The 55,448-nt window shown below is 40.2% G+C and carries 66 protein-coding genes (1 of these 66 running past the window's edge); 25 read left to right on the top strand and 41 right to left on the bottom strand.

Annotated elements, in window-relative coordinates:
* Positions 1-176: 176 nt before the first annotated feature.
* Positions 177-1,043, bottom strand: coding sequence for a nucleotidyltransferase-like protein (locus UN64_RS16200; protein ID WP_077364680.1), 867 nt, complete (start codon positions 1,041-1,043; stop codon positions 177-179).
* 119 nt (positions 1,044-1,162) lie between these two features.
* Between UN64_RS16200 and UN64_RS16205 the strand changes: the two genes are divergently transcribed.
* Positions 1,163-1,528, top strand: a complete 366-nt coding sequence (locus UN64_RS16205) for a YgzB family protein (RefSeq protein ID WP_077364682.1) — start codon at positions 1,163-1,165, stop codon at positions 1,526-1,528.
* A gap of 36 nt (positions 1,529-1,564) precedes the next feature.
* Here UN64_RS16205 and perR read toward each other — a convergent pair whose 3' ends face one another.
* From perR to UN64_RS16225, 4 genes are all read right to left on the bottom strand, one after another.
* Positions 1,565-1,996, bottom strand: a complete 432-nt coding sequence (gene perR / locus UN64_RS16210; protein WP_077364684.1) for a peroxide-responsive transcriptional repressor PerR — start codon at positions 1,994-1,996, stop codon at positions 1,565-1,567.
* Positions 1,997-2,110: 114 nt separating this feature from the next.
* Positions 2,111-2,653, bottom strand: coding sequence for a cob(I)yrinic acid a,c-diamide adenosyltransferase (locus UN64_RS16215; RefSeq protein WP_077364686.1), 543 nt, complete (start codon positions 2,651-2,653; stop codon positions 2,111-2,113).
* 1 nt (position 2,654) lies between these two features.
* The gene (locus tag UN64_RS16220) at positions 2,655-3,605 is read right to left on the bottom strand and encodes a D-2-hydroxyacid dehydrogenase (RefSeq protein ID WP_077364688.1); all 951 of its coding nucleotides are present in this window, start codon (positions 3,603-3,605) and stop codon (positions 2,655-2,657) included.
* A gap of 87 nt (positions 3,606-3,692) precedes the next feature.
* Positions 3,693-4,802 (bottom strand): aminopeptidase, encoded by a 1,110-nt coding sequence (locus UN64_RS16225; protein WP_077364690.1) that lies wholly within the window; start codon positions 4,800-4,802, stop codon positions 3,693-3,695.
* A 145-nt stretch (positions 4,803-4,947) separates the two neighbouring features.
* Between UN64_RS16225 and UN64_RS16230 the strand changes: the two genes are divergently transcribed.
* Positions 4,948-5,127 carry an H-type small acid-soluble spore protein gene (locus UN64_RS16230; protein ID WP_066286244.1) on the top strand — a complete coding sequence of 60 codons (180 nt, stop codon included), beginning with the start codon at positions 4,948-4,950 and terminating at the stop codon, positions 5,125-5,127.
* Between the two features lie 29 nt (positions 5,128-5,156).
* Here the strand turns inward: UN64_RS16230 and bcp are convergent, their stop codons facing one another.
* The 3 genes from bcp to UN64_RS16245 form a co-directional block, all read right to left on the bottom strand.
* A complete protein-coding gene (gene bcp / locus UN64_RS16235; protein ID WP_077364692.1) occupies positions 5,157-5,627 on the bottom strand; it encodes a thioredoxin-dependent thiol peroxidase in 471 nt (156 codons plus the stop codon).
* Between the two features lie 66 nt (positions 5,628-5,693).
* A complete protein-coding gene (locus UN64_RS16240; RefSeq protein WP_077364694.1) occupies positions 5,694-6,110 on the bottom strand; it encodes a potassium channel family protein in 417 nt (138 codons plus the stop codon).
* A gap of 314 nt (positions 6,111-6,424) precedes the next feature.
* Complete coding sequence (locus tag UN64_RS16245; protein ID WP_077365177.1) at positions 6,425-6,967, bottom strand: NADPH-dependent FMN reductase; 543 nt, start codon at positions 6,965-6,967, stop codon at positions 6,425-6,427.
* A 238-nt stretch (positions 6,968-7,205) separates the two neighbouring features.
* On the opposite strand from UN64_RS16245, the gene UN64_RS16250 reads away from it, so the two are divergent.
* The 3 genes from UN64_RS16250 to UN64_RS16260 are packed head-to-tail and all read left to right on the top strand — an operon-like array spanning position 7,206 to position 10,105.
* Positions 7,206-8,252, top strand: coding sequence for an ArsR/SmtB family transcription factor (locus UN64_RS16250; RefSeq protein ID WP_171978948.1), 1,047 nt, complete (start codon positions 7,206-7,208; stop codon positions 8,250-8,252).
* 16 nt (positions 8,253-8,268) lie between these two features.
* Positions 8,269-9,195, top strand: a complete 927-nt coding sequence (locus tag UN64_RS16255) for an ABC transporter permease subunit (RefSeq protein ID WP_077364698.1) — start codon at positions 8,269-8,271, stop codon at positions 9,193-9,195.
* Positions 9,185-10,105, top strand: coding sequence for an ABC transporter permease (locus UN64_RS16260; protein ID WP_077364700.1), 921 nt, complete (start codon positions 9,185-9,187; stop codon positions 10,103-10,105). Before UN64_RS16255 ends, UN64_RS16260 begins: the two co-directional genes overlap by 11 nt.
* A gap of 39 nt (positions 10,106-10,144) precedes the next feature.
* Here UN64_RS16260 and UN64_RS16265 read toward each other — a convergent pair whose 3' ends face one another.
* Genes UN64_RS16265 through UN64_RS16275 form a run of 3 tightly spaced genes read right to left on the bottom strand, consistent with a single transcriptional unit; the run spans position 10,145 to position 12,737 of the window.
* Positions 10,145-10,930, bottom strand: coding sequence for an ABC transporter permease (locus tag UN64_RS16265; RefSeq protein WP_077364702.1), 786 nt, complete (start codon positions 10,928-10,930; stop codon positions 10,145-10,147).
* Positions 10,931-10,936: 6 nt separating this feature from the next.
* Positions 10,937-11,728 (bottom strand): ABC transporter permease, encoded by a 792-nt coding sequence (locus UN64_RS16270; RefSeq protein ID WP_077364704.1) that lies wholly within the window; start codon positions 11,726-11,728, stop codon positions 10,937-10,939.
* Positions 11,721-12,737, bottom strand: a complete 1,017-nt coding sequence (locus UN64_RS16275) for an ABC transporter ATP-binding protein (protein ID WP_077364706.1) — start codon at positions 12,735-12,737, stop codon at positions 11,721-11,723. Before UN64_RS16275 ends, UN64_RS16270 begins: the two co-directional genes overlap by 8 nt.
* A gap of 277 nt (positions 12,738-13,014) precedes the next feature.
* Between UN64_RS16275 and UN64_RS16280 the strand changes: the two genes are divergently transcribed.
* From UN64_RS16280 to UN64_RS16290, 4 genes are all read left to right on the top strand, one after another.
* Complete coding sequence (locus UN64_RS16280; RefSeq protein WP_077364708.1) at positions 13,015-14,301, top strand: glutamate-1-semialdehyde 2,1-aminomutase; 1,287 nt, start codon at positions 13,015-13,017, stop codon at positions 14,299-14,301.
* 211 nt (positions 14,302-14,512) lie between these two features.
* Positions 14,513-15,583: an FUSC family protein gene (locus UN64_RS16285; RefSeq protein ID WP_077365180.1), complete on the top strand. Its 1,071-nt coding sequence runs from the start codon at positions 14,513-14,515 to the stop codon at positions 15,581-15,583.
* A 29-nt stretch (positions 15,584-15,612) separates the two neighbouring features.
* On the top strand, positions 15,613-15,750 hold the full coding sequence (locus UN64_RS20985; protein ID WP_171978949.1) for a hypothetical protein: 138 nt from the start codon (positions 15,613-15,615) through the stop codon (positions 15,748-15,750).
* A 207-nt stretch (positions 15,751-15,957) separates the two neighbouring features.
* Positions 15,958-16,851 (top strand): nuclease-related domain-containing protein, encoded by an 894-nt coding sequence (locus tag UN64_RS16290; protein WP_245802072.1) that lies wholly within the window; start codon positions 15,958-15,960, stop codon positions 16,849-16,851.
* A gap of 44 nt (positions 16,852-16,895) precedes the next feature.
* On the opposite strand, the gene UN64_RS16295 is transcribed toward UN64_RS16290, so the two are convergent.
* The 8 genes from UN64_RS16295 to UN64_RS16330 all read right to left on the bottom strand — a co-directional run bounded on the left by UN64_RS16295 (position 16,896) and on the right by UN64_RS16330 (position 25,988).
* Positions 16,896-17,810, bottom strand: coding sequence for an ABC transporter permease (locus UN64_RS16295; RefSeq protein WP_077364712.1), 915 nt, complete (start codon positions 17,808-17,810; stop codon positions 16,896-16,898).
* 13 nt (positions 17,811-17,823) lie between these two features.
* Entirely contained in the window at positions 17,824-18,828 is a 1,005-nt protein-coding gene (locus tag UN64_RS16300) for an ABC transporter permease (RefSeq protein ID WP_077364714.1), read from the bottom strand.
* A gap of 101 nt (positions 18,829-18,929) precedes the next feature.
* Positions 18,930-20,531: an ABC transporter substrate-binding protein gene (locus UN64_RS16305; RefSeq protein WP_077364716.1), complete on the bottom strand. Its 1,602-nt coding sequence runs from the start codon at positions 20,529-20,531 to the stop codon at positions 18,930-18,932.
* A 59-nt stretch (positions 20,532-20,590) separates the two neighbouring features.
* Positions 20,591-21,565, bottom strand: coding sequence for an ABC transporter ATP-binding protein (locus tag UN64_RS16310; protein ID WP_077364718.1), 975 nt, complete (start codon positions 21,563-21,565; stop codon positions 20,591-20,593).
* The gene (locus tag UN64_RS16315; RefSeq protein ID WP_077364720.1) at positions 21,540-22,547 is read right to left on the bottom strand and encodes an ABC transporter ATP-binding protein; all 1,008 of its coding nucleotides are present in this window, start codon (positions 22,545-22,547) and stop codon (positions 21,540-21,542) included. The genes UN64_RS16310 and UN64_RS16315 overlap by 26 nt, the downstream gene beginning before the upstream one ends.
* A gap of 213 nt (positions 22,548-22,760) precedes the next feature.
* A complete protein-coding gene (locus UN64_RS16320) occupies positions 22,761-24,503 on the bottom strand; it encodes an ABC transporter ATP-binding protein (protein ID WP_077364722.1) in 1,743 nt (580 codons plus the stop codon).
* Between the two features lie 108 nt (positions 24,504-24,611).
* Positions 24,612-25,139, bottom strand: a complete 528-nt coding sequence (gene ntdP / locus UN64_RS16325) for a nucleoside tri-diphosphate phosphatase (protein WP_077364724.1) — start codon at positions 25,137-25,139, stop codon at positions 24,612-24,614.
* Positions 25,140-25,799: 660 nt separating this feature from the next.
* Positions 25,800-25,988, bottom strand: a complete 189-nt coding sequence (locus UN64_RS16330; protein ID WP_066286207.1) for a gamma-type small acid-soluble spore protein — start codon at positions 25,986-25,988, stop codon at positions 25,800-25,802.
* Positions 25,989-26,130: 142 nt separating this feature from the next.
* On the opposite strand from UN64_RS16330, the gene UN64_RS16335 reads away from it, so the two are divergent.
* Positions 26,131-26,355, top strand: coding sequence for a hypothetical protein (locus UN64_RS16335; protein WP_066286205.1), 225 nt, complete (start codon positions 26,131-26,133; stop codon positions 26,353-26,355).
* A 261-nt stretch (positions 26,356-26,616) separates the two neighbouring features.
* Here UN64_RS16335 and UN64_RS16340 read toward each other — a convergent pair whose 3' ends face one another.
* The 3 genes from UN64_RS16340 to UN64_RS16350 are packed head-to-tail and all read right to left on the bottom strand — an operon-like array spanning position 26,617 to position 28,800.
* A complete protein-coding gene (locus UN64_RS16340; RefSeq protein WP_077364726.1) occupies positions 26,617-27,372 on the bottom strand; it encodes an SDR family NAD(P)-dependent oxidoreductase in 756 nt (251 codons plus the stop codon).
* Positions 27,369-28,484 (bottom strand): A/G-specific adenine glycosylase, encoded by a 1,116-nt coding sequence (gene mutY / locus UN64_RS16345; RefSeq protein WP_245802062.1) that lies wholly within the window; start codon positions 28,482-28,484, stop codon positions 27,369-27,371. The genes UN64_RS16340 and mutY overlap by 4 nt, the downstream gene beginning before the upstream one ends.
* 1 nt (position 28,485) lies before the next feature.
* Positions 28,486-28,800, bottom strand: a complete 315-nt coding sequence (locus UN64_RS16350; protein ID WP_077364730.1) for a hypothetical protein — start codon at positions 28,798-28,800, stop codon at positions 28,486-28,488.
* Between the two features lie 38 nt (positions 28,801-28,838).
* Here UN64_RS16350 and UN64_RS16355 point away from each other — a divergent pair, with 38 nt between their 5' ends.
* Entirely contained in the window at positions 28,839-29,840 is a 1,002-nt protein-coding gene (locus tag UN64_RS16355) for a metal-dependent hydrolase (RefSeq protein WP_077364732.1), read from the top strand.
* Positions 29,841-29,854: 14 nt separating this feature from the next.
* Here the strand turns inward: UN64_RS16355 and UN64_RS16360 are convergent, their stop codons facing one another.
* On the bottom strand, positions 29,855-30,121 hold the full coding sequence (locus UN64_RS16360) for a YfhJ family protein (protein ID WP_077364734.1): 267 nt from the start codon (positions 30,119-30,121) through the stop codon (positions 29,855-29,857).
* A gap of 101 nt (positions 30,122-30,222) precedes the next feature.
* On the opposite strand from UN64_RS16360, the gene sspK reads away from it, so the two are divergent.
* Both sspK and UN64_RS16370 read left to right on the top strand, forming a co-directional pair.
* On the top strand, positions 30,223-30,378 hold the full coding sequence (gene sspK / locus UN64_RS16365; protein WP_066286185.1) for a small, acid-soluble spore protein K: 156 nt from the start codon (positions 30,223-30,225) through the stop codon (positions 30,376-30,378).
* 39 nt (positions 30,379-30,417) lie between these two features.
* Positions 30,418-30,585 (top strand): YpzG family protein, encoded by a 168-nt coding sequence (locus UN64_RS16370; protein ID WP_077364736.1) that lies wholly within the window; start codon positions 30,418-30,420, stop codon positions 30,583-30,585.
* 231 nt (positions 30,586-30,816) lie between these two features.
* On the opposite strand, the gene UN64_RS16375 is transcribed toward UN64_RS16370, so the two are convergent.
* Entirely contained in the window at positions 30,817-31,122 is a 306-nt protein-coding gene (locus UN64_RS16375) for a YfhH family protein (RefSeq protein WP_077364738.1), read from the bottom strand.
* A 61-nt stretch (positions 31,123-31,183) separates the two neighbouring features.
* On the opposite strand from UN64_RS16375, the gene UN64_RS16380 reads away from it, so the two are divergent.
* On the top strand, positions 31,184-31,864 hold the full coding sequence (locus tag UN64_RS16380; RefSeq protein WP_306460386.1) for an SDR family NAD(P)-dependent oxidoreductase: 681 nt from the start codon (positions 31,184-31,186) through the stop codon (positions 31,862-31,864).
* Here UN64_RS16380 and recX read toward each other — a convergent pair.
* Positions 31,851-32,666, bottom strand: coding sequence for a recombination regulator RecX (gene recX, locus UN64_RS16385; protein WP_077364743.1), 816 nt, complete (start codon positions 32,664-32,666; stop codon positions 31,851-31,853). The two genes, UN64_RS16380 and recX, sit on opposite strands and share 14 nt — an antisense overlap.
* Positions 32,667-32,806: 140 nt before the next feature.
* Here recX and UN64_RS16390 point away from each other — a divergent pair, with 140 nt between their 5' ends.
* The 5 genes from UN64_RS16390 (at position 32,807) to UN64_RS16405 (ending at position 36,386) form a co-directional block, all read left to right on the top strand.
* Positions 32,807-33,712: a TIGR01777 family oxidoreductase gene (locus UN64_RS16390; protein ID WP_077364745.1), complete on the top strand. Its 906-nt coding sequence runs from the start codon at positions 32,807-32,809 to the stop codon at positions 33,710-33,712.
* Between the two features lie 30 nt (positions 33,713-33,742).
* Entirely contained in the window at positions 33,743-34,873 is a 1,131-nt protein-coding gene (locus UN64_RS16395) for an amidohydrolase (RefSeq protein ID WP_077364747.1), read from the top strand.
* 251 nt (positions 34,874-35,124) lie between these two features.
* Positions 35,125-35,685: a GNAT family N-acetyltransferase gene (locus UN64_RS16400; protein ID WP_077364749.1), complete on the top strand. Its 561-nt coding sequence runs from the start codon at positions 35,125-35,127 to the stop codon at positions 35,683-35,685.
* 279 nt (positions 35,686-35,964) lie between these two features.
* Positions 35,965-36,102 carry a hypothetical protein gene (locus UN64_RS20990; RefSeq protein ID WP_156774208.1) on the top strand — a complete coding sequence of 46 codons (138 nt, stop codon included), beginning with the start codon at positions 35,965-35,967 and terminating at the stop codon, positions 36,100-36,102.
* A gap of 119 nt (positions 36,103-36,221) precedes the next feature.
* On the top strand, positions 36,222-36,386 hold the full coding sequence (locus UN64_RS16405; RefSeq protein ID WP_077364751.1) for a YfhD family protein: 165 nt from the start codon (positions 36,222-36,224) through the stop codon (positions 36,384-36,386).
* Between the two features lie 231 nt (positions 36,387-36,617).
* Here the strand turns inward: UN64_RS16405 and UN64_RS16410 are convergent, their stop codons facing one another.
* The 5 genes from UN64_RS16410 to UN64_RS16430 form a co-directional block, all read right to left on the bottom strand.
* Entirely contained in the window at positions 36,618-37,181 is a 564-nt protein-coding gene (locus UN64_RS16410) for a sugar O-acetyltransferase (RefSeq protein WP_077364753.1), read from the bottom strand.
* Between the two features lie 27 nt (positions 37,182-37,208).
* Entirely contained in the window at positions 37,209-38,597 is a 1,389-nt protein-coding gene (gene rlmD / locus UN64_RS16415; protein WP_077364755.1) for a 23S rRNA (uracil(1939)-C(5))-methyltransferase RlmD, read from the bottom strand.
* Between the two features lie 810 nt (positions 38,598-39,407).
* Complete coding sequence (gene pdaA / locus UN64_RS16420) at positions 39,408-40,220, bottom strand: delta-lactam-biosynthetic de-N-acetylase (protein ID WP_077364757.1); 813 nt, start codon at positions 40,218-40,220, stop codon at positions 39,408-39,410.
* Between the two features lie 321 nt (positions 40,221-40,541).
* The gene (locus tag UN64_RS16425; protein ID WP_077364759.1) at positions 40,542-42,089 is read right to left on the bottom strand and encodes a fumarate hydratase; all 1,548 of its coding nucleotides are present in this window, start codon (positions 42,087-42,089) and stop codon (positions 40,542-40,544) included.
* Between the two features lie 106 nt (positions 42,090-42,195).
* Positions 42,196-42,387 carry an SE1561 family protein gene (locus UN64_RS16430; protein ID WP_066286158.1) on the bottom strand — a complete coding sequence of 64 codons (192 nt, stop codon included), beginning with the start codon at positions 42,385-42,387 and terminating at the stop codon, positions 42,196-42,198.
* 156 nt (positions 42,388-42,543) lie between these two features.
* Between UN64_RS16430 and yfkAB the strand changes: the two genes are divergently transcribed.
* Positions 42,544-43,662, top strand: a complete 1,119-nt coding sequence (yfkAB, locus tag UN64_RS16435; protein WP_077364761.1) for a radical SAM/CxCxxxxC motif protein YfkAB — start codon at positions 42,544-42,546, stop codon at positions 43,660-43,662.
* A gap of 102 nt (positions 43,663-43,764) precedes the next feature.
* Entirely contained in the window at positions 43,765-44,082 is a 318-nt protein-coding gene (locus tag UN64_RS16440; protein WP_077364763.1) for a winged helix-turn-helix transcriptional regulator, read from the top strand.
* 44 nt (positions 44,083-44,126) lie between these two features.
* Here UN64_RS16440 and UN64_RS16445 read toward each other — a convergent pair whose 3' ends face one another.
* Together UN64_RS16445 and UN64_RS16450 are read right to left on the bottom strand one after the other, a co-directional pair.
* Positions 44,127-44,969: a YfkD famly protein gene (locus UN64_RS16445; protein WP_077364766.1), complete on the bottom strand. Its 843-nt coding sequence runs from the start codon at positions 44,967-44,969 to the stop codon at positions 44,127-44,129.
* A 126-nt stretch (positions 44,970-45,095) separates the two neighbouring features.
* Positions 45,096-45,479: an OsmC family protein gene (locus UN64_RS16450; RefSeq protein ID WP_077364768.1), complete on the bottom strand. Its 384-nt coding sequence runs from the start codon at positions 45,477-45,479 to the stop codon at positions 45,096-45,098.
* Positions 45,480-45,566: 87 nt separating this feature from the next.
* Here UN64_RS16450 and UN64_RS16455 point away from each other — a divergent pair, with 87 nt between their 5' ends.
* Both UN64_RS16455 and UN64_RS16460 read left to right on the top strand, forming a co-directional pair.
* On the top strand, positions 45,567-46,748 hold the full coding sequence (locus tag UN64_RS16455; protein ID WP_245802063.1) for an MFS transporter: 1,182 nt from the start codon (positions 45,567-45,569) through the stop codon (positions 46,746-46,748).
* A 126-nt stretch (positions 46,749-46,874) separates the two neighbouring features.
* On the top strand, positions 46,875-47,324 hold the full coding sequence (locus UN64_RS16460) for a TlpA disulfide reductase family protein (protein ID WP_077365183.1): 450 nt from the start codon (positions 46,875-46,877) through the stop codon (positions 47,322-47,324).
* 22 nt (positions 47,325-47,346) lie between these two features.
* Here UN64_RS16460 and UN64_RS16465 read toward each other — a convergent pair whose 3' ends face one another.
* From UN64_RS16465 to UN64_RS16475, 3 genes are all read right to left on the bottom strand, one after another.
* On the bottom strand, positions 47,347-47,811 hold the full coding sequence (locus UN64_RS16465) for a VanZ family protein (protein ID WP_077364772.1): 465 nt from the start codon (positions 47,809-47,811) through the stop codon (positions 47,347-47,349).
* A 274-nt stretch (positions 47,812-48,085) separates the two neighbouring features.
* The gene (locus tag UN64_RS16470; RefSeq protein ID WP_077364775.1) at positions 48,086-48,682 is read right to left on the bottom strand and encodes a DedA family protein; all 597 of its coding nucleotides are present in this window, start codon (positions 48,680-48,682) and stop codon (positions 48,086-48,088) included.
* Positions 48,683-48,953: 271 nt separating this feature from the next.
* Positions 48,954-49,826, bottom strand: coding sequence for a YihY/virulence factor BrkB family protein (locus UN64_RS16475; RefSeq protein ID WP_077364777.1), 873 nt, complete (start codon positions 49,824-49,826; stop codon positions 48,954-48,956).
* Positions 49,827-49,984: 158 nt separating this feature from the next.
* On the opposite strand from UN64_RS16475, the gene UN64_RS16480 reads away from it, so the two are divergent.
* Both UN64_RS16480 and UN64_RS16485 read left to right on the top strand, forming a co-directional pair.
* Positions 49,985-50,239, top strand: coding sequence for a GlsB/YeaQ/YmgE family stress response membrane protein (locus UN64_RS16480; RefSeq protein ID WP_066286139.1), 255 nt, complete (start codon positions 49,985-49,987; stop codon positions 50,237-50,239).
* Between the two features lie 156 nt (positions 50,240-50,395).
* A complete protein-coding gene (locus UN64_RS16485) occupies positions 50,396-50,575 on the top strand; it encodes a small acid-soluble spore protein H (protein ID WP_077364779.1) in 180 nt (59 codons plus the stop codon).
* Positions 50,576-50,853: 278 nt separating this feature from the next.
* Here the strand turns inward: UN64_RS16485 and UN64_RS16490 are convergent, their stop codons facing one another.
* The 6 genes from UN64_RS16490 to UN64_RS16515 all read right to left on the bottom strand — a co-directional run.
* Complete coding sequence (locus tag UN64_RS16490) at positions 50,854-51,279, bottom strand: GNAT family N-acetyltransferase (protein WP_077364781.1); 426 nt, start codon at positions 51,277-51,279, stop codon at positions 50,854-50,856.
* Positions 51,280-51,294: 15 nt separating this feature from the next.
* Positions 51,295-51,765 (bottom strand): low molecular weight protein-tyrosine-phosphatase, encoded by a 471-nt coding sequence (locus UN64_RS16495; protein ID WP_077364783.1) that lies wholly within the window; start codon positions 51,763-51,765, stop codon positions 51,295-51,297.
* A gap of 118 nt (positions 51,766-51,883) precedes the next feature.
* Positions 51,884-52,591 (bottom strand): ABC transporter ATP-binding protein, encoded by a 708-nt coding sequence (locus tag UN64_RS16500; protein ID WP_077364785.1) that lies wholly within the window; start codon positions 52,589-52,591, stop codon positions 51,884-51,886.
* Positions 52,592-52,602: 11 nt separating this feature from the next.
* The gene (locus tag UN64_RS16505) at positions 52,603-53,379 is read right to left on the bottom strand and encodes an ABC transporter ATP-binding protein (RefSeq protein ID WP_077364787.1); all 777 of its coding nucleotides are present in this window, start codon (positions 53,377-53,379) and stop codon (positions 52,603-52,605) included.
* Between the two features lie 15 nt (positions 53,380-53,394).
* Entirely contained in the window at positions 53,395-54,684 is a 1,290-nt protein-coding gene (locus tag UN64_RS16510) for a branched-chain amino acid ABC transporter permease (RefSeq protein WP_077364789.1), read from the bottom strand.
* 10 nt (positions 54,685-54,694) lie between these two features.
* Positions 54,695-55,448, bottom strand: the 3' portion of a protein-coding gene (locus tag UN64_RS16515) for a branched-chain amino acid ABC transporter permease (RefSeq protein WP_077364791.1). 233 nt of this gene lie beyond the right edge of the window; 754 of the gene's 987 nt are visible here — the last part of the coding sequence; its start codon lies beyond the right edge, outside the window; its stop codon occupies positions 54,695-54,697.

Here is a 55,448-nt window from a genome sequence, read left to right on the forward strand (position 1 = left end):
GTTTAAAGCTTGTCGCTCGTTTTGGCGACTTTATTAGGATAACATCTCAAAAATAAGATGTCAACCTGTTTTTTTATCGTGTTTCCCGACTGCAACATTGTTTCCGTGTGTCGCAGCGACAAGAAATAATATAGCACGATACTCATAAACAGGTCAACACCTTTTTGTAAAAAAGTTTATTCTTTTATTGCGTAATAACGGTGATATAGGTTTTTGCTTTTCGTTTCCCGTTTAACCGTCTTGATATATCCCTTATCTTTTAGGTGTGTAAGAAGCATTGGAAGGTCGATAGCATAATCCTGTACTTCACTATGCTCCATTAACTCATGGTAAGCCCATTCGTCTTTTTGTTTAAAAACATTTAGTAAATGATTAGCTCCTAGTTTTGTTTTAGAAGAAAGTGAAAACTCTGAAGCAAGCAGGAGAAGTTCGATTCTTTTATCAATCGATTCCTCACCTGTTACAAGCTCTTCATAAAGCTTGAATATCTCAGGCTGGATCATCTTCACTTGGTTCCAAACAGTTACCTCCGGATAATAACCATGCTCAATAACAGACAGACGTGCTAAATGATGAAGAGCATGCATGATGTTATTAAAAGCATCAAGATATTGTCCAGAGTGGAATAATTCCTTCCCATCATTGTATCGTCTTAAAAGTTTAGCGAACTCGAGTCCAATCTTATGTGTCCGCTCCTCTGCCGGAAATTCATGAAGCCTGTCCCTTAGCCTCGTTATGTATTCGTTTCGATTAAAAAGGACTTTTCCGTTCATTACCCAGTCAACCGCTCTTTTATTAGTACCAAGCATGAGCCATGAATTCAATAGCTCTTCTGTTACAACATGCAAGGCTGCTGAACCAGATTGGAACTCGTAATGTTTAATCATCCACGGCTGATCAGATTCTTTTACTATAATAAGAAGAATACTGTCAAAGTGGTCAGTACCTGGGCTAAATGCTTTTGTCTTTTCAACATCCAAAACACCTAACGTGTTTTCGTTGCTGGCTCTTTCCTGATAAAGGGGGCGTAAAATATCGTCCATTAAAGGTCATCTCCCATTTTAACAAAATCCTGTGTGTTATCTTCAACATCAAATAAAGAAATCCTTTTTCTTTTCTTCAGAGTTCATATGTTATACTAATGAACGTAGGAGGGACAGGTATGATAAAGTATACGAGCAAAATTAATAAAATACGTACGTTTGCCTTAAGCCTCGTGTTTATAGGTATTATCATCATGTATGCAGGCCTGTTTTTCAAGACAAGTTTTGTCGTTATGTCTATTTTTATGGTTATTGGGTTTATTGCAACAATCGCTAGTGCTGGTGTTTACTTTTGGATAGGAATGATCTCTACTCAGGCAGTACAAGTTGTCTGTCCGAATTGTGGAAAAGTCACAAAAGTCCTCGGCCGTGTTGATGCATGTATGTCCTGTAATCAGCCGCTTACGATGGATAAAGGTCTTGAAGGCAAAGATTTTGATGAGAAGTATAATTCTAAACGCCAAATGCGTAAAGAAAATAGATAAAGCTGACATTCCGTTAAGGAAGTCAGCTTTTTTCATTTAATGTTTTCTTTTGCAATCCGGGCAGACGCCGTAGATTTCCATCCGGTGCCGGCCTACTTCAAAGCCTGTTACCGACTCAGCAAGACTCTCTACTTCATCTAAGCCTGGATAATGAAAATCTACAATTTTTCCGCAAGAATCACAGATGATATGGTAGTGGTCCGTTGTCACACAATCAAACCGGCTGGATGAATCTCCATAAGTCAGTTCTTTTACTAGACCCGCTTCTTTAAATACACGGAGATTGTTATAGACGGTAGCGACACTCATATTTGGAAACTTCCCTTCCAGCGCCTTGTAGATCTCATCAGCAGTTGGATGGGACATCGATTGGATAAGATGCTCTAAGATAGCATGACGCTGCGGTGTAATACGTACACCTGCCTCTTTTAAATTGTCGATTGCAGCATTGATCTTTGCACTAGACATCCGTCATGCACCCCATTTCTTTAAGAATTATTACTTTATAATCGTTATAATTAGTCTACTGCTTAACCACAGGTTTTGTCAATTGAAGTATACGTAACACTCGCTTTTTTAGGTTTAATCTTCGTGAAGCACAGGTTCGTTTACCTTCATTTGTTCATTTACATATCTTGCAGCAACGAACAAAAAGTCTGAAAGCCGGTTTAGATAAGATAGTACGAGTGGGTTTACAGCTTCCACTCCTACGGCCAGCCGCTCAGCACGTCTTGCAATCGTTCTGGCTGTATGCAGAGCACTTGCAGAAGGAGACCCGCCTGGCAGTATAAACTGCTTCAATGGTTTTAGCCCTTCCTGCCAACTATCGATTGTTTCCTCAAGAAAACGAATGTCGTCTTCTTTCAGCTTCCATGATACTTCTTTGCCTGAAGGTGTCGCTAGCTCGGCACCAACATGAAAAAGAACCGTTTGAACTTTTTGCATGATGATTGCAGCTTGCTTTGCCCAATCTTCATCAGGTAATTGACTTATGCCTAGACCGATCATACTGTTTGCTTCATCACATGTTCCATATGCTTCTACCCTGATGTCATTTTTAGATACTCTTTCGCCAAAGATTAAAGATGTTGTTCCTTTATCCCCAGTTTTTGTGTATATCTTCATATTAATACCCCCGATCATATGGAATGATATTGATCATTTCAGAAAGCTTATTGTTTCGATAAAGTTTAAGATTATCACTAAAAATCTCAATGGCTCTTTCCTGATATTGAGGAGAAATACCAGAGAGATGCGGTGTTACGGTCACGTTGTCCATATCCCATAGCGGATTTTCTTCAGGAAGCGGTTCCTTTTCAAAAACATCCAGAACGGCATGATGAATTTTCTTGTCTCGGAGAGCTTCAATTAAATCACTTTCAGCAACTGTCGTGCCGCGGCCAATGTTTATGAATACAGCAGATGTTTTCATCCGGGCAAAAGCCTCAGCCCCAATAAATCCTTTTGTTAAAGGTGTTGAAGGAAGAACATTCACAATAAAATCACTTTCTTCATACAGCTTGTTTATTTCTTCTTGATTAACGATTGCATCAAAGTTATGCACGGATCCGCCGCTTCTGTTATAACCAATTGTCTTCATATGGAAAGCCTTCGCCAGCCTTGCCACTTCTGATCCGATTGCTCCCGTTCCTAATATTCCGATTGTTTGTCCTGAGATTTCAGTCATAGGCACTTTCCGGTCCCACTTATGCTGTTTTTGATTTCCCATTAATTCTTTTACTTTTCTCGACACTTGCAGCATCATCGAAATTGTATATTCTGCCATCGGGATCTTATGTATGCCTCTGGCGTTTGTAATGAGGATATCCTTTTCTTGAAGCGCTTTAAAAGGCATCTTATCCAGTCCTGCAGAGATAACCATAATCCATTTTAACGATTTTGCCTTAGCAACTAATTCGTCTGATAGATCTTCACCATAAGAAATAAGAACCTCTGCTTGATCCAGATCCGCTTCAGCTTCTTTCATCTTGTTGTGAAAACGAAACTCCTCATCTGGAAATCGGTCTTTAAGTTCCTCCTTAATTTCATCTCTTAATCGTCCGCTTGAAAGTATCATAAAAAAACACCTTCTTTTTTTATTAGTTATGAATTAGAAAAAGCGGGACAGTGCATCCCGCGATTTATGTTCATTTTTTCAACCCGATTATTTAAGGTTTTCTGGATTCAGCCCTTGTAATTCAGGCAGAACGAATAATCCGTCTTTACGGATTAAAACATCATCGAAGTAGATTTCTCCTCCGCCATACTCGGGACGCTGAATGAGAACCATATCCCAGTGGATGCCTGATTCGTTTCCATTAAAAGCGTCTTGATAAGCTCTTCCTGGTGTAAAGTGAATGCTGCCGCCGATCTTTTCGTCGAATAAGATGTCACCCATTGGATGCTGGATCAATGGATTTACTCCGATTGCAAATTCCCCAACATACCGTGCGCCTTCGTCTGTATCAAAGATTTCGTTCAATTTCTCAGTATTGTCTGAAGTAGCTTCAACAATTTTTCCGTCTTTAAACGTTAAACTTACATTATTAAATGTTGTTCCATGATAAGGACAAGGCGTGTTATACGTAATTTTACCGTTCACGCTGTCTTTAACTGGCGCTGTAAACACCTCTCCATCAGGAATATTGTTTTCACCTGCACACATAACAGCAGGAATTCCTTTAATAGAGAATGATAAATCTGTCCCCGGGCCAGTGATGCGTACTTTATCGGTACGTTCCATCAATGCATGAAGGGGCTTTTGCGCTTCTGCCATCGCTTTATAGTCGACGTTGCAAACATCAAGCACGAAATCAGTAAATTTCTCCAGGCTCATTTTCGCCATTTGAGCCAGACCTGTTGTTGGATAGTTCAGCAACACCCACTGACGATCGTTGATGATCAAGTTTTGAACCGGCTTATTCAACTCGGCTTTCATTTGGAAAATATCACTTGGAATTTCAGCAAATTCTGAATCATTGTTTTTACATTGAATCGAGATATAGGCATCTACGTCTTCCATTCTTGCAAGATCCCACTTCACTTGTGGTTCAGTATGTTCCTTAGAAGAACCAGTCAATAAAACACGGGAAATCTCTTCGTCCACAAGCTGTACGTACGGATAAGCGCCCATGTTATACGTTTCCTTAACAAGCTCCTTAACAAGCGGCTTTCCTGCAATAAAAGAAGTAATTAGTACTTTTTGACCTTTTTCAAGTTTAAGTGAGTGCGTTAACAATGTTTTTGCTAACGTTGTTAAACGTTCATCTCTCATTATGTAGACCCCCATATATTTATCTGTTATAAAATTCACACAATTATATTTTATCATGGGGAAGCTATCCTGCCTATTTTTTATAAATTGAAAGCATAGTATTACTCGCACCGCTGCATAATAAATGTCGTGGAGGTGATTAAAGATGAACGTATCACGTGCTCAGCAAATCATTGAATCTGAAAAAGAGATCGAAGTTTTACATAACGGGACTCCAGTCTGGCTTCAGTCTGTTGACGAGAACAATCAAACTGCAAGAGCTTACACAAGAGAACAGCCGGATAACGAGATGAACATCCCCGTAAATGAATTGCAGGAAAGTTAAAAAAGCCCCGAATTTTCAGGGCTTTTTTCTTATGATAAATTTTCTTTTATAAATTCTAGCGCATCTCGTACGTGATCCTTCACTTTAACTTTCCGATATTCCTTTTGAATGATCCCCTCTTTATCAATAATAAAAGTTGATCTTTCAATCCCCATGTATTCTTTTCCAAAGTTCTTCTTCAGCTTCCAGACATCATATAACTCTGCAGCCTTATGATCCTCATCTGCAACCAGCAAAAATGGCAGACCGTGCTTCTCGATGAATTTATCGTGACGTGCGAGAGGATCTGGACTGACTCCAATAATAACAGTATTCTGTTCCTCGAAATCACCATGCATATCTCTAAAGTCACAAGCCTGTGTAGTACAGCCTGGTGTCATGTCTTTCGGATAGAAATATAAAACCACATTCTTACCCTTAAAATCAGAAAGCTGAACTTCATCCCCATTGCTTGCAGGCAATTTAAAATCAGGTGCTTTTGTTCCTGTTTCTGCAGTCATTGATTAAGCCTCCTTAAAATAAATCTTACTATAGTAAGGGTAGCCTAAACGCCGCTTCTTCAACAACTATTTTGCTGTTCGATTATGGTGGATAACAGATGAGAGAACAAATGCGATCGGCAGCAAATAGCCGATCAATGCCTGAAGTGCTGCGATCCATCTTCCTGCACCTACCGGAACAATATCCCCGTACCCAACTGAAAGAATCGTAGTACTGCTGAAATAAATGCAGGCTTCAATAAAATAGAAGAAGTCGCTTTGTTCCAGCTCCAGTTTTATTACTGGATAACCCATTATAGACAATAATGCGTATATCATACCGAAACCCGAAATAATCGTTCCATACACAATGAATAAAACCAGCAGATGACTGGCTGGCATAAGATGCTCTTTTATACCAGGATGTTTAAACAGCATCCAAATACTGCGCATAATGATCGCAGCACTGGCTATTAATAAAATGACTAATACGCCATGTCCCATTCTTTCCACCTCAATTTATCTTATGAGAATTTTAATGTGAATAGGACAGCCTTTATATAGATCTAGAGAAAAAAGACAGCTCGCATTTTTGCAAGCTGTCTTTTTCATTTGGCTCTCTTGGTAATCTTTGTTGCTATTGGGATACGTTGATTTCCACTCCAGGTGGCTCGCTTTCCGCGGGGCGGGCGGTGAGCCTCCCTATCGCTTCGCGCTGGCGGGGTCTCACCTGTCCCGCTGATCCCGCAGGAGTCTCGCACCTTCCGCTCCAATCAACTATTCAAAGAAGTATATAAAATAACTTCCGATAACAATCTTTATGCTTTATTCGCAGAGACAAGCTCTGTTAATTCCTTCAGCTGAGTTGCCAATTCACGCACACGCGTCTGTGCCAGCTCATCAACTAATACGTTTCCTTCGTCGAAGTTAACTGGATCAGCTACATATTGATCTGGAATAACTAAGCTGTAGATCCCACGCAATACGGTACGAAGGTTTGCCAGCGCATTAATTCCGCCTTTTCCGCCACCAGCTGCAACTGCTATTGCTGAAGGTTTATTTTTAAAATACTTACCGCCTAAGAAGTCTAGTGCATTTTTTAAAGCCCCGCTCATACCGCTGTGGTACTCAGGACTTGTTACGAAGAATCCATCGGCTTCCTCAGCATATTCCGCAAGTTTTTTTACTGTTTCATTTTCAGCAGACGCTGCGTCACCCTTAAACAATGGAAGCTGGTCAATTCCCACATCGAAATATAATACTTCAACGTTCAACTTTCTCAGCTCTTCAGCTGCATATTGAGCAATACCCCGCGTTCTGGACTCTGCTTTTGGACTCCCTGCTATAACCATGATTTTCATATATTTATCCCCCATTTCTGCGATGTTCAAAAGTTGTACCTTCATATATTACTAGACTTTTATCTCCTTTGATAAGAGAAACAAATTCAAAAGTATAAAATCACGACTTTAGTCAGATTTTTTTAAAAATAATGATTGACATTCCTGATAACGAGTTGTAAATTATTTGTAATTTTGGAATTCATAAAAACTAATTAGATATATACCTAATCAAATGAAACCGGAGAGGAAGTTAGAAATGATGCACGTATCTGTTGATTTTTCACCTTTTAACGAAATGATGATCAGTCTTCACGTTATTCAAAACCCATCACACCATCCTTACAGAAAAGCTTGGGCAGAAAGAGCAGTAAACAAAATCCCTCAAGATCTCGCGCTGCTTATAAAGGAATGGGGCCCGCATTTTTATGACTGGATGTATTTTGTAAACATCCGAAACGAATTTCAATTCAACGAGGAAACAGTAGAAGAAGGAATTGAAAAGTTAGCAAGAGTTCCCGACTTAACTTTTGCTTATCTATTGCTTGGAGAGAGATATGGAACAGATAGCTTGCTGAAGTGGAAGAACAATCCGGCAACTGTCCCCCTCCACTCTATTGAAAAAGATATTCTACTAAGAACAGCCAGCTGGAAAAGCAGGTTTTGTGATTTCTTCTATGATTTCAACCGTCATCTGTTTGCCGAGGAGCTCTTCCGGATAACGCCTTGGATTGCAAGGGCATCTGACAATTTTAAGAAAGAACTCATGTCCTCAAAGATAGAAACATTAAACAGCATTCATCCCGATGTAACGGTTACGTCCGAAAATATAAAGATAAAAAAGAATGATGTGTACACCTTTTCCTTTGAAGAGTTTCCTAGACTCGTCATCCAGCCGTCTACTTACGCAACACCTCACGTAATGCTTTGCTGCAACGAAGACCGGGTTGCAATTGCTCTTCATGTGGCGGTTCCTGATTCAGAAAAAGACCAGGAGCCTCCTGAGGATTTAATCTCACTGTTAAAAGCACTCAGTGAACCAACACGTTTGAAGATCTTGCAAGATCTTCTTCATCACCCATACAGCACGAAACAGCTTGCATACAAATTCGGACTAACCGAAGCAACTGTATCAAGTCATTTAAAACTATTACTCTCTTGCGGCTTAGCGGAAACTCAAAGAAAAGGATATTACGTATTTTATACCGGAAAGCGTGACCGCTTGGAATCTTTAAGAACAGAAGTTACACAGTTCATGCAGCAGCCAGTCCTAGATGAGTATATCTTCATGCCTGATTTAACTTAAAAAGGAGAGCCCTCACATGAGAAAAGTAATTTTAAATCTTCAACAATTATTTTTACTATGCTCTAGCATTATCCTTATTGCTGCTGTTCCATCCTTTCTCGCTGGTGATGATGGTATTGAATTCAGTCTTTTAAGATACGGGGAGTCAGTAGCAGGGACACTTAAAAATCTCTTAAACCCAGACTCTCTTACACTATATATCCATTCTCAAAACATGATCTTAGAGCCTATGCCCGTGAACCTTTCCTACGAATTCGTTAATGAGATCTATGAGATCCCTTTGTTTCCTGAGGTTTGGGATATTGTGATTTACACTTTATTCTTGCTGCTTATTAGCTTTGCAGCTGTGATCATACTTGCAGTTATGCTGGGCTGGTGTGCTGAACTTCTTCCTCCTTCATATAAGAGAGCAGCATTACGTATTAGCGAGTTTCTTGAAGCATTACCTGATTTATTTTTTGTATTTTGTATTCAGCTTGCTGTTGTATGGATCTATAAAAAGACGGGTTTTCTCGCAGCAAATCCTTTTACATCAAGCAGAGAACCCTCCATTTTGCTGCCCGTTATAACATTGAGCATTGTACCGGCTATTTATTTATTCCGGCTTCAACTTGTCTTATCCCAGACAGAAATAGAAAAAGACTACATTACCTTTGCACGTTCAAAAGGACTTTCAAATTCACATATCGTCTTTCATCACCTTATAAAGAATACAATTTCCGAACTGTCTATACATCTTCCGTTTATCATGCTCCTGCTTTTTAGTCAGATGATCATCCTGGAATATCTCTTTAATTTGAATGGGATTATACAAATTTTGCTTAGTGAACAGCCAGCTGCAACGAGGGCTGTGCTGCTGATGCTTATCGCATTTCCACTGTTTGCAGCGGTAAAAGGGATAAAATTGTTTATTAAGAAAGAGAGGATTTCAAATGCTGCATAAGTTAAACGCTTTTTATTCAGGAACAATTTTGCTGGCGATCATTCTATTATTAAGTATAACGGTACCCCTTTTTATGACCGAACCTTCTGTCCAGCAATTCAAGTATAATTTCGATCAAAAGTCATTGAAAATCCCGCCGTTCAGTCCATCTGAAGAGCATTGGTTCGGTACCGACAGAAATGGCAAAGATTTATTTTATGTAATCGTGGATGGGGCAAAATATACGATCTTTTTCGCTTTTGTTATTACACTTGCAAGAATGCTGCTTTCATTTATAGGAGGACTTGTTTTTAAACGTTTGTTTAAAAAAAGCTGGGTGAGCGGCTTACTGCAGGGCTTTCAATTCGTACCTCAATCACTAATTGTATTGTTTGTTTTATCTCCGCTCCTTTTTTATGAGCTTAGAACTCAATCTGTTTTCAGTTATACAGAAACGTTGCTCATTCAGTTGTTTGTTCTTGTTGCAGTTGGGATTTTTCCATTAGGAAAAATAATTGCAGAAACAGCTGACTCACTATCTCAAAATGAATATGTGACTTGCGCAAAACACATGGGAGCTTCCCCATTGCAAATTACGGCACGTCATATTCTTCCGCATTTATGGCCACGTCTATTTGTTCTTGCAGGCAGGCAATTCTCACAAGTGCTAACTTTAATGCTTCACTTAGCTATCTATCATCTATTTATAGGAGGGGTTAAGATCACTTCTGGTCAGGTGCATGACCAGTTTAATAACTTTGCGACTGTTTCGAACGAATGGACAGGGCTGATCAGCATGTATCACCGGGAATTAATGCTTGAGCCTTTTGTTGTCATGATTCCGGTAGCTGCGTATACCGTTTTGATTTTGTGTGTGAACGTTATGACGAAAAGTCTTGAGAAAAGCTTTGATAAACGGACTCTTTATTAAACAAAAACCGCTCTCCTTTTTTCGGGAGAACGGTTTTCTTTAGTTTCCTGCACCGCGGTATTTTGTAACACCAACATTCCACAAAGTTACGGCGATCATAAAGAATACGAGTCCGACAACTGGTGTTAAGAAGGCATACGTATACCACTCTTTTCTTTCTAAAAAGTAAGAGGCAGGATATACCCCAACAAACGCAAAAGGCAGAATCCACGTCAGCACGTATTTAATGATTTTATTATAAATATCAACCGGATATCGTCCATAGTTGCCGATGTTATACATCATTGGCATGATATCTGTACGCGAATCGGACCAAAATCCGATCGTCGCAAGGCTGATAAAGATACCTGCATATACCAGTGCTCCCCCTATGACAAGAAGCAGGAAGATGAACGGATCATACCAGCTGATCTCAAGACCCAGCTTGCCACCTGCATAAAACATAACGATCAATCCTGTCACTGCACCGAATAATGATTCAAGTTCCATCCGCTCCAGTACGATCTGAAACAGACTGTGAACAGGTCTCGTCAGAATACGGTCCATCTCTCCTTTTACAATATAACGGTCTGTAAAATCCCATATATTAAAGAAGGAAGAAAAAATCGCAAACGGCACAAGGAAGAATCCATAGATAAAGATCATCTCATCCTTGCTCCACCCTGCTAGCAGTGTCGTATGTCCGAAGACAACAAGGATAAACACGAGGTTAACCGCCTGAAAAAGAAAATCAGAAAAAATCTCTACGACCATATCTGCTCGATAAGTTAGCCTAGTTTTTAAATATTGTCCTGCATATTGAAAAAAGATCGATAAATATTCCATCCGCTTCTATCCCCCTTGAACCACAAGCTGGCGCTTTGCTAAAATCCAGAGCACATACACAGGAATAATTAATATAGCTGACCATACCGCCTGATTGATTAAAGCTTCAAATACTTGAGAGCCTTTAAACCCTTCAGTAAAAATCATGCTCGGAATGTAACTGATCCCTTGAAACGGAAGATAGCTCATAATATTCTGCGCCCACATCGGATAAAAACTAAGCGGCAGGATCAGCCCTGAGAAAAGATCGATCACAACACGCTTTGCTCGAATCAGTCCGTCGTTATTAAATAAGAAGAACGTTGCAATGCCGGCAAGCAGATTGATTTGTGTGTTAATAATGAAGCTGAATCCGATCGATATAAAGAAGTAAATCCAAGTCCCAGCGTTCGCTGACAGCTCAACTGGGAAAACGAGTGCCACGATAACCATGCCTGGAACCGAAAAGAACAGTAATCTGAAGATCCCTTCCCCTAGTCCCTGCATCATCTTCATATTTAAATAAGGATAGGGACGAACCATCTCAATCGCTACTTTCCCTTCTTTAATTTCCATCGCAATCTCACGGTCGATGTTATTAAAATAAAAGGCTCTAGCCATCCAAGCTACTGCAATATAAGTGGTCATCTGTGTGATCGACAGACCCTGAATGTTTTCTTTCCCGCCATAAATCGCGCTCCACAAAAAGTAATAAGCACCGATGTTGATGCTGTAGATTAAAATTCCGCTGTAATAGTTTGTTCGATAAGCCAGCATCATTAAAAAGCGGATGCGGATCATTTCTATATACTTACCCATGGCGAACAGCACCTTCTACATAGATGTTACGGATGATTTCTTCAGTCGAGATCTCAAGGATCTTTAAATCTGCAATCTTTTTTACAGCCGTAACCTTCCCGATAACTCCTGATATTACCGTTTCATCACTATCGACAGAAGCGATCCAGATAAGGTCGCTTTCCCCTTGTTCCCAAACCACGAGGTGATCTTTTGTTAAGTTCTGCAATTCTTCCAAGGTTGCCTTTTCACTAAACTGGAACTGAATCTGTTTTCCTTCTGCCCAGTTTTCACGAAGTTCTTTTAAGGGACCATCATAAATGATCTTTCCTTCATCGAGCATAACTACCCGCTCACAAAGAGCTTCGATATCTGAGAGGTCATGTGTCGTTAAAAGAATCGTCGTTCCATACTTTTCGTTGATTCGCTTTAAGAACTCACGAATCTTTAGTTTTACAAGTACATCGAGACCGATTGTCGGCTCATCTAAAAACAGCAGCGGCGGATTGTGAATAAGAGCTGCTGCCAATTCACAGCGCATTCTTTGTCCGAGTGACAGCTTTCGAACTGGCTTATCAAGAAGCGGTCCGATATCGAGCGTTTCGATCACATCTTTCATATGCTCTTCATATTGCTGATCAGGCACATTGTAGATTTTCTTTAACAGCCTGAACGATTCCTGAACCGCGATATCCCACCAAAGCTGTGAACGCTGGCCGAATACAACCCCAATTGTCTTAACGAATTTCTCCCGCTCTTTATGCGGATTCATGCCATTTACAACAATCTTACCGTCAGTCGGTGTTAAGATGCCTGTAAGCATTTTTATTGAAGTAGACTTACCTGCTCCGTTTTCACCAATATATCCGACCATCTCTCCTCTTTTAATAGAAAAAGAAATATCATCAACTGCTGTTTTTATCGTGTAGTTTCGTGTAAAAAGATCACGAAACGCCCCCTTCAAACCTTGCCGGCTCGAATAGGACTTAAACTCTTTCTTCAAATTCTGAACATCTATAATATTCTCCATATAATGAAGCCTCCAAAATAAATAAAACTTGATGATAAGCCTTAATAAAAGATAAAAAGAATGAATAAATGATAAACAATGCCCATAATTTTGCAAAGCAAAATTTAGAATTTCCTTTAGAGAAATTCACACTAGGATAGTTTATCCTATCCTTCTTCTAAAACTCAAATAGTTGAGAACGTACGGTACAGTTTTCCAGTCCTGTCTCCACAAGCTTTTCATGCTACAATACTAGTTGTACTCAAGGTTTATTAGTCTATTAGGAGGAATTATAGATATGAATCACTCTCGATCTGAAGCTCTTTATGATGAAGCTCTCTTACATATTGTCGGCGGTGTAAACAGCCCTTCTCGTTCATTTAAAGCAGTTGGAGGCGGTGCGCCGGTTTTCATGGAACGCGCTGAAGGTGCTTATTTTTGGGATGAGGACGGCAATCGCTACATCGATTACTTAGCTGCTTATGGACCTATTATTACTGGACATGCTCACCCGCATATAACAAAAGCTATCGTTAAGGCTGCTGAAAACGGCGTTCTTTATGGGACACCTACTGCACTTGAAGTTAAATTTGCAAAAATGCTGAAAGAAGCCATGCCAGCAATGGACAAAGTCCGCTTTGTAAACTCTGGAACTGAAGCTGTTATGACGACGATCCGTGTTGCCCGTGCTTATACCGGCCGCGATAAGATCATTAAATTCGCAGGCTGCTACCACGGTCATTCAGATTTAGTCCTTGTTGCTGCCGGCTCTGGTCCGTCCACACTTGGTACCCCAGATTCTGCAGGTGTTCCGAAAAGTATCGCAAAAGAAGTGATCACGGTTCCATTTAACGATGTTGATGCTTACCGTGCTGCCATGGACAAATGGGGCGACCAGATTGCGGCTGTCCTTGTAGAACCAATCGTTGGGAATTTCGGAATCGTTGAGCCGAAAGAAGGATTTTTACAAGCTGTTAATGACATTACTCACGAGCATGGCGCTCTCGTAATTTACGATGAAGTTATAACTGCCTTCCGTTTTATGTATGGAGGTGCTCAGGATTTACTTGGAGTTAAACCAGACATGACAGCACTCGGTAAAATTATCGGCGGCGGACTTCCAATCGGTGCATACGGCGGCAAAAAAGAGATCATGGAAAAAGTAGCACCGCTCGGACCTGCGTATCAAGCAGGAACGATGGCTGGAAATCCTGCTTCCATTTCAGCAGGAATTGCCTGCTTGGAAGTACTGCAGCAAGAAGGTGTATATGAGGAGATGGATCGTTTAGGTGCAATTCTTGAAAAAGGATTGATGGAACAAGCTGCGAAACATAGCGTTTCCGTAAGCATCAACCGCTTGAAAGGTGCATTAACTCTTTATTTTACAGATGAAAAAATCGTTAATTATGAGCAAGCTGAAGCAACAGATGGAGAAATATTCGGAAGATATTTTAAACAGATGCTTAACGAAGGCGTCAACCTTGCTCCTTCCAAGTATGAAGCGATGTTCTTAACGACTGCTCATACGGAAGATGACGTTATCGCAACGATTGAAGCAGCTGGAAAAGCATTCAGCAGACTTTAATAATTTTAGTAGTATGAAGAATCCGTCTCAGCACGGATTCTTTTTTTGTTTTAGGGGAAAACAAGTAATAAATACCGGCACCTTTTCATACGGTATGTAAGTCTGTAATTTTCACAATTTGTTAACACACTCTGACTTGATTAAACTCAAAAAACAGTTTATAGTGTTTGAGATTATTAACATTTTTTATGAGAAAGGAATTATCGTAGTTATGAAATTAGGAGCCCGAATGATTAAAACGGGTTTAGCCATATCGTTATCGATCTACCTGGCGATGATGTTTCAACTGGATCAGCCGGTTTATGCGGCTATCGCTGCAACATTCGCGATTCAGCCATCCATCTACAGGTCGTATCAAACCATTTTGGAGCAGATTCAAGGGAATCTTGTAGGTGCAATCTTTGCTATTATTTTTGTTGTTTTGCTAGGTAATAACCCGTTTGTAATTGGATTTGTCGTTGTACTCGTTATCGCAGCCAACTTAAAGATGAAAATTGAAAAAACAATACCGTTATCAATTGTTACGGTAATTGTGATCATGGAGAGCCACACAGAGAACTTTATTGGTTTTGCTGTGGACCGGTTTTTGCTTATTATGCTGGGTGTCCTATCCGCATTCTTAGTAAACCTGGTATTCATGCCTCCTAAATACGAAACAAAGTTGTATTATAAGATCTCAGGTCATACCGATGAAATTATTAAGTGGATTCGTATGGTTACAAGACACGCATCAGAACATAATGCGATTAAGGAAGATTTGACTCATCTAAAAGAAAACCGCTATAAGATGGATCAATACTATTTATTATATAAAGAAGAACGAACTTATTTCAGGACGAACAAATATTCAAAAACACGGAAGCTTGTACTTTACAGGCAGATGATCCAGACGACCAACAAAGCTCTGGAGCTGCTGAAGAGCCTGCACCGGCATGAGAACGAATTATATAACATGCCTGAACCGCTTCAAGAACTGATTCAGCTGAAGCTCGATGGATTAACGAACTTCCACGAACAGATGCTGCTTAAATACACAGATAAAATCAGAGCACAGCATACACTCGACATGGACGACGAAATCAGCAAGAAGGCTCTTATGAAATGCATCATGAGCTATTACAAAAGTCCTGATAACGAAGAGTGGATTGAGCTATTCCCTGTATTCGCGCTGATCATCGATTACAGTGACCAGCTCGAACATCTGAACACATTGGTAGAAAGCTTTAAAAACTACCACCAGGACGACAGCGAAGTTCAATTAGATCAGCGGTTTGAGGACTAGATGAAGATGTAAGGAGACCAGCCCTTTTTGTGGGGGCTGGTTTTTTTGTTGGCGGATTGCGTAGGCTGACAGTTGGCGGACTCTTGCCATCTGGTAGGCTGAAATATCAATATATTACTACTTTAGGTGAAATTATTGATTACTTTGGTGAAATTATCGTCCTTTAAGGTGAAATTATGGGCACTTTCTTTCAAATTATCTAGATTTATCGCTTATTATGATGATTTTACCTTTTGCACTTAAATCAAGCTTAACGGCAGAATAAAGAAAGATTTTATAAAGGAGGTATTTTTATTAAAAACGAGAGAAAAACACCGATTTTTATTACCAAATTATCAAAATTAATCAGGCGCATTCCACAATCTCATCATAGGCTGTATGAACTTCAAGAAAAATTAAGAAATCATACATCTGGCTATAAAGGCGAACAATCTTTAGACTATTTTTATCGTTATTTACCGAGTGATGTCCATTTACTGCACGGAATTCGCATCCTGCACGATGGCTATTATTTTCAAATGGATACCATATTCATTACTTCTAGTTTCCTTACTATAGTTGAGGTGAAAAATTTAACTGGCTCACTATTTTTTGATAACCGCTTCTCCCAACTCATACGAACTTATGACGACAAAAGAGATTCCTTTTCTAATCCAATCGAACAGGTTAACCGTCAAAAGTATCATCTTTCCAAGATTCTCGAACAAAATAAAATCCCTTCAGTTCCTATAGAAACACTGGTGGTCATCACTCATCCATCCGCAATCATTGATGCCTCTCCCACTTATAAGGAAGCGTCGGAAATAGTAATTAAAAGTTCAAGTCTGCCACATAAATTTGAAAGTCTTACCTCAAAATATCCCACTCCTATTCTTACACAAAAGCAGATAAAGAAATTAATAAAATACCTTTCTAAAACAAGCTCTTTATACAATCCAGATGTTTGTGAACTATTTCAAATAAATAAAGATGATCTTATCAGAGGTGTACTTTGTCAAAGTTGTACTCCGTCTCTTATGCACTATAATCGGGGTTCTTGGTATTGTTCTATATGTCATTCTTCATCGAAAACTGCACATATTGAAGCATTAGAGGATTATGCGTGTTTAATTTCTATCAACATTACAACAAAGGAGTGCAGAGACTATTTAAAACTATCTTCTAACAAACAGGCGTATCAAATCTTGTGTTCTCTGAATCTGCCCTATACCGGCAACAGAAAATCCCGCCATTACCACCTAGCTCCTCTCCTAGAAAAAGAGCATTAAAAAAGGAGCTTGGCAGATGCCAAGCCTCCTCATTCCATACTTTTTTAGCTCTTCATCCTCGGATCGAGTGCATCACGCAGTCCGTCACCCATCAAGTTGAACCCTAATACTGTCAGCATGATTGCCAGACCTGGGAACAATACAGTCCATGGTGCCTGGATGATGAAGTCTTTCGAATCAGCAAGCATTTTCCCCCACTCTGGAGTCGGTGGCTGCGCACCCATCCCCAAGAACCCAAGAGCTGCTGCTTCAATAATAGCAGTTGCGATAGCCAGTGTTCCTTGAACGATGATCGGAGCTAAGCTGTTTGGCAAGATGTGATGAACCAGAATCCTGAAATCACTCATACCGATTGCCCGTGCTGCTGTGATATATTCTTCTTCTTTTACACTAAGCACCCTTGAACGCAATAAACGACCGAAAGTTGGAACGTTGATGATCGCAATCGCGATCAACGCGTTCTTTAAAGATGGTCCTAGTACAGATACTACAGCGATCGCAAGCAAGATACTCGGGAACGCAAGCAAGATATCGAAAATGCGCGAGATGATGCCATCCACCCATCTTCCGTAATAACCTGCTACGATACCGAGCAATGAACCTACGATTACAGAGCCTGCTACTGAGAAGAAGCCTACCCATAAAGAAATACGGGCTCCATGTATGACACGGCTTAAAATATCACGCCCAAATTCGTCTGTACCAAACCAGTGTTCAGCTGATGGCGCGATGTGTTTGTCTGACAGATTAACATCTCTATAGTTATATGGAGCTAATAAATCTGCAAAAATCGCAATCAAAATAAAAAACGATACGATTGATAGACCAACAAGAGCGATTTTATTCTTTTTAAAACTTCTCCAAGCATCTTTCCAAGGAGAAATAGCTTTGTCTTCAACTGGTGCAGGCGTATGTTGCGGTACTACTGGAGGCGTTGATCTGGCTAGTTGTTCTGACATGCTTTCATTCCTCCTACTTAAATTTAATTCTCGGATCGATCGCTGCATACAGCAGATCTACGAGTAAATTAATGAGTACAAATATTGTAGCGACAACAAGGATACCTGACTGGATAACAGGATAATCACGGAACGAAATCGCATCATAGATATATGTTCCAATTCCAGGCCATCCAAAGATTGTTTCAGTTAAAATCGCGCCGCCTAATAAAAGGCCCGTCTGCAAACCGATAACTGTAACTACAGGAATCATTGCATTTTTTAAGGAATGTTTGTATACAACCCAAAACATTTTCATCCCTTTTGCACGAGCAGTACGGATGTAGTCAGAACGCATTACTTCAAGCATGCTTGAACGAGTCATTCTTGCAATAATGGCCATTGGTATAGTTGCTAGTGCAACACCCGGCAAGATCAGGTGGCGGATAACTTCTACAAACTGATCCATTTTGCCTTGAAGCAGTGTATCAATTAAATATAAGTGCGTTATCGGGTCAACCGGGACTCGAATGTTATCTCGTCCGGTTGTAGGCAACCAATCCAACTGTATAGAGAACACATATTGTTCCATCAAACCAAGCCAGAAAATAGGCATGGATACCCCGACCAAAGCGAGTATCATTGCAGAATAATCAAACCAGGAGTTTTGGAACCAGGCTGAGATGATACCCGCATTTACACCAACTACGATTGAAATAATCATTGCCACAAGTGCCAATTCCATCGTTGCTGCTAAATAAGGCCAGATTTCTTCAGAGATTGGGACATTGGTTTTTAAAGAAACACCTAAATCTCCTGCGAAAAGACCTTTTATATATGCAAAAAATTGTGTGTACCATGGCTGATCTAAACCAAGTCGTTTTGTTAATGCTTCAATAGCATCTTGTGTCGCCTGTTGCCCTAATATTAGCTGTGCAGGATTCCCCGGTATAGCACGAATCATCATAAATACGATAAAGGTCATCCCTAACAGAACCGGGACTAGAGTTGCTAACCGTCTGATTGTATAGGCAAACATATGGTCACCTCTTTCTGGAAAGATTACAAGTTAAGTAGTTTTTCAGGTTTCAGTGCAAAAAAAGGGGGAGCAGGATATAAGTCCATACTCCCCGCCATACCTTATTCGAAAGATGTTTCCGCAAAAGATTGAGATCCTGTAGGATGCGGAACAAATCCTTTAATTTTGCTAGCTCCAGCTAACTGAGGCTTAGAGTGAACAAGCGGTACCCATGGAGCATCTTCATGAATGATTTCTTGTGCTTTCTTGTAAAGGTCAGCACGAGCATCTTCATCAGGGTTGGATTGCGCTTCTAGCAATAGCTTATGAACTTCATCGTTTTTGTAACGAGAATAGTTGTTAGAACCAATGTTGTCTTTATCAAGCAATGTGTAAAGGAAGTTATCAGCATCTCCATTATCACCAGTCCAGCCTAGCATGAACACTGGCGCTTCACCATTACGTGTCTTTTCAAGGTACGTACCCCACTCAAACGTTACAATGTTAGCTTCGATGCCAACTTTTGCAAGGTTTGCTTGGATTGCTTCCGCTACTTTTTGTCCGTTTGGCATATATGGACGTGCTACAGGCATTGCCCATAGATCCATTTTGAATCCATCAGGAAGACCAGCTGCAGCTAAAAGTTCTTTAGCTTTTGCTTCGTCATAAGCACGGTCTTGGACGCTGTCATTATAGCCATTGATTGAAGGAGGCATTGGGTTTTTAGCCGGCTCTGCAGTTCCTTCAAAGAAGTTATCAATGATCGCTTGCTTGTCGATCAAGTGGCTGATTGCCTGACGTACTTCTTTCTTGTCAAATGGAGCTTTTTCAACGTTAAATCCTAGGTACCCAACGTTCATAGAAGGACGCTCAAACAATTGCAGTTTGCCATTATCAGAAACACTCTTCATATCAGATGGGTTTAGACCATCCATTAGATCGATCTCGCCTTTTGTTAATGCGTTTAAACGAGATGAGTTATCTTTGATTACTTTAAATGTAACACCATCAAGCTTCGGAAGATCTTTTACCCAATAGTCAGCATTCTTTTCAAGAACGATTGTGTCATTCGGCTTCCAGCTCTTGAATTTGAAAGGACCTGTTCCTACTGGCTCTTTGCTTAGCTTATCGCCATCTAATGACTTAGGGCTTGCAATCGCAAACGGGCTCATAGCAACGTTCTTTAAGAACGGAGCTTGAGGACGCTTAAGCTTGAATACAACCTTGTTATCGCCATCAGCTTTAACGCTTTCGATTACGTGGCCTTCGTCTCCTTCAAATCCGCCAAACATAGATTTGTAGTAGTAGAATTTCTCTTCGTCTTTACTCTTTGCCCAGCGCTCGAAGTTTTTAACAACTGCGTCAGCATTGAATTTCTCTCCATCATGGAACTTAACGCCTTCTTCAAGTGTGAATGTGTACGTTAAGCCATCTTCTGAGATATCCCACTTTTTAGCAAGTCCAGCAACGATATCTGTGTTATCTTTGCCGTAGTTTACTAGCGGCTCATAGATTTGTTCTGTAACGATGAAAGATTCACCGTCTGTTACAACAGCTGGATCAAGTGCAACGGAGTCCCCGCCGCGGCCATAAATCATAACATTATTCGGATCGACTTTTTCGTCGTCTCCACCGTTGCTGCTGTCATTGCCTGATGAACATCCTGCCAAAGCAAGCGATAAAGCAAGCATTAAAGCAAATAAAGTTAATAGACTTTTCTTCATCTTCTTTCCCCCAGTTCTCATTTTAATAGTGCCTTTGTGTATATGTACGCGCTTACCGTTTATTCGTATAAATGGCAGGCAGCGTAGTGGCCTTCAGCAACTTCTTTTAAAACAGGTTTTACTGATGCACAATGTTCCATCGCTGCAGGGCATCTCGTATGAAACGGACAGCCGGCTGGCGGATTGGATGGACTCGGTACATCTCCTTGGAGAATGACGCGGTCCTTTTGATGTTCAACATCTGGAATCGGAACGGCAGATAATAGTGCCTGAGTGTATGGATGTTTCGGGTTGTCGTATAGTTTTTCACTATCGGCAAGCTCCACGATATGGCCCAGATACATTACTCCAACTCTGTCACTGATATGGCGTACTACTCCCAGATCATGTGCGATGAACAAGTAGGTTAAATCGAATTCTTTCTGCAGATCCTGCATCAGGTTCAGCACCTGCGACTGAATGGAAACATCCAATGCAGATACAGGCTCGTCCGCTATGATCAGCTTCGGATTTACGGCAAGAGCTCTTGCAATCCCTATCCGCTGGCGCTGTCCTCCTGAAAATTGGTGAGGATAACGTTTTGCATGCCAGCTTGAGAGCCCTACAACTTCAAGTAATTCTTTCACTCTTCTTTTTCGTTCGGCTTTATCTTTCATACCATGTACGATCAGAGGTTCTTCTAAAATCTTTTCAACCGTATGACGCGGATTGAGTGAAGCAAAAGGATCCTGAAAAACCATCTGCATTTCGCGGCGTTTCTTTCTCATCGCGTTTGTTGAAAGTTTAGTAATATCTTCGCCTTCGAAGTAAATTTTTCCTTCAGTAGGTTCTAAAAGCCGTAAGAGCATTCGTCCTGTTGTGGACTTGCCGCATCCGCTCTCCCCTACGAGTCCAAGCGTTTCTCCTTTTTTAATAAAAAAGGAAATACCATCTACAGCCTTTACTTCGCCGACTTGTTTGCCAAGCACTCCGCCTTTAATAGGAAAATGCATTTTAAGATTTTCTACTTTAACCAATGGCTGTGTCTGACTCATGCAGGTTCACTCCCTTCTCATCATAAAGCCAGCATCTCACTTGATGGCTGTCTTCTTGAGTTTTAAGATAAGGAGTTTCAGATATGCATCTTGTTCCCGCATGTTCGCAGCGCGGTGCAAATGAGCAGCCTGACTTTATGGAACCAGGCTTTGGAACATTCCCAGGGATGGAATAAAGCCTTCCAACCTTCTCCCTCATATCTGGTACTGATTTAATCAGTCCAACTGTATATGGATGTTGCGGGTTTTGAAAGATGGTCTTCACATCGCCCTCTTCAACTACTTTTCCAGCGTACATAACAACTACACGTTCACACATTTCAGCAACAACACCAAGATCATGAGTTATCATCATAATGGCTGTATCAGTTTCCTTGTTTAACCGCTTCATTAAATCTAGAATTTGGGCTTGAATCGTTACATCAAGAGCAGTTGTAGGCTCGTCCGCGATTAGAAGCTTCGGGTCACAGATCATGGCCATCGCGATCATAACGCGCTGACGCATACCTCCCGATAACTGATGCGGATACTCTTTTACAAGCTCTTCAGCTCTTGCCAATCCAACCAGCTTAAGCATTTCAATTGCTTTGCCCATTGCTTCTTTTTTTGACCATTTCCTATGTATGCGCAGTGATTCAATAAGCTGGTCACCGATTGTGATAACCGGATTCAAGCTTGTCATCGGCTCCTGAAAAATCATTCCGATCTCATTGCCTCTAATTTGCCGCATCCTTTTTTCTGGTGCAGAAGCAAGATTTTCACCTTTAAAGAGAATTTCCCCTTCGATCTTCCCAGGCGGGGTAGGTACTAAGCCCATAACAGATAGTGATGTTACGCTTTTACCGCATCCGGACTCACCAACTATCCCTAATACTTCGCCGGAATTGATGTGAAAATCGACACCGTCAACAGCTGGAATTGCACCATCCTCTGTCAGGAAAGAAGTTTTCAGATTCTTAACTTCTAAAACAGGATTCCCCATGAGATCTCACTCCTTTCTCTAAGCTGTCAAATTTCCTAGAATATTACTTCTCTGTTGTGAATTATGACACTACTCTGACATTTTGACAATAATTAATTTTCAGAATAATCGACAAATACTTCTCAAGATGTAGGTAATAAGACCTTACTTTATTGGATTAATTTCATAAAAGATTACAAAAAAAAGACCGGCATCTGCCAGTCTTTTCATACATTAACTCAATTGTTGAACCGTAAATAAATCATAATACGGACCTTGCTTTTCCATTAATTCTTTGTGTTTTCCTATTTCGGCGATCTTACCATGATCAATAACAATGATACGGTCAGCATGAGTGATTGTAGACAACCGATGTGCAACGATGAACGTTGTACGGTCTTTTGCAAGCTTTTCAAGCGCTTCTTGAATAAGATGCTCACTTTCTAAATCAAGTGCAGAGGTTGCTTCGTCTAAAATAAGAATCGGCGGATTTTTCAGGAATACCCTTGAGATAGCAACACGCTGCTTTTGGCCGCCTGAGAGCTTTACTCCCCGCTCTCCTATTTTAGTATCGTATCCTTGCGGCAAATTCATTATAAAATCATGTGCATTCGCTGCTTTAGCGGCAGAGATCATCTCATCGTCTGTAGCATCTGGATTTCCCATGAGGATATTCGCGCGAACAGACTCACTGAACAAAATATTATCCTGCAGAACCATACCGATTTTATCGCGTAAAGACCTTACCTGAAAATTGCGTATATCTGTGCCATCAAGCTTGATGCTGCCTTCTGTTACATCGTAAAACCTCGGAATCAAACTAATTAACGAGGACTTTCCTCCCCCGCTCATACCGACCAGGGCTATCGTTTCCCCAGGTGCAACAGATAACGAGACGTTATGCAGTACATCTGCTTCTTCCTCATTATAGGTAAAAGAAACATTTTCAAAGTCCAATGCTCCTTTTACATTGTTAAGAGGCTTTGCTCTAGGCTTATCCTCAATATCATAGGATTCATCCAAAAATTCAAACATTCTGTCCATTGAAGCAATGGATTGTGTGAGTGTGGTTGATGAATTTACAAGACGTCTTAAAGGATTATATAGCCTGTCCATATAAGCAACAAAAGCTACTAAGGCACCGATCGTGATGTTCCCGCTGATGGCCTGATAGGCAGCAAATCCGATTACAAGCAGTGGAGCAATGTCTGTTACTGTGTTAACAACAGAGAATGTTTTTGCGTTCCACTTTGTATGATCCATTGCTTTATTTAAAAATTTCGTGTTTCGTTTATCAAACTGAACTTGTTCATGATCTTCCAGCGCAAAGCTTCGAATAACTGACATCCCTTGAACACGTTCATGCAGATGACCTTGAACTTCAGCAAGTGCCTGTGAACGGTCTTTCGTCAGCTGGCGAAGACGGGCATAGAAAAATTTTACCGAAAACGCATAGACCGGTAGCATCGATAAGGCGACGATGGTGAGCCAGAAGTCCATGGAAAACATAATGGCTACAGCTATAATAATGGTTGCCATATCAAGCCATATATTCATAAGGCCGGTGATAACAAACGTTTTCGTCTGTTCTACATCATGAATCACTCTTGAGATAATCTCTCCTGATTTGTTGTTTGAATAGAAGCGAAGACTTAACCGCTGAATATGATCAAACATCTTATCACGAATATCATAAAGAATTTTACTTCCGACCCACTGCGCATAATATTGTCTCCAATATTCAATCGGCGGACGAAGAACAACAAATATAACAGCGGCACCGCCCATCAGCCAATACAGCTTATTCATCTTTTCATCAAATGGCAATGAGGTCTGAATAATGTCGTCCACCACATATTTGAGGATGAGGGGAGTCATTAAAGGAATCCCGAATTTGGCAAGACCAATTAAAATTGTCCAGAAGATCTGCCACTTATAGGGTTTTACAAAAGCCAAATATCGCTTAATACTATCCATGCATATCACACCATTCTGTATTCATAAAGAAAACTTGGCATCTGCCAAGTTATTCTCGTAATGAGTAAAAAAAGGATAACCCGCTGACTATTCAACAGGTTTTCCTTTTTAACGAAATTCTAAATATCTTTCATACCATTGTTCCACAAATCCAGGTTCAAAAGGTCCTTTTTTCTGTGTAACCATCATGATTAACTCTTGAAGATTTTTTTGAATGATCGTATCCAGCTGACTCGGATACCTCATCATTCTTTTGTGAAGCTCATATTCGTCTTCATCTAATAAGATATAAGTTCCATCTGGAAAGACTTTAATATCTAAATCATAATCAATATACTTTAAAGCTTCCTTGTCCCACATAAAAGGGGAGCCAAGGTTGCAGTAATAATAAATACCATCTTCCCGTATCATGCCGATCACATTAAACCACTGCTTGGAATTAAAATAGCATATAGCAGGTTCTCTTGTCCGCCATTGACGGCCGTCAGATTCGGTAACCAAGATTCGGTCGTTACCGCAGATAACCTGACTGGGAGTCCCTTTCAGAATGACAGTATCCTCCCAGTTACGGTGGAGGTAGCCATTATGTTTGTAGCTTTGAATATTGATTATACTTCCGGTTGCAGGAAAACTCATCTCTCTCTCCTTTCTGCCCGAGTTCCGGAAGCTAATGTTACCTATTGAGTTGCTGACTCTCCTTTCTTCAAACCATTTGTCGGTAATTCACCAGCTCCATGTTTAAACCTCGTTCTACGTTTGTTTTTTTATTCCCGTTCATTACTTTCTTACAAAACACGCTTTTTTTCTCTACTTTATTATATCGTTTTAAGAATAGTTTGGAAATGTACTTGTCCCTGTTTTTTAAAAATAAACGCCTTTTTTATAATAATTCCGCTTTATTAGTATTCCCATCGGTTATGTATAGAAAACGTACTGGTTTTTAATTGGCTTTTTCTTATTCATTGTTGCTCTTGAATGTGGTTGATTTCCGTTCCAGGTGCTCGCTTTCCACGTGGCGTGCGGTGAGCCTCCTGCCGCTTTGTGCCATTAGGAGTCTCATCCTGACCGCTTCAAGGAAGTATCCTTGCTCCTGCGTCAAAAAGTAAATGCTACTGAAGTGAGCTTCCTAGCGAGAAGCTTCCCAGGTGGTAGGCACGCACCTTGCGCTCCAATCAACTTGCAGATGAAGAGAGAAATAAAAACCAAAAGCAACAATCCTTTAGAAAAAACCCTTTAAATAAAAAAATAAACCAAAAAATGCCCCCTAGTGATTAGGGAGCATTCTTGGGATAGAGGTTATTTTTGTTGTTGGTTCTTACCTTGTTGAGACTGTTGGTTTTGCTGACGAACTTCCTGAGCGTTAGTTTCGCTAGCAAATTCAGTTCCGTAAGATTGACCAGCTTGAGACTGTTGGTTTTGTTGACGAACTTGTTGAGCGTTTGTCTTAGAAGCTTGTTGTTGTCTTTGTTGTTGTTGTTTGTCCATGTTTTTCACCTCCACGAAATATAATTTACCCGGGGCAGACGTGTTTTATAAGGAGTTTTTATTAATAGATATTTCCAGTATTAAAAGTTTAAAAATTGGGGGATAAATGAATGATTACATTAATTTAAGGAGGATTGAAATCATGTATGTAGGAAGAGATATGACCGAATTGAGTATGACCAGCAAAAATGAATGGAAAGACGAAGAACTCGCCTATTTTCATCACTCTCTGCAGCAGATGGCTCCTTATCTAAACGAAGAAGGCACAAGTATTCACAGAGAGATCATAAAAGAAATCGAAGCTCGCGGCGGCTTAAAGCGCGGTGAAGCGGATTGGACACACGGGACCGAAGTTAAATATGATTGATTAAGGTGGATCCCCAAGCGTATGCTGGGGATCTTTTTAATTTATGGGTGCTCATAAAATCGTATGGCGAGCATAAATTCCGTATGGCGAGCATAAATTCCGTATGGCGAGCATAAATTCCGTATGGCGAGCATAAATTCCGTATGGCGAGCATAAATTCCGTATGGCGAGCATAAATTCCGTATGGCGAGCATAAATTCCGTATGGCGAGCATAAAAACAAGCCCCAGCGTTTCCGCGGGGCTTGTTTTTCATATTTCCATTAAAAATTGCTATAAGACTGTCCGCCATCGACGTTCAGTGTACTGCCAACGACCCAAGAAGCTTTCTTAGACGCTAAAAATACTGCAACATTTGCAACTTCTTCCACTGTACCAAAACGTCCAGCCGCAATATGTTCTTCAACGAAAGCATTTATTTTCTCAGGATCATGTTCCAATCTTTTTTTCCAATTTCCGGTTTCATGCAAAATTGAACCAGGAGCTACCCCATTAACACGAACACCTTTTGAAATCATTTCATCACCAAATGATTTCGTGAAGGAGATCATTGCCGCTTTACTTGCGTTATAAGTTGGCTTTCCGCCTGATTCCCGGCCGAAGATAGATGAAATATTAATAATAGCTCCACCATCAGCATTCCCACTCATCACTTCGGCAGCTTTCTTGCTTAAGTCCACAGCTGACAAAAAGTTCAGATGCATCGCTTCTTCAAACTGCTCCATGCTTGTTTCCATTACCGTTGATCCATTGCTGCCGCCCGCATTGTTAACGAGGACATTAATCGTACCAAACTTCTCCAAGAAGTCTTTCATTACTCGCTCGCGATCCTTTTCGTTCGTTACGTCCCCTTGAAAAATCTCGATGCCTTCTTTTTGAGCCGATTCCAAATCACTCAAGGTCCTTCCGACAATTCCAACTTTTGCGCCTTCTTCTAAAAATGCATAAGCAATCGCCTGGCCGATGCCTTTAGATCCGCCTGTAACGAGGACTGATTTTCCTTCAAGTTCTAAATTCATACAATGATTTCCTCCTTTATAAGCCGGATAATTTTTTGATGAGAAACAGGGAATGGATACTGATCCAGTTCGTCTGCTGTTACCCACTTCCAATCCTTCGGCAGCTCTTCAATATCTTCTAGCAGTTTTCCTTGCCATATATTGATTTCCCATTTTAAGTGTGAAAAAACATGCTCAATATAGCCTGCCTTTTCCTCAAGAACAACCTTAACGCCAATATTTTGATCCAAATATCCTTTTAATGCTTCTGTTTCTGCATTCTTGTTTTCACCAACATATTCCGTATTCGGAAACTCCCACATGTTTGCGAGCAGACCTTCTGAAGGTCTTTTGTGAATAAGGAAACGTCCATCTTCTCCACTTAAAATTCCTGCAGACATCTTTGCTTTTCTGACCTTTGTTTTCCCAAGCTTAACAGGGAGCTCATGCTGCATTCCCTGATTGAAACCTTTACAAAGCTCTCTCATTGGACACAGCAAACACGCTGGTGATTTCGGAGTACAGATCAATGCACCAAGCTCCATCATCGCTTGATTAAAAGAGGATGGATCCTCATGAGATATAAGTTCACGAACTCCTTTTTCAAATAAGATCCGGGTTCTCGGCTTACTGATATCTTCATCTATTAAAAGTATTCTCGATAAAACACGCATCACGTTGCCATCGACAGCAGGCTCAGGAATTCCATATGCAATACTTAAAATAGCTCCTGCCGTATAAGGTCCAACACCTTTCAAACCCGCAATTTCCTTTGGTGTATCAGGCACTTTTCCGCCATAAGATTCGCATACTTCTTTTACAGCGGTTTGTAAGTTTCGAACTCGGGAATAATAACCTAAACCCTCCCAAGCTTTAAGTACTTTCTCTTCATCAGCATAAGCAAGATCTTCAAGGGTAGGAAAGAGGCTGGTAAACCGTTCGAAATAAGGAATAACAGTATCTACTCTTGTTTGCTGAAGCATGATTTCGGATACCCAGACACGGTAGGGATCCTGGTTTTCTCGCCAAGGCAGAGTGCGCTTATTTTCACTATACCAAGTAAGCAATTGTTCTTGAAATTGTTTCACATATGACGCATCGAGGGAAAATAAACTATTACTTGTTGTGTTCAATTTAGAAATCTTCCTTTATGTTCATTTTTTCAAACGCCCAGCAGTGAATTTTTTCTGCTCCCCCTGACACAAGCGGGAAAAGTTTTGAAAAAACAGGGTGCTCTCTAGACGTACGTTTTTCTTTTATCGTCTCATATGCTGCTTTATCTATAACCTTAAAATATTCAACATAAAGCGACGGCTGATCCGCAGCCCTGTACCATTGAATATCGGCTGCGCCTAGTTTTTTAAGCTCATCAATCACAGATGTCATTTCGTACTCATATGATTGAAGTGTCTCTGGATTTACTTTATACTCCATAAAAACTGTTAACATTAACTTTCACTCCATTCCCTACATAGGAGGTGGTCGCCTTGGATACAGGCACACATATTGTGATGGGGTTGGGATTAGGCGGTTTAGCCATGCTGGACCCTGCAATAGCAAATGATCCAGCGACATCCCAAGCCATCCTTGCCGGGACTTTAATCGGTTCCCAGGCTCCTGATTTTGATACTATTCTAAAGCTAAGAAATAACGCAGTCTATATTCGCAACCACAGGGGTCTAACTCATTCCCTGCCTGCATTGGTGATCTGGCCGCTTCTATTATTCGGCTTTATATCATTATTTGTTCCGCAGGCTGACAGCGGAAAGCTGCTCTTATGGACCGCTATAGCTGTTTTCCTGCATGTTTTTGTAGATATATTTAACGCTTATGGCACACAAGCCTTGTATCCTGTATCAAAGAAATGGATTGCTTTAGGTGTGATCAGCATCTTTGATCCGTTTATCTTTTTCCTTCATATCGCCGGTCTGCTCCTTTGGTATGTGGGAGTAAACCCAGGATACACGTTCTTGACCGTATATGCCATTCTAGTCTTTTATTACATCTGGCGCATTCTTGCTCGTCAAAAGGTTAACAAAATTGTTTTGGAAAAAATTCCTGAAGCAGAAGAAATTTATGCAAGCCCTACCATGCGCTGGGGACAATATCATTTGGCCATTAAATCTAAGCATGAATTTTTCGTTGCTGGCTTAAAAAATGGGAAAGTGACGATCTGGGACACATTTGACAGGCTTCCAATTCCGGAGACAAAAATCGTCGATGCGGCAAAATTGGATAAAAATATTTCGGCCTTTCTTTCCTTCTCACCTGTTCACAGATGGGAAGTTGAAAAGAACGATCATGGTCATATGGTCCAATTTATTGATCTCAGGTACAGAAGTAAAGGTCACTATCCCTTTGTGGCCATGGTCCAGCTCGATGAAAATCTGAACATTATCACATCTTATACCGGATGGGTCTACTCAGAAGACCGTCTTAAAAAGAAAATGGATTTCTCACCGATGGATCTTTTAAACAACAATGAATAAGTAAAGAGACGGGCTCAGTTAATCGGCCCGTCTTTTTTAATGAATCGCTGAAATTTTGGGTTGCTGGAAAAGTACTCGTGCAGCTTGTGGCCGTAAGAATTAATGAGCTGTGTCACCATTTTCTCAGTTACATCTTGTCCCTCATATTCCCTGCCTGCTTTTGCCCGGGTTGATTCAAAATCTTCCCATAAACCTTCCACCCATTCCCTGGATTCTTGATAACTTAGGCCCGGGTTCACTTTTTGAAGCATTTTTGCTAATCTGTCAAAACGCTCTTCCATTATTCTCCCTCCTTATCCAATTTTTAAAGAAAGTCCGTCACATAAAGGTTTCTATTACGTTTCATACTAGTTGAGAACCGATTTAAAGGAGGTAATACCACATGCGAAATAAATCGAAAAACTTCCCTAATCGGATCTCCTTCTCAGGTGAGCCGAGAGCAAAAGAAGAGTTCTCTTCTAAACGGCCAGATGGATCAACTCGCGACCATCCACAGGAGCGAATGTTTTTATCCAATCAACACCGAGATGATCAGTAACTCTTGCGGTTATGAATTTCATTCTGGGGGGTGAATCAGTTGAACAAGAAAGATTACTTCTCATCAACACGATTTAACGGAAAATATTCTGACCCCTTTCACTCTCCGCGTGCCAATTCGAAGCATGCATACAACCAAGTGAATGGGGAGACCCAGCAAGCATTAAATAACTATGTGCTTGAAATTCAAACACGTAAGCGTTCATAGTGAAGAATAAAGAAGCGGTCCTGTTATCGCTTCTTTATTTATGTTTCGTAAAGCTTTGTTGTTCTTGAAAGTGGTTGATTTCCGTTACAGGTGCTCGCTTTCCGGGGGGCGTGCGGTGAGCCTCCTGCCGCTCTGCGCCATAGGAGTCTCACCTGTCACACTCGTCCCCCAGGAGTCTCGCACCTTCCACTACAATCAACTTGTCGAAGTAGTCTTTTACAAATCCTTTAGTTATTCCAGCACCGAAATCGGCAGTGCCTCTAAATTACTTTGTTTATTTTTATAGCCCCAGGCAAAAATACCATTTAGGTAAAGAACCGAAAAAGTGGATCCCGGATCTCCCTGTATGTTGTATTCTTTTCCGCTTTCAATGGTTGCAGGATCCATCAGATAGCATTTAGCCATCGCAATTTTGCGTTCATGAACTGCGTACTCACTTACCATGCCCATTTGTTCTGCTTTTTGTGCCTTTGCCCTTAAAGAAGCAATTTCTGCTCTTATTTCAGACTCAGTCATCTCGCTAAATCTTTTTTCCATTTGAATCTTTCCTCTCTTTTCTGTACGCTGAAACGTGGATTCAAACCTACTTTACATAGGAGTGATTATATTGAATAAAACAGTCATCATTACAGGCGGCGGTTCAGGTCTTGGCTTGGCTTTAGCAAAGCAATACAGCAAAGAATTTAATGTATGCCTGATCGGACGAACAGAAACGAAACTTCATCAAGCCGTAGAAACCCTATCACAAAATGATAATCGCGTTTCTTATCAAGTTTGCGATGTTGCCGATTATGAGCAAGTACAAACCACTTTATATGCAATATTTGAAAAAGAATCTGTACACCTTTTAATAAACAACGCCGGAACTGGTGTTTTTGAACCTTTAAATGCCTTAACAAAAGACGATATTGAACTCATGATCAATACAAATGTGTATGGAACGATTTATCCTACACAAGCTGTTTTCCCTCAATTTCAAAAACAAGGCTACGGCAAGGTTATGAACATTATCTCCACTGCCGGCCTAAGAGGTAAAGTGAATGAGTCTGTCTACTGTGCGACTAAATTTGCCGTGCGCGGTTTTACAGAAAGCCTCGTTAAAGAATGGGAAGGAACCGGTATATTCCCCACAGCTGTCTATATGGGCGGCATGGATACGCCATTTTGGAACGAGACAGATCACATCAAAGACCGTTCTCGTTTAAAATCTCCAGAAACCGTGGCAAAAATGATTTTTGATCAGGACGATAACCGTTCAGAAATTTTTATAGATCGTTAAGCTCGTCTCCATTTAGAACTTCTGATATAACAGAGGAATCAAAGCCCTTGCTGTACAGAAAACGTTTCATGCGTGATTCGTACTCATACCCGCTGTATTTCTTATATTTTTGATGTGCTTTTTTCGCATGAACCAGCAGGGCTTCTTTTTCTTCTTCAGGACTCTGGCTGATCTTTGCCTCTTGGAAAGCCATCTCGATCACTTCCCAATTGAATCCTTTTTGCTGAAGCTGCTGAGCGATTTTTTGTTTTTGTTCTTTCTCAGAACGTTTTGCATTGCTTCTGAATTGTTTTTGAATAAACTTCACGGACGCTTCAAGCTGTTCCTCATATGTGAACTGGTCTAGCGCCTCTTCAGTATCACCCTCGCCAATGCCCTTTTTCTTAAGCTCCTGGCGGATAGCACCTGGCCCTTTAAAAGAAGTGTTCATCCGGGTTTTCACGAACGAATCCGCAAATGTTTTATCATTAACAAAATCGTACTCTGATAATTTATCGATTACCCTCTTGATCGTGGACTCAGTAACTTCTTTTTTCTCAAGATACGCTTCTATTTCATGGACAGTCCGCATTCGATAAGACAAAAAGTGAAGTGCTTTATTAAAAGCTTTTCGATACTCATCTTCTTCGATGATTTCTTGCCATTCATCCTCATCGATCTCCATACCTTTTTGAAGCTGGAACTTTATTAAAACGTCAGCATCTACACTAAAAGCGAACTCTTCTTTTTTTCCTTTTTGAATAAATACATTAAATCGTTCATCATTTTTTTGCTGAGCAGAAATCCTTGTTATAACAGCCATCTACCCACCTTCTTTCAGCTTATATTTTAACATAAGTCTTCTCCCAGTTAGAAAAAATACCCCTTTTAACGTTATAGGAACAAGGGAATTGAATAGCAAGAGGTAAATAGTAATAAAGATAATGTTGAGAGGAGTCTATTATGAAAAACATTTTAATATCCGGCGGCACTGGATTTGTGGGGAAACATATCACAGATTTACTCACTAAAGATCAGTATAAAATCTTTATTCTAACAAGAAATGCAAATAACAAACCTAAACAAGAAAACGTTACTTATATAGAATGGCTAACTCCTCAAAGCATGCCAGAAAAAAATCTTCCCAAAATCGATGCAGTTATTAACCTTGCCGGTGAATCTATCAATGGCAGATGGACTGAAGATAAAAAGCAAAAAATTTTAAACAGCCGTTTAAAAGCAACGGAATCTCTATTAGATCTTGCAAAAAAACGCTCTGAGCCTCCTTCTGTCTGGATCAACGCATCTGCAATCGGCTATTATGGAACATCTGAAAAAGAAGTATTCACAGAACAAACCACACAGCATGGATCTGACTTTTTAGCTGAAGTCGTTAAAGCATGGGAAATAAAAGCCAGCGCAGCGAAAGACCTAGGATGCAGGACCGTTTTTACCCGTTTTGGACTTATTTTAGGCCATGACGGAGGTGTTCTTCCTCAGTTAACTCTTCCGTACCGTTTTTTTGCAGGAGGAACTGTAGGATCTGGTGAACAGTGGGTTTCATGGGTGCATGTTGAAGATGTTGCCCGTTTAATAAAAGAAGCGCTACAGAACGATAAATACGAAGGTCCCGTAAACGTTACAGCTCCTGGACCTGTCACGATGAAAGAGTTTGGCCAAGTTACAGGAGATGTGATGCACCGGCCACACTGGCTGCCTGCCCCTTCATTAGCCTTTAAGCTTATATTTGGTGAGATGAGCATGCTGATCCTAAAAGGCCAGCAAGTCCTCCCAGAAAAAGCGATAAACTTAGATTTTTCATTTAAATATCCTCACCTAAAGGGGGCTTTACATGATTTGTTACAATGATAATAAAAACAATTTATCAGGTGACACATTATGAAAAAGTTAATTCAAAAAGCAAAAGTATATCCTATTACGAGCTCTGAGCTGGAACAAGGAGATGTCTTAATTGAAAACGGCAAGATTATTGCTGTTGAACCATCGATTGAGCCTTCTTCTGATATGGAGATCATACATGCAGAAAATCTTCATCTCCTCCCAGGCTTTATTGATGTACATACACATCTAGGTCTATACGATGAAGGAACAGGCTGGGCCGGAAATGATGCCAATGAAACACATGAGGTGCTTACTCCACATATTCGTGCGATCGACGGCTGTCATCCTCTAGACATTGCATTTAAAGATGCTGTAAGATTCGGGGTTACAACCGCCCACATCATGCCTGGAAGCGCAAATGTGATTGGAGGCACGACTTCAGTTATTAAAACACACGGTCATGATATACGGGAAATGATTATTAAAGAAACGGCTGGTCTTAAAATCGCATTAGGAGAGAATCCTAAGCGTATCCATAGCGGACGGCACAATGATTCCATTACCCGTATGGGAATTATGGGTATGCTTCGTGAAGCTTTTTATCAAGCCCAAGGTTCTGCTTATCAAGATAATCTCCGTGTCGCTCCGATTGTTGCTGCATTAAATCGTGAGATACCTGTCCGTATTCATGCTCACCGGGCAGATGATATATTGTCAGCCATCCGTTTTGCAGAAGAGTTTAACCTGGATTTCCGGATTGAACATTGTACAGAGGGACACTTAATTGCTGATTCGCTGAAAGATCTTAATCTAAAGGTCAGTGTTGGACCAACATTAACCCGAAAGTCCAAGATTGAACTAAAAAACAAAACATGGGATACGTATCGCATACTATCTGAAAATAATGTCGAAGTTTCGATTACAACCGATCATCCTTATATTCCTATCCAATATTTGAACGTTTGTGCAGCTATAGCAGTACGGGAAGGATTAAGCGAAAAAAAGGCGCTTGAGGGAATCACGATTGCACCTGCCAGAAACCTTGGAATAGCGAATCGTGTCGGTAGTATAGAACCTGGGAAAGATGCTGATTTATCCTTATGGACGGAGCATCCGTTCCACTTTTCGGCTACCCCTGTTATGACGATGATTGAAGGCGAAATAATTTACAAAAAATCTACAAAATAACTATTTTCTTTTTTAGAAAAATGTCTTATGATACAAGAAGAGCAACATGCGGATTTCAAATAATCCGGTTTAACTTAAAAGTGCTCTTTTGAACACCAAAATTATTTTCATAAATTAAATACTGAGCAAGGGAAGGCAATTGGTGCGCCACCAGCTATGACTGGTCCTAGTGGGTTCGATTCCCACCCCGAATTAATTTTTATTCTTAATTCGAGGGTGGGGGATAATTCTGCCCTCTAGGAGGGATTAAATTGTTGAAAAAGCGTGATTTATCAGACAGTCATGTTCTTTACAATTTAATGGTGCACCCAGACGTCTTCCCTTTTGTACGTCAAAAAGCTGCTTCTTTTGAAGAATTCATGTTCTTAACGAAGCAAACGATTGAGGAAGAAGACCAAGGAAAAATCATTTCCAGAACGATTTTGGATGAGTGGCATAATCCTATCGGCACCATTAATCTATTCGATGTTCAAGATGGTTACGGGTTTCTTGGAACTTGGATCGGTCAGCCATACTTTGGCAAGGGTTATAATAACTTAGCAAAAGAAGCATTTTTTTCTGAGTTATTTTATGAAAGGGATATTCATACCGTATTTATGAGAATCCGAAAGGTAAACGTTCGCTCACAAAAAGCTGCAGAAAAAATTCCTTATGTGACACTTGCAAATGAAACACGTAAGGATATTTACGACCAGCTCAATCAAGGCGAAGAAATTTATAACCTTTATCAGATTGAAAAAGATAACTATTTGATGCATCAGCTTCGTACTCAGCCGCTTGAAGTGGCAGAAGAGCAATTAAAGGAAGCTTAATACACGAAACAAGTTAATAAAGCTTGCACATACTAAGACCACCCTCACCTTTTGAGGGTGGTTTTTTTGTTTCATGAAAGAAGTTGATTTCCGTTGCAGGATGCTCGCTTTCCGCGGGGCAGGCGGTGAGCCACATTTGTACGTTTCACTTTTAAGTGTCTTACCTGCCCGCCTGTCCCGCAGGAGTCTCGCACCTTCCACTCCAATCAACTTGTCAATGAGGTATTTATAAAAAAAGCTAAACAAATTTTAGCTATTTATTTTAAGGAGGTCTTTATTATGAAAAGCAGCAAACGTGAAGCTAAAGAGCGAAATAATGATTTAACTAAAACGCAAGAAGTCACTTACAAAGAGGAATTAAAATCTGCAGAATCTGTTGCAGAAACTAAAGAAATGACAAATGAAGACTATTCATAAGTGGTGAATTCTTCCTGTATCAGATTTTAGTATTCTGCACATTCTAAGTTCGAGGACAAGTTCCTCACTAGCTTTTGATTTACGTTTCAAACATTGTATATCTTTAAGGAGGTATTTTTGTGGAAAAACGTAACCGAAAGTCCCCATCGCACAACAAAGCTAATGCTTCACAAGCCAAAGGACTTGACGTCGAGTACTCAAGTGAATTGGCAGATCAAAACGATCTTGAAGCGCAAGCTCGTGCACAAGCCGCTGACCGACGCCAGAAAAAAGGCCGTCGCTAAGTGCAAAAAGACCTGCTGGGATAGCAGGTCTTTTTTTAATATAAGGAATTTCCCAAAGTGCATAACTTGTGGATAAAGTTATCAACAACTATGTGTATATTGTGAATAACTTAATTAACCATACAAATGATTATGTGCAATTCTGTGCAAAAATTGTGGATTATACACAGTTTCTGTGGAAAACCATGTGGATAGTGTGTATATATCAGAATTTTTAAAGCAATAAAATTATTATTTTACTGAAAGCTCTTTTATAATTTTTGCTGGATTTCCACCTACAACTGCATTATCTGGTACATCTTTCGTAACTACTGCTCCAGATGCAATTACCACATTGTTGCCGATTTTTACCCCTGGATTAATAATTGAACCGCCTCCGAGCCAAACATTATCACCAATATGAACAGGCTTTCCAAATTCTTTACCTGAGTTTCGTTCATCAGGATCTAATGGATGTGTTGCCGTATAGATGTGAACTCCGGGGGCGAGCATGCAGTTATCTCCAATACTGACTTTACAAACATCTAAGATTGTACAATCAAAGTTTGCATAGAAGTTTTCCCCAACATGTATGTTGTACCCGTAATCACATCTGAAGTTAGGCTCTATACCAATGTTTTCATCCGTTGAGCCAAATAGTTCTTTAATCAGCTTACTCCTCTTTTCGGCCTCGTTCTCGAGAGTTGCATTGTATAATCTTGTTAACCTTCTGGCTTCTATGCGCTCTTTCTCTAATTGCGGATCATTTGGCAGATACATTTCGCCGTTAATCATCTTTTCTTTTTCTGTAGTCATAAAAATCCTCCCCATGCTATCCTGGTGTTATTTTAAGACCAACGTACAAACAGCTTCTACTTGTGCGGTTTGCGGAAACATATCCACAGGCGTTATATTCTCCACTTCAAATCCTTTAGTTATCAACATGTGGACATCTTTTGCTAAAGTTGAAGGATTACATGAAACATAGACCATTCGTTTAGGTTTTATCTTAGCAACTGTTTCAAGAAATGCTGGATCACAGCCTGTTCTCGGCGGATCTACAACGATCACGTCAGGATGCCATCCTTCTTTCAGCCATTTAGGGAGCAGCTTTTCAGCTTTTCCCGCTTCATACTGGGCATTCGTAATTCCATGTTTCTCAGCATTCTTTCTTGCATCTTCTATTGATTCTTTAATAATGTCCATACCTCGTACTTCTTTTGCCCCATCAGCTAGCCACATTCCAATGGTTCCTGAACCGCAATAAGCATCTACCACCTTTTCTTTACCTGTCAGTTTGGCCTGCTTTTTTACTTCATCATAAAGTTTAACCGTCTGCTGCGGATTTAATTGAAAAAAAGCACGTGCAGACAGTTCAAAGCTAAGATCTCCTAAATGCTCTGTTATCGTATCTTTACCGTATACACCCTCTGTTTGATTACCAAAAATTAATGATGTTTTTTCTTCATTAACATTTTGAACAAACGAAGTTACTTGCGGAAGACGTTTTTTGACCTCTGCTATGAAAAGTTCTTTTTTAGGAAAAGCTTCTGTAGCAGTAACAAGAACAAGCTGTATTTGATCGGTACGAAAAGCAGTACGAACCACAATTGTTCTTATGCTCCCTGTACGTTTTCTTTCGTTATAAACAGGAAGGTTAAGATCGCGTATGATCTGTTTAACCTTGTTCGTTACAATGTTGGTATCTTCGTGCTGAACCAGGCAGTGATCAATATTGATCAGTTTATGAGAATTGCTGCTGTATAGCCCAGCGATGACTGTATCATTTATTTTGCCTACTTGAAACTGGCTCTTGTTTCGGTAATACCATGGTTCTTTCATTCCAATCGTTTTCTCTAGAGGAAGTTTCTCTTTAGAAATTTTGGTGTATCGTTCAAACGCCTGAGCCACAATATCTCTTTTTTCTTTTAACTGTGACGGATAGGTTAAATGCTGAAGCTGGCATCCTCCGCACTCCTCATAAATCGGGCATGGCGGAGTTGTCCGGTTTTTTGACTTCTTTTTAATCTTTTTAATTTTCCCCTCTGCTCTGTTTGGGAAAACTTTTGTGATTTCCACCTGAATTTCTTCACCAGGAAGAGCACCAGGAACAAATACCACCTGGCGTTTATAAAATCCGATTCCTTCTCCATTGATTCCGAGTCGTTTGATCGAAAGCGGAAACGTTTGACCGATTTTCATGATTGGATTTTCTTGCTTTGTATATTTCATATTTTTTCACTCATTTCTTCGCTAAGAAGTTGCTTTTCTTATTGTAGACGAAACGAACCGCTTCTACCAACTTCATCTACACTTAAATAGGCAGTGAGTTTTTTTGAAAAATCAAATATATCACTTTATACCGATTGAATAGAGATAAAACCCATAGGGGCTATAGCCAATCCAAAAGAAGATGCTACTGTAAATAAAAAAGAAAAGGACAAAAAGAAGTGGTCCCTCACCTGGTCCGATGAATTTAACAAAATTCAAGAACATATGATTATACTTCTGCCAAATTAAAAACGAAAGGGTTATTCAGCCAAACATAGGGAAGATACAAGGTCAGAGCTAAATTTCTTCTTGGGAAAAGTACGCATACTCCTGTTGGCAGCCATACCATTTACTTAGATAACGTTGAGTTGAAAGTATAAAATAATTTTTTACTACGCTCTTTTCTAAAATATTGTTGCTTTCAAATACTTATCTTCTTTGTTAGTTGGTTGGAGTGGAAGGTGCGAGACTCCTCGAAAATGAAAATCACATTTTCTTCGTGCGATATATCGCTGCCGGAGCCTTCCTTGTCCTGCGGGACAGGCGGGCAGTGAGACACTTAAAAGTGAAACGTATGGATGTGGCTCACCGCCTGCCCCGCGGAAAGCGAGCAGCCTGGAACGGAAACCAACTACTTTCAAAAGCAACAAAGTTTACGTTAACAGCCTTTTATTAAGACGCTTAAATTAGAACCTTGTTGATAAGCCAGGTTGATTTTAAGCGTTTTTTATTCACAAAAAAAGTGCCTTTGTATTCATACAAAGGCACTGTTTAAGGGTGAAATAATAAGGGAGGGGCAGACTTTTTTATCTGCAAGTCATCAAGGCTTTTAAATGTATACCCTCTCTTTTGAAGAGCTTCTATCGTTTTCTCTAATGCATCCGCATTGTCTTTTGAAACGGTATGCAATAGAAGAATGCTGCCTGGATGGATCTGTTTCATTATCTGGTTGTAAGAATACTGCCAACCACGCTGTTTGTTGGTTTCCCAATCGAGAAATGCAAGTGACCAAAACACATGAGTGTAGCCTTCTTTTTTAGCAAGCATAATCGTTCTTTCACTGAAAACACCTCTAGGCGGCCGCAGATAGTGCATATCTGTTCTACCGGTTAGTTCCGTGTATCTCAGCTTTACTTTTTCTAATTCATTTTTTAATCGTGAATCAGAAACTTGTGTTAAATCTGGATGATGATATGAATGATTACCTACTATATGCCCTTCTTCAGCCATTCTTTTTATTAGGTGAGGGTGAGTTTTCATAAATTGTCCGGTTACAAAAAAGGCAGCAGGGACTTTGTTTCGTTTCAATACATCCAGCACATTATCTGTATATCCGTTTTCATACCCATTATCAAACGTTAAATAAATGTCTTTTTTGGTTGAATCTCCCATAAAAAGACTGTCATATTTTTTAATGAGTTCAAGATATCTCGAATCAGTGGTCGGTGGAGTTTCTTTCCCCTTTTTTTCAAAAAACCACTCCAGTCTTTGATTCGATACACCTCGTTCGGCATAAGTTACATGTGATTGGGTGAAAAATAAGATGGAAACCAAAATCAGGCACAGGAGCCGGTTGATTTTCATAAGAACTTTCCTCCTTCAAACGACAACCTATACCTTTATTGTGTTTTGATTCACCGAAACCATGCTAGGGATATTAAGGAAACCTCTGAGAGTTTGTGCAATTTATAAATTAGGGAAATGAAATCAAAAGTTTTGATGCTCAATCCAAAAGTTTTGAGCTTCAATCCAAATATTCCGCCTTCCAATCCAGAAGTTTTGGGTATTTATCCACAAGTCGACACAGCTAGACATATTTCGACTTTGTGATTCTCTGCCGCTCAGCGCTTTTACATACAAAAAACCACAGTTCAAAATTTCGAACTGCGGTTTTAATTACAATATTTATTTAAAAACCGGATCTTTAAACTGCTCCAGCTTCTGTAAAGATGATTTCTCAACATGCTCGTGCAGGCTGTTTCCGTGAGAATCCATCGTTACGACAGCGGTAAAGCCATTAACACGGATATGCCACATCGCTTCAGGAATACCAAATTCCATCAGATCGACACCTTCAACCTTTTCCATACATTCCGCATAATACTGAGCTGCACCGCCAATCGCGTTCAAGTATACACCGCCATGCTCTTTAAGGGCAGCCAGTGTTTTTGGTCCCATGCCGCCTTTACCGATTACAGCACGTATGCCAAATTTCTTCATGATGTCACCTTGGTAAGGCTCCTCACGAATACTTGTTGTTGGTCCAGCAGCTTTTACTACCCAGTTTCCTTCTGCATCCTTTGCCATAACAGGTCCGCAGTGATAGATGATCTGACCATTTAAGTCGATCGGGGCAGGGTTATCCATAAGATGCTTATGAATCGCATCACGCCCGGTATGCATCATGCCATTGATTGTGACAACATCCCCAACCTTCAGCTCACGAATCTGCTCTTCTGTAATCGGAGCTTCCAAAGTAATGCTTCTTGTTTTCTCTTCTTGATGCTCAAGAGCTGCAGCTGCTTCCTCATCTGCTTTTGCAAAATCGATCTCTTCACCTTCTTGATACAGCCATTCTTGGATTTCTCCCGTATCAGCGTTCAGCTTTACACCTAAACGGCGATATGCCCAGCAGTTATAAGCAACAGATACGAAAAAGCTAGCAGGGATACGGTTAATAACGCCTATTTTACAACCTAACAGCGTCGTTTCTCCGCCGAACCCCATCGTTCCGATTCCGAGTTTATTTGCGTTGTCCATTACATACTCTTCAAGCTTGCGAAGGTTTTCATTCGGGTTAACGTCATCTACTGAACGGAACAACATTTCCTTTGCCAGTTCATATCCAGATGTGCGGTCTCCGCCGATTCCAACTCCAATAAAGCCAGCACTGCACCCTTGTCCTTGTGCTTGGTATACAGAGTGCATGATGCATTTGCGGATACCATCCAAGTCACGTCCCGCTCGTCCTAAGCCCTCTAGTTCAGCAGGGAGACTGTACTGGATATTCTTATTTTCACATCCGCCGCCTTTTAGAATAAGACGAGCATCGATATAGTCTTCTTCCCATTGTTCGAACTTGATAACAGGGGTTCCGTCACCAAGGTTGTCACCACTGTTATCTCCAGTGATAGAATCAACAGAGTTCGGACGAAGCTTCGTATCTTTTGTTGCATCAGCAATCGCCTGGCGGATGGCCTTTTTCATCTTAATCTGGTTCGCGCCTATAGGGACTTTAATTTTAAACGTAGGAAGTCCTGTATCTTGGCAGATCGGTGATACATTCTCGTCTGCTTTTAAAATATTATCTGTAATCGTATCTAAAGACATAGCTGCGCGAGTTCCTGCATTTTCTTTAAGTTTTGCTGCAAGAATGGCACGGCGAACGTCTTTTGGCAATTTGGTTGATGTTTCTACAATCAGTTTATACATACTTTCCTGAAATTTTTCCATCTCTCCACTACCCCTTTATGACTTGGCTTTTGTAAGCGTAATCACTATTAATGCTTCTATTATAACAAAAAAATCCGTTCCTTTAATAAAGAAACGGATTCCAAAATTATTTTTCTTCCCAATCGTAACGAAATTGCTTACACTTCTCTTCAAGATCGTCGAGCATTGAAATAATCTTGTCGATTTCATCAATACCGGCTGTTTCAGCATCTATAGAATCTAAAACATCAACTAATAAATCAATTCGATTTTTAATATATTCTTTTTGAGAGGATTTATCCTGAATAGAGTTACCCATGTTGATCTCTCCTTTCCATCCATTCTACTTTAACAAGGCCAGACGCTTTTGCCAATATTAGATTAGGCTTTAAACAACATAAGTTTACCCTTTTTCTTTAGCAATTGTTCAGTTAAGATAAGTATTGTCAATTTTGGCATGAAGGAGATTTTTATTATGGTTACAAAAACAGATTTAAAAGCGATAACTCCGGACTATGATCCTTGGGAAGCTTATTTAGATATACACGAGCATCAAAGACTGCAGCTGTCCAATATCGAGATTACGACCACTACACTCTGTAACATGCGATGTGCACACTGTGCTGTCGGTTATACACTGCAAACGAAAGACCCTGAACCACTTCCATTGGAGTTAGTCATAAAAAGACTTGATGAAATTCCTCAATTAAGAGCGTTCAGCATTACGGGCGGTGAGCCTATGCTTTCATTGAAATCAGTAAACAGCTATGTCGTTCCTCTTTTAAAGTACGCAAGAGAACGCGGTGCCCGTACACAGATCAACTCAAATTTAACGTTAGATTTAGCGCGCTACGAAAAAATTATTCCATACTTAGATGTTCTCCATATCTCCCACAACTGGGGTACACTGGAGGAATTTTCTGAGACAGGTTTTGCCATGATGGAAAAAAAGCCTTCACTAGCTCAAAGAGAAGCATATTTCTCACGCCTTACCGAAAATGCACGTGCTCTAACAAAAGCAGGTGTTATGGTTTCAGCTGAAACTATGCTTAATAAAAAGACAGTTCCTTACTTGGAAGACATACATAATCATATACTTGAGATGGGCTGTCAGCGGCACGAAATACACCCGATGTACCCAAGTGACTATGCTAGCACGCTAGAAACAATCAGTCTTGATGAAATGCGCGAAAGCATCCACAAACTTCTGGATATACGAGATAAAAAGACATGGATGCTGTTTGGAACCTTGCCTTTTTATGCGTGTTCTGACAACAAGAAAGACCTCCAATTGCTGAAAAGGCTGCAGAATGAGGAAAATGTAACGGTTAGAAATGACCCTGACGGAAGATCACGTCTGAACATAAATATATTTGATGGCAATATTATTGTCACTGATTTCGGTGATGCACCTCCGCTTGGGAATATTAAAGATACAAGCCTCCTTGATGCATATGATACTTGGAATGATTCGAAGCTCGCAAAAGAACTTGGATGCCACTGCCCTGCTGTTAATTGCCTCGGTCCTAATGTTCTTGTTAAACATTCTTATTATCAAGATATTAATTTTTCCGGTAGAACAGCGAAGCTTTAAAGCGGTAAAAAGTTATAAACTTTACAAAAGTAAGTTTAAAACGTATAATAAAAGGCAAATATTAAACTGTAGCTTAAGCTTTGTTGTATAGAGGTGAATGATATGGATTACAGCACTATGTGTCCGAAATATGAAGTTGCCATGGATATAATCGGTAAAAAATGGACAGGACTCATCATCCGAGTGTTGATGGACGGTCCTAAACGTTTTAAAGATATTAAATCTCAAATTCCCGAGATGAGTGACCGTATGCTTACGGAACGCATGAAGGAATTAGAATCAGTTGGAATTGTTAAGCGCAACGTTTATCCGGAGACTCCTGTAAGAATCGAATATTCACTAACGGATAAAGGAAATTCCTTAAAGTCAATTATTAATGCTATTCAAGATTGGAGCGAGCAGTGGGTCGATCATTGTTAAGCTTTGTATAAGAAAAAGGACAGCCGTCTAGACGCTGTCCTTTTTTACATATTGCTCGTATGAAAACGGAATGATACGTGGTCTTGGATAGGAATCCACGCCCCGATTCCCTGCTGTGTAACGTTTTGAATAACAATTTCTCTTTTTCCGCCTTTTAAAACGATGTACACTTCTCCATAAGTAACTCTTCCTCTTTCGTTAACTGCCGGAACATAACTGTGTAAGTAACCGACTTGCTTCGGAGAAACATGGTATACGTTTGGTTTCTTAGTTCCTGCACCTACTGCTGTCTGAAATGCAAGAGGCAGCTTCGATTTTTCCGCTGCTGCAATGAGCATCATCTTTTGAACCGCTTCGCTGTTTGGAATAGAAGCCGTAAGTCCCCCGCTCACTTTTTTATGAGCTGTCTGGTTGTAATATAATTTAGCTATTGACTGCGCTCCTCTGTTATCTAAGCGGTTTGTATTGATCTGCTGATGCTCCCAGTTTACTGTAGTCTCAGTCGATTGATAAGAAAGCGGCCATTGACCTAAGTAAATTTTAGCACGATACCAGAAAGCAACTTTTGAAGCGTTAATGCTTGATTCATTTAAAAGTCTGATCAGATCAGGATTCGTGATCGGAACATCAGATGTTTTTAGCATTGCCTTAGCCAGTTTGCTCGGTTCAAGATACGGAAGATCTTGCGCTGAGTTAGGATACGTATTTTCTTTTGAGATGCTCAGCACCGAACTCGGAACCTTTATGTCAGCTTTTAAGTCAGCTTTTTCAGTTGTTTTTTCCGCCGGTTTTTCTGCAGGCTTCTCTGTGGTTTTTTCCTTTGCAAACGCCTGGTTTGTAAAAGCAAAAAGCATAACAAATATGATAATAAGAATTCTTTTTCTCATAATTCCCTCCTTTACCCCTATTTTTTTCTATCACATGAAATTTATCCGCGTGCACTGGTCTCTTTCTCTGGGGTATTGTTGGAAATAAATAAAGCCCCGATTCAGAGTTAGAATCAGGACTTCTTATTATGCTTGTATTTCAAAGCTTTCGGTGATGTTGATGCTGTCTTTAACAGACTGTACCATCGAACAATTTTTACGAGTCACCACTAATGCTTTTTCAACTTTTTCATGCGGAAGTTCGTTTCCCTTTATTACGAAATGCAGATGAATGTCTGATACTCTGTTTGCTTCGTTTTCATCACGTGTTACTTTTGCTGTAACATCAATGTTTTCGTATGGCAGTCTCATACGTTCTAACACTTTTCTTAAAACACCGCCGCTGCAAACCGCAACAGATGATACAAGCAGCTGAAATGGCCTGAAACCATATTCGGCGTCACCGCTTATTTGCAGTGTTCCATATTCAAAGGTCGTTTCAAATCCTTTTTCATTCATTTTAAAGTCCATCGTCACACACCTCTGGTAAAGTTTTATTCAACTTTTAACTGCATCCATTGTACAATGGTTTTAGTTTGTTTTGAAAAGGAGATGCTCATGCAGCTTTCAACTTATAGATTCTCTGTTTTAGTCAGCATTGTTTTTATTTCTGGTTTTGCACAAGGAATGTTATTGCCGCTGATTGCGGTTATTTTTGAGCAGAACGGAACCTCTGCATCGTTAAACGGTTTCCATGCAACTGCGCTGTATATAGGAATTCTGATTGCTTCTCCGTTCATAGAAAAGCCTCTGCGAAAGTTTGGCTATAAACCGCTTATTATGTCAGGTCTATTAGCAGTAATATTATGTTTTGCTTTGTTTCCAATCTGGAAAGTCTTTTGGTTTTGGTTCATGCTGCGTCTGCTTATCGGGATCGGTGATCATATGCTCCATTTTTCTACACAAACGTGGATCACTTCAAATAGTCCAGAAAACAAGCGGGGACGGAATATCTCCCTTTACGGTATAGCATTCGGTGCTGGTTTTGGAATCGGACCTCTCATGACAAAAATGCTCGAGATTAACGAAAACCTGCCATTTTGGTTTGCAGCAGTACTTTGCTTAATCTCATTTATATTAATGACAAGTATCCGCAATGAAAAACCTGAGACCGAGTCAGCACGAATGGCTGGTGTTACTGCATTTTCACGTTATAAAGATGTCCTTAAAATTGCCTGGGTCTCATTGCTTCCTCCATTTGCATATGGATTTCTTGAAGCAACCCTTCATGGATCTTTTCCTGTGTTTGCCCTTCGCAACGGTATAAGTTTGGATTGGGTAGCGGTCTTATTGCCTGCATTTGTATTAGGCAGCTTGGTTTTTCAGCTTCCGTTAGGGGTGTTAAGTGATAAATATGGACGAAAGCCAATTTTAATTTTTTCTTTCGTTTCAGGATTTTTCTCTTTTTTAGCTACCTATTGGACTATGCATTCCTTCTGGATCCTTCTAGCACTGTTCTTTTTCTCAGGTATGTTTGTTGGATCAATGTTTTCTCTTGGAATCGCTTATATGAGTGATCTGCTTCCAAAATACCATCTTCCTGCCGGCAACATTTTAGCAGGAATCAGTTTTAGCATCGGAAGCATGGCAGGTCCATTAATCGGTGGGAGTTTTATAAGCTGGTTTAAAGGCGGTGCTTTTGTTTTCGCGATCTGCGGGATGTTATTAATTCTCTGCCTTCCGATCGTATTCACGAAAAGCCCTACTTCTGCAGGTGCAGTCCAGACAAAAACGGCTTAGGTTAAATATTTTTTTGTACTTTACCCATATTATGAAAAGCAGGAATTTTGACATTGAATGCGCAATCTTTAAACTAGAATTAATGATACTTACACAATTTTGAATTATAAGGAGTAGATTTGTATGATGAGATTACGTTCGGATATGCCTGAACTTAGCGGTGCAACAGAGTGGATCAATGGTGAGGTCTCTAAGAGCGATCTTGTTGGCGACAAGCCGACCCTTATTCACTTCTGGTCAGTCAGCTGTGGTCTATGTAAAGAAGCAATGCCAAGCATCAACCAGTTCCGAGATGATTACAAAGATGAACTGAACGTTATTGCCGTTCATATGCCTCGTTCTGAGAAAGATCTTGATCTTGCACAGATCAAAGAAGTTGCTGCAGAACATGATATTACACAGCCAATCTTTGTAGACAATGACCATGCATTAACGGATGCATTTGAAAATGAATATGTTCCTGCTTACTATGTATTCGATGCAGAAGGAAAGCTTCGTCATTACCAAGCGGGCGGAGATGGAATGAAAATGCTGACAAAACGTGTTAACCGTGTACTAGGAAAAGAAACAAAATAAAAAAACCGGGCTGAGCCCGGTTTTATTTTTTTCTCTTTTTCCCTGTAAATGGTTTTTCCATAAGCCGAAATAGCAGGGCAAAGAACTTATAGATAAATAAGCCCGTCATTGCTCCTAATCCATTAAGAAGTATGTCATCAATATCAAAAATTCTTTTCGCATATTCGTATTGCAGCACTTCAATAACAAAGCTCGTACCAAACCCGATTACAAACATAAGCCGCCATGAATTAAACACACGGAATATTAAAGGCAGCAAAAGACCAAGCGGTAAAAATAAGATAATATTGCCTATGATGTTCTTAAAAATCAGGTAGTAATCTCCGCTTCTCCACATGAGGCGTATACTATCGAACAAAACAAGATTTGCTGATTTTCCATATACGTACTCATTAAATGAGAAAAGCGTGGCTTTTATAAGAACAGCCATGTAAACAATAAAGAAAAGTGCACCTATTACACTAAAAAATATTCTAACTTTTTTCATATTGCCTTTCTCCTGCCTTTATTTCAAAAATTCCCATAAGTGCCTTTTTAAAGTTTAACACGCAAAGGTCTTAAGGAGATACAGGTAAAAGACACAAAATCTCTCCAACATTTTTCTTTGCTCCTATTGAAAGTGGTTGATTTCCGTTCCAGGTACTCGCTTTCCGCGGTGGTGAGCCTCCTGGCGCTTTGCACCTTTAGGAGTCTCACCTGTCCCACTGATCCCACAGGAGTCTCGCACCTTCCACTCCAATCAACTTTCAAAGAAGAGTTTTTTAGACAGATGTCCATTTTCTAGCCTTTTTAAAAACAATAAATAACAGAATGGCTGTCACGATAATTCCAGCCACCGGGAGCATATATTCTTCTGCCTTTGCGCCGACATCTTTCCACTGCGGACCGAATTGCTTCCCAAGATAAATATAAAATGCGGTAATCGGAAACATCGCTATGAATGTGTAGACAGAAAAGACCCAAACATTCATTTTTGCCATACCGCACGGAACCGATATTGTAGTCCTTACCCCAGGAAGGAACCGTCCGAAAAACGCTACTCCTGCACCATATTTCTCAAAGAAGCGATCTGCTGCATCAATTTCTTTTTCTTTAATAAAAACATACTTTCCGTACTTGATCAGAAATGGTCTTCCGCCATACCTGCCGAGTGCATAAAGCGTCAGCGGGCCTAATGTACCTCCTAATGTTCCGGCAAATACAGCAAACCAGTAATTCATATCACCTTCATATACCCAAAACCCTGCGAGCGGGAGAACAAGCTCAGCAGGAACAAATTCAAAAGTAAGTGCAATAATAAGTCCAAAATAAGAAAACTGCTTTAAAAATTCAATAAATGAGAGTATAAGTTCTTCCATCTTATCTCCCTCCCTTTCTGTCTAGAGACACAACGAAAAACATTATAACACAATCACAAAATGGCTTTAAAGTCTTCGCAGAAAAGCAAAAAAAGCCGCCCGTAACCGGACAGCTTTTACTTATTAATGAAAGTTGTTCTTTTTGTTAGCACTGCTGCTTGTCTTGTGTTTACTTTCATTTTTGTTGTTCTTGCTATGATTAGTGTTTTGTTTGTTGCTTTTTCCCATTTAGCAATACCTCCTTAATAAAAGGTACTATTAGGTTTTCCTATCATTCAGCCTTTAACAAGCCCCTTTTCTTGGCAAAATCGATCTTGTATTTATGGAACGTAGCGTTAAGTACACCGCCGGAAAGCAGCACGATTCCTGTTAAATAGAACCAGAGCATGAGTACAATAACAGCTCCAATGCTTCCGTACGTCTGCGAATAATTTCCAAAGTGATCAACATAAAAAGCAAAACCTAATGAGACGATCTGCCATAAAAATGTAGCAACGAGAGAACCATACCAGATTTCAGTGTATTTCAACTTTTTGCATGGGGCCATATAGTAAAGAATAGAAACAACTGTTGCGATGAGAAAGAAACTGATCAGCCAGCGAAGTACAGACCAGATCGTTAGAAATTCATCACTTAACCCTAAATAAGAAAATGCTGCATTTCCCAACATCTTGCCAAACACCGGAAAAACTAAAGCTACAATAAATGCAAAGACAACCCCAAATGTTAAAAAGATTGATAAGAGCCTTGTTTTAACAAAGCCTCTGCATTCTTCCACTCCATATGCCTCGTTCAATGTTTTAATTACAGCATTAATGGCGTTTGATGCTGACCAGATTGTTGCTAAAATCCCGATAGATAGCAATCCTCCGCTTCTTCCTTCAAGTACTGCCAACAAATTTTCTCTCACTGAATCCATCGCCTCTGCAGGTACAAAATGTTCCAGGAGATCAAGTGCTTCAGCAGGTTCTATAAAGAAAGCACCGAGGGTTAATAAGAAAATTAAAAAAGGAAACAAAGATAAAAGAAAATAGTAAGCAAGCTGTGCTGCCAGCCCTGTTACATCTCCTCTTTTAAAGCTATGCATAAATTCAATTCCAAAAGATTTTGCCTTCATGTGTTTAAGAATATGCCATAAAGTCAATGGTCCTCTCACCCCTAACTTAGTTGTATATTTCCTTTATCATTCCCTTTCCTTATAGTGATAAAAACTTTTTTCGACAGAAGTTTATATTTTTTTATAATGGGTAACTTAAGAATAATTCCATATTACAACCACACAAAAAAAAGGAGGAATTTTAAATGAGTTTATTATGGGCACTTATAATTGGAGGAATCATTGGTTGGTTAGCAGGACTATTAACAGGGCGTGACGTACCAGGTGGAATCATCGGTAACATTATCGCAGGTTTCGTTGGTGCTTGGTTAGGTGGCTTACTGTTAGGAGACTGGGGTCCAACTGTTGCTGGTTTCGCAATTATTCCAGCTATCATCGGTGCTATCGTAGTTGTACTTATTGTAAGCTGGATTATGCGCAGCATGCGTAGCCGTGCTTAATTAAGAAACACCAAAAGAACATAACCAACAATCAAAGAAAGCTGGCTCAAAAGATCTGTATTGATCTTCTTGGGCCAGCTTTTTTCATTCCTTAGGGATATTTAAGGATATATAATCACACATTATATTTGTAAAAAGATTAAGGAGGAAATGAAAATGGACGCACAACGCGCACAAGAAATCTCTGCATCAGCTGTCATGGCCAACGTCACATATAATGGCCAAAGCATTTATATTGAGCATGTCGATCAGCAGAATGGAACAGCTACAATCCATCCACTCGATGAACCAAACAACAAACAAAGTGTTTCAGTTTCCAGTCTAGAAGAACAATAAAAACAACCCACCACATCATCCTGTGTGGTGGGTTATGTTGCTTCTTTATTTAAAGCTATTTTCTAAAGGATTGTTGCTCCTGAGCTATTTTGAAGAGTACTTCTTTGAACAGTTAATTGGAGCGAAAGGACGAGACTCCTGCAGGATGAGTGGGACAGGTGAGACCACTCAATGTCGCGAGGCGACGAGGGGGCTCACCGCACACCCTGCGGAAAGCGAGTTCTGTAGCGGAAATTAACATCTTACAAAAGCAACAAAGCATACGGAAACAGCCTTATTTAAAATCGTTTTTTAAATACATAACTCGGCTTTTCATAATGCATTTTTTCTTCATAAAAACGGTGAGCATCTATACGATTCACATTCGAGCTCAACGCCACACAGTTACAGTTGTTCTGAACCGCAAATGATTCCAAAAAGGCTAGCAGCTCTTCCCCGTATCCCTTTGAACGTTCCTCTGAATCCGTGATCAGATCATAAAGATATGCATGTTTACCATCATAAAAGTTCGTTAGAATGGCGAATCCTGCAAGTGCAACAATCTTTTCGTTATGGTAATTCGCAAATAATGTGTAACCTTCTTTTTGCATTTGAAGAAATAATTCATAAAACAAGTCCTCTGAGAGATGCGGTCGCAGCTGGTTCATCACAGGAAAAGCTTCGCGTACTTCATGTTCTAATGACAATTGCCTGATCTCACCCATTATTACTCCTCCTGATTAAAGCGATTCTCTATTTTTTATCTCGATAAGCAGTCTCTCGCACCCGGCTGTTACTAGGTCGTACACTTCTTGAAAATTACCGGTAAAATACGGATCTGGTACATCTTCAAACTCGTTCTCCGGCACAAAATCAAGAAGTCTTGCAATCATGCCTGTCTCCGATTGCCCAGCCATCTTGTGCATATTTCCGATGTTCTCAGCATCCATTCCGATAATATAGTCATATTGTGTCAGGTCGTTCGTTTTAATCTGACGCGCCTTTTGACCTTCAAATGATATTTGATTCTTCGTTAAAATATTTCTTGTGCCTTCATGAGGCGGTTCTCCGACATGCCAATTTCCAGTTCCTGCAGAGTCTATCGATATTTTCCCCTCTAGACCCTCTTTTGTAACGAGATCCTTAAAAATAGCCTCAGCCATTGGTGAACGGCATATATTTCCTAAACAAACAAAGAGTACTTTAATCACGATTCATACCCCTTTCTTTTTCCCTTTAAATTATAACATTTCTAACTAATTTCAAAAGGTATTCTACAGCAAAAAGAAAACCGGGCTTTTCCTTCAGCCAGGTTTTCTTCTGCGGCATTTAAGCTAGATATGCTTCACGGACTTGTTCATTTGTAATCAATTCCTGTCCTTGTCCTGCCATCACGATTTCTCCAGTTTGTATCACATACCCTCTATGTGCAACCTGAAGAGCCTGATAAGCATTTTGTTCGACTAAAAGAATAGTCATCCCTTCCTTGTTTAAATCACTGATTATGTCAAAAATTTGTTCAACAATTACAGGCGCTAATCCCATGGATGGCTCATCCAGCAGCAATAGACGAGGCTTTGACATTAGAGCACGCCCTATCGCAAGCATCTGCTGCTCACCGCCGCTCATCGTGCCTCCCTTTTGACTCAAACGTTCCTGAAGACGGGGAAAATATTGAAACACCTTTTCCATTCTTTCTTTAACAATTTTTTTATCTTTTACGATAAAAGCCCCCATCTCAAGATTTTCTTTTACAGTTAATCTTGGGAAAATTCTTCTTCCTTCGGGTACATGGGCAATCCCAGTTTGTGCCGTCAAATGAGCCGGCTGTTTTGAAATATCTTTTCCTTCATAAATAACGGAGCCTGTTTTCGGCATCACCTGGCCGCTGATCGTTTTCAGCGTAGTCGATTTTCCTGCACCGTTAGAACCGATTAATGTAACGATCTCCCCTTTTTCAACAAAAATGCTGATTCCCTTTAGCGCATGAATACCACCGTAAAATGTGTTCACATCATTCAACTGCAAAATACTCATCATTATCCCCCTTACGCTGGTGTTACGGCACTTTTTCCAAGATAGGCTTCAATCACTTTTACATTGTTTCGGATTTCTGCAGGCTTTCCTTCAGCAATTTTTTCACCATGATCCAAGACAAAAATTTGTTCCGAAATTTCCATAACGAGTTTCATATCATGTTCAATCAAAACGATCGTAACATCAAGATCCTCTCTCATACGGTGGATGAATTCGGTTAACTCGCGCGTTTCCCTCGGATTCATCCCGGCTGCTGGTTCATCGAGCAGAAGAAGCTTCGGTTTTGTCGCTAAAGCTCTGGCTATTTCCAGTCTCCTCTGTGCCCCGTATGAAAGATTTTGTGCATCTTCATTCAAATGCTTTGCCAGACCGACATATTCAAGCCAATGATACGCTTCTTCCTGGGCACGCTTTTCTTCCTCCCGCACCGTTTTCGTTTGGAAAAGTGTTCCGACTAGACCTGCTCTTAATTGTTTGTGCAAACCAGTCATCACATTTTCCAGAACCGTAATGTTTGAGAACAGACGGATATTCTGAAACGTTCGTGCAATACCTTGCCTTGCAATATCATGCGGCTTCTTTCCGATTAAGGAAGTTGATCCGAGCTGCACATTCCCTTTATCAGGCTGATAAACACCAGTAATCAGATTGAAAAAAGTCGTTTTCCCGGCTCCATTCGGACCAATAACTGCTGTGATCGATCCTTTTTCAACGGTTATATCAACTGAATTTACAGCAACGAGACCCCCAAATTGTTTAGTTAAATTGCTCACTGTTAATATAGACATTTTAATCCCGCCCCCTTATGCTTGAAATCCTTTATCTGGTTCAACCGTAATCTGTTCTTTTCTGTGCTTTTTAGAACCCTCTTTTAAAGATTCCTCATCGAACACAGGATTTTTCGCAGGAATTAATCCTTGAGGGCGATAGATTGCAAATACGATTAAGATAGCTCCAAAAATAAATCGCTGCATTTTAGCTGGTGCCAGTGCCTCTGGAAAACTAATTACTCCGTTAAGGCTTAACTGGTTCAAGTAATTCGTAACTTCTGTAAGAACTTGAAGGTTTAAGATCGTAATTACCGCAGCCCCTAAAATAACGCCAGGCACACTGCCCATCCCACCCAAGATAACCATTACGAGAATCGTAATAGATTCAAGCAATGTAAAACTTGTAGGATCAACGAAAGTCTGCTTAGCTGCAAAGACGACTCCCATCATTCCGGAGAAAGATGCTCCGATCGCGAATGCCAGTAGTTTTGTCCTTACAAGGTGGATTCCCATTGATTGTGCAGCTATCTCATTTTCTCTAACCGCTTTCCATGAACGACCAATTCTTGAATATTCGAATCTTCTTACAGCGAGAATAACAAAAAGCAAGATTGCGAGAACAATAAAGTAAAATTGATTTGGATACACAAATTGATAGCCAAAAATTTCAGGCGGTTTTACAGAAGCAAGCCCCATCGCACCGTTCGTGATATTAACAGGCTTATCCAGGTTGTTGAAAACAATTCTGATAATCTCCCCAAAGCCGAGTGTTACGATTGCAAGATAATCTCCTTTTACACGCAAAACCGGTATACCTAGAAGCACACCGAAAAGTGCCGCTACAAAACAGCCAATCAATATAAAGATCCAGAAGCTCTCCCCAGATAACGGAAAATCTCCGAATGGCATAAAATTAGCCGCCTGTCCTGTAGCAAAGATTCCGTACGTGTAAGCGCCAATGGCAAAGAACGCCACGAATCCGAGATCCAAGAGTCCGGCCAAACCTACTACAATGTTCAATCCTAGTGCCATCGCAACATAGATTCCTACAACTGTAGCTACTTCCATATATGACTGGTACCCTGGGCCTGTACTTGAAACGAATGGTATGACTCCAATTAATACTACACCTGCGATCACCCATTTTAATCGGTCAGGCAGTTCCGTGTAGTACAAGAGAAGCAAAGAAAATAACAGAAGAAGAAATGCCGTTACAGATGCTTGAGCCAAGTATAAGCTCAGTGAAGTGACTAACACATAAAGCACGAGCAGTATGATTTGAGCCAGTTTGTTGCCTTTTAATTTATTTGTGAGCTTATGCATGCACCTTCACCTACACTTTCTCAGTAACTGCTTTTCCAAACAGTCCTTCTGGTTTAAAAATCAAAACAATGATCAAGATCGCAAACGCAAAAACATCTTTATATTCAGCTCCTAAGATCCCGCCTGTTAAAAGCTGAAGATTAGCTGCTGCAAACATCTCAAGAAGTCCCAGCATAATACCGCCTGCCATAGCTCCCCGTATATTTCCAATTCCGCCTAGTACAGCAGCTGTAAATGCTTTTAATCCAAGGATAAAACCAATGTAAGGATCGATCGTTCCATATTGAACGGCAAACAGTACACCCGTTGCTCCTCCAAGAGCTGATCCGATAAAGAAAGTTAGCGAGATGACTTTGTTCACGTTGATCGACATGAGTGACGCTGTTTCACGATCTTGTGCAACAGCTCTCATCGCCATACCCCATTTCGTTTTATTAACGAAAAAGTCCAAGCCCACCATCATTATTACAACCGAAATAATAAGAATGAGCGTAGAAGTTTTAAAGAACGCATCACTAAATGAAGAGGAAATACTAGAAAATTTAATAGCAAACTGCTCGTTAAACATGGAAGGGCCTGTTAAAATGTAGTTCCCTCTCTTGTATTCCGTTATAAAACGAACCAAATCTTGAAGCAAAAACGAGACACCAATCGCAGAAATCAGTGTGATAAGTTTAGGCGAGTTCCGAAGCGGCCTGTAAGCCATCCGTTCAATACCTACACCCATAAACCCGGTAAGAATGGAAGTAACAACAAGTACGAGA

Source organism: Fictibacillus arsenicus (assembly GCF_001999465.1).
Taxonomy (GTDB): Bacteria; Bacillota; Bacilli; order Bacillales; family Fictibacillaceae; genus Fictibacillus; species Fictibacillus arsenicus.

What these genes read in the sequence shown, in the direction of transcription:
- UN64_RS16200 (WP_077364680.1), bottom strand. Translation starts at nt 1,043, where the DNA reads ATGGACGATATTTTACGCCCCCTTTATCAGGAAAGAGCCAGCAACGAA.
- UN64_RS16205 (WP_077364682.1), top strand. Translation starts at nt 1,163, where the DNA reads ATGATAAAGTATACGAGCAAAATTAATAAAATACGTACGTTTGCCTTA.
- perR (WP_077364684.1), bottom strand. Translation starts at nt 1,996, where the DNA reads ATGTCTAGTGCAAAGATCAATGCTGCAATCGACAATTTAAAAGAGGCA.
- UN64_RS16215 (WP_077364686.1), bottom strand. Translation starts at nt 2,653, where the DNA reads ATGAAGATATACACAAAAACTGGGGATAAAGGAACAACATCTTTAATC.
- UN64_RS16220 (WP_077364688.1), bottom strand. Translation starts at nt 3,605, where the DNA reads ATGATACTTTCAAGCGGACGATTAAGAGATGAAATTAAGGAGGAACTT.
- UN64_RS16225 (WP_077364690.1), bottom strand. Translation starts at nt 4,802, where the DNA reads ATGAGAGATGAACGTTTAACAACGTTAGCAAAAACATTGTTAACGCAC.
- UN64_RS16230 (WP_066286244.1), top strand. Translation starts at nt 4,948, where the DNA reads ATGAACGTATCACGTGCTCAGCAAATCATTGAATCTGAAAAAGAGATC.
- bcp (WP_077364692.1), bottom strand. Translation starts at nt 5,627, where the DNA reads ATGACTGCAGAAACAGGAACAAAAGCACCTGATTTTAAATTGCCTGCA.
- UN64_RS16240 (WP_077364694.1), bottom strand. Translation starts at nt 6,110, where the DNA reads ATGGGACATGGCGTATTAGTCATTTTATTAATAGCCAGTGCTGCGATC.
- UN64_RS16245 (WP_077365177.1), bottom strand. Translation starts at nt 6,967, where the DNA reads ATGAAAATCATGGTTATAGCAGGGAGTCCAAAAGCAGAGTCCAGAACG.
- UN64_RS16250 (WP_171978948.1), top strand. Translation starts at nt 7,206, where the DNA reads ATGATGCACGTATCTGTTGATTTTTCACCTTTTAACGAAATGATGATC.
- UN64_RS16255 (WP_077364698.1), top strand. Translation starts at nt 8,269, where the DNA reads ATGAGAAAAGTAATTTTAAATCTTCAACAATTATTTTTACTATGCTCT.
- UN64_RS16260 (WP_077364700.1), top strand. Translation starts at nt 9,185, where the DNA reads ATGCTGCATAAGTTAAACGCTTTTTATTCAGGAACAATTTTGCTGGCG.
- UN64_RS16265 (WP_077364702.1), bottom strand. Translation starts at nt 10,930, where the DNA reads ATGGAATATTTATCGATCTTTTTTCAATATGCAGGACAATATTTAAAA.
- UN64_RS16270 (WP_077364704.1), bottom strand. Translation starts at nt 11,728, where the DNA reads ATGGGTAAGTATATAGAAATGATCCGCATCCGCTTTTTAATGATGCTG.
- UN64_RS16275 (WP_077364706.1), bottom strand. Translation starts at nt 12,737, where the DNA reads ATGGAGAATATTATAGATGTTCAGAATTTGAAGAAAGAGTTTAAGTCC.
- UN64_RS16280 (WP_077364708.1), top strand. Translation starts at nt 13,015, where the DNA reads ATGAATCACTCTCGATCTGAAGCTCTTTATGATGAAGCTCTCTTACAT.
- UN64_RS16285 (WP_077365180.1), top strand. Translation starts at nt 14,513, where the DNA reads ATGAAATTAGGAGCCCGAATGATTAAAACGGGTTTAGCCATATCGTTA.
- UN64_RS16295 (WP_077364712.1), bottom strand. Translation starts at nt 17,810, where the DNA reads ATGTCAGAACAACTAGCCAGATCAACGCCTCCAGTAGTACCGCAACAT.
- UN64_RS16300 (WP_077364714.1), bottom strand. Translation starts at nt 18,828, where the DNA reads ATGTTTGCCTATACAATCAGACGGTTAGCAACTCTAGTCCCGGTTCTG.
- UN64_RS16305 (WP_077364716.1), bottom strand. Translation starts at nt 20,531, where the DNA reads ATGAAGAAAAGTCTATTAACTTTATTTGCTTTAATGCTTGCTTTATCG.
- UN64_RS16310 (WP_077364718.1), bottom strand. Translation starts at nt 21,565, where the DNA reads ATGAGTCAGACACAGCCATTGGTTAAAGTAGAAAATCTTAAAATGCAT.
- UN64_RS16315 (WP_077364720.1), bottom strand. Translation starts at nt 22,547, where the DNA reads ATGGGGAATCCTGTTTTAGAAGTTAAGAATCTGAAAACTTCTTTCCTG.
- UN64_RS16320 (WP_077364722.1), bottom strand. Translation starts at nt 24,503, where the DNA reads ATGGATAGTATTAAGCGATATTTGGCTTTTGTAAAACCCTATAAGTGG.
- ntdP (WP_077364724.1), bottom strand. Translation starts at nt 25,139, where the DNA reads ATGAGTTTTCCTGCAACCGGAAGTATAATCAATATTCAAAGCTACAAA.
- UN64_RS16330 (WP_066286207.1), bottom strand. Translation starts at nt 25,988, where the DNA reads ATGGACAAACAACAACAACAAAGACAACAACAAGCTTCTAAGACAAAC.
- UN64_RS16335 (WP_066286205.1), top strand. Translation starts at nt 26,131, where the DNA reads ATGTATGTAGGAAGAGATATGACCGAATTGAGTATGACCAGCAAAAAT.
- UN64_RS16340 (WP_077364726.1), bottom strand. Translation starts at nt 27,372, where the DNA reads ATGAATTTAGAACTTGAAGGAAAATCAGTCCTCGTTACAGGCGGATCT.
- UN64_RS16350 (WP_077364730.1), bottom strand. Translation starts at nt 28,800, where the DNA reads ATGTTAACAGTTTTTATGGAGTATAAAGTAAATCCAGAGACACTTCAA.
- UN64_RS16360 (WP_077364734.1), bottom strand. Translation starts at nt 30,121, where the DNA reads ATGGAAGAGCGTTTTGACAGATTAGCAAAAATGCTTCAAAAAGTGAAC.
- sspK (WP_066286185.1), top strand. Translation starts at nt 30,223, where the DNA reads ATGCGAAATAAATCGAAAAACTTCCCTAATCGGATCTCCTTCTCAGGT.
- UN64_RS16375 (WP_077364738.1), bottom strand. Translation starts at nt 31,122, where the DNA reads ATGGAAAAAAGATTTAGCGAGATGACTGAGTCTGAAATAAGAGCAGAA.
- recX (WP_077364743.1), bottom strand. Translation starts at nt 32,666, where the DNA reads ATGGCTGTTATAACAAGGATTTCTGCTCAGCAAAAAAATGATGAACGA.
- UN64_RS16390 (WP_077364745.1), top strand. Translation starts at nt 32,807, where the DNA reads ATGAAAAACATTTTAATATCCGGCGGCACTGGATTTGTGGGGAAACAT.
- UN64_RS16395 (WP_077364747.1), top strand. Translation starts at nt 33,743, where the DNA reads ATGAAAAAGTTAATTCAAAAAGCAAAAGTATATCCTATTACGAGCTCT.
- UN64_RS20990 (WP_156774208.1), top strand. Translation starts at nt 35,965, where the DNA reads ATGAAAAGCAGCAAACGTGAAGCTAAAGAGCGAAATAATGATTTAACT.
- UN64_RS16410 (WP_077364753.1), bottom strand. Translation starts at nt 37,181, where the DNA reads ATGACTACAGAAAAAGAAAAGATGATTAACGGCGAAATGTATCTGCCA.
- rlmD (WP_077364755.1), bottom strand. Translation starts at nt 38,597, where the DNA reads ATGAAATATACAAAGCAAGAAAATCCAATCATGAAAATCGGTCAAACG.
- pdaA (WP_077364757.1), bottom strand. Translation starts at nt 40,220, where the DNA reads ATGAAAATCAACCGGCTCCTGTGCCTGATTTTGGTTTCCATCTTATTT.
- UN64_RS16425 (WP_077364759.1), bottom strand. Translation starts at nt 42,089, where the DNA reads ATGGAAAAATTTCAGGAAAGTATGTATAAACTGATTGTAGAAACATCA.
- UN64_RS16430 (WP_066286158.1), bottom strand. Translation starts at nt 42,387, where the DNA reads ATGGGTAACTCTATTCAGGATAAATCCTCTCAAAAAGAATATATTAAA.
- yfkAB (WP_077364761.1), top strand. Translation starts at nt 42,544, where the DNA reads ATGGTTACAAAAACAGATTTAAAAGCGATAACTCCGGACTATGATCCT.
- UN64_RS16440 (WP_077364763.1), top strand. Translation starts at nt 43,765, where the DNA reads ATGGATTACAGCACTATGTGTCCGAAATATGAAGTTGCCATGGATATA.
- UN64_RS16445 (WP_077364766.1), bottom strand. Translation starts at nt 44,969, where the DNA reads ATGAGAAAAAGAATTCTTATTATCATATTTGTTATGCTTTTTGCTTTT.
- UN64_RS16450 (WP_077364768.1), bottom strand. Translation starts at nt 45,479, where the DNA reads ATGGACTTTAAAATGAATGAAAAAGGATTTGAAACGACCTTTGAATAT.
- UN64_RS16455 (WP_245802063.1), top strand. Translation starts at nt 45,567, where the DNA reads ATGCAGCTTTCAACTTATAGATTCTCTGTTTTAGTCAGCATTGTTTTT.
- UN64_RS16460 (WP_077365183.1), top strand. Translation starts at nt 46,875, where the DNA reads ATGAGATTACGTTCGGATATGCCTGAACTTAGCGGTGCAACAGAGTGG.
- UN64_RS16465 (WP_077364772.1), bottom strand. Translation starts at nt 47,811, where the DNA reads ATGAAAAAAGTTAGAATATTTTTTAGTGTAATAGGTGCACTTTTCTTT.
- UN64_RS16470 (WP_077364775.1), bottom strand. Translation starts at nt 48,682, where the DNA reads ATGGAAGAACTTATACTCTCATTTATTGAATTTTTAAAGCAGTTTTCT.
- UN64_RS16480 (WP_066286139.1), top strand. Translation starts at nt 49,985, where the DNA reads ATGAGTTTATTATGGGCACTTATAATTGGAGGAATCATTGGTTGGTTA.
- UN64_RS16485 (WP_077364779.1), top strand. Translation starts at nt 50,396, where the DNA reads ATGGACGCACAACGCGCACAAGAAATCTCTGCATCAGCTGTCATGGCC.
- UN64_RS16490 (WP_077364781.1), bottom strand. Translation starts at nt 51,279, where the DNA reads ATGGGTGAGATCAGGCAATTGTCATTAGAACATGAAGTACGCGAAGCT.
- UN64_RS16500 (WP_077364785.1), bottom strand. Translation starts at nt 52,591, where the DNA reads ATGAGTATTTTGCAGTTGAATGATGTGAACACATTTTACGGTGGTATT.
- UN64_RS16505 (WP_077364787.1), bottom strand. Translation starts at nt 53,379, where the DNA reads ATGTCTATATTAACAGTGAGCAATTTAACTAAACAATTTGGGGGTCTC.
- UN64_RS16510 (WP_077364789.1), bottom strand. Translation starts at nt 54,684, where the DNA reads ATGCATAAGCTCACAAATAAATTAAAAGGCAACAAACTGGCTCAAATC.